At 39.1% G+C, this 56,002-nt stretch carries 72 protein-coding genes and 2 other annotated features (1 of these 74 cut by a window edge); of the genes, 70 read left to right on the top strand and 2 right to left on the bottom strand.

Translation table 11 applies throughout. From position 1 onward, the window contains the following. From mcsB to AC3WTA_RS27585, 68 genes are all read left to right on the top strand, one after another. Positions 1-151 carry the end of a protein-arginine kinase McsB gene (gene mcsB / locus AC3WTA_RS27920; protein WP_492333148.1) on the top strand. 914 nt of this gene lie to the left of the window's left edge, so the window shows 151 of its 1,065 coding nt (coding positions 915-1,065); its start codon lies beyond the left edge, outside the window; its stop codon occupies positions 149-151. 22 nt (positions 152-173) lie between these two features. After that, complete coding sequence (gene clpC, locus AC3WTA_RS27915; RefSeq protein WP_000971181.1) at positions 174-2,609, top strand: ATP-dependent protease ATP-binding subunit ClpC; 2,436 nt, start codon at positions 174-176, stop codon at positions 2,607-2,609. A gap of 96 nt (positions 2,610-2,705) precedes the next feature. After that, positions 2,706-4,082: a DNA repair protein RadA gene (radA, locus tag AC3WTA_RS27910; protein ID WP_492333147.1), complete on the top strand. Its 1,377-nt coding sequence runs from the start codon at positions 2,706-2,708 to the stop codon at positions 4,080-4,082. Between the two features lie 3 nt (positions 4,083-4,085). After that, positions 4,086-5,159, top strand: coding sequence for a DNA integrity scanning diadenylate cyclase DisA (gene disA, locus AC3WTA_RS27905; RefSeq protein WP_000392165.1), 1,074 nt, complete (start codon positions 4,086-4,088; stop codon positions 5,157-5,159). 160 nt (positions 5,160-5,319) lie between these two features. Continuing rightward, positions 5,320-6,423 (top strand): PIN/TRAM domain-containing protein, encoded by a 1,104-nt coding sequence (locus AC3WTA_RS27900; protein ID WP_000919687.1) that lies wholly within the window; start codon positions 5,320-5,322, stop codon positions 6,421-6,423. Positions 6,424-6,439: 16 nt separating this feature from the next. Further along, positions 6,440-7,120 (top strand): 2-C-methyl-D-erythritol 4-phosphate cytidylyltransferase, encoded by a 681-nt coding sequence (gene ispD / locus AC3WTA_RS27895; RefSeq protein WP_000288298.1) that lies wholly within the window; start codon positions 6,440-6,442, stop codon positions 7,118-7,120. A gap of 115 nt (positions 7,121-7,235) precedes the next feature. Further along, positions 7,236-7,712 (top strand): 2-C-methyl-D-erythritol 2,4-cyclodiphosphate synthase, encoded by a 477-nt coding sequence (ispF, locus tag AC3WTA_RS27890; RefSeq protein WP_000488386.1) that lies wholly within the window; start codon positions 7,236-7,238, stop codon positions 7,710-7,712. 89 nt (positions 7,713-7,801) lie between these two features. After that, positions 7,802-9,259: a glutamate--tRNA ligase gene (gene gltX / locus AC3WTA_RS27885; protein WP_000415158.1), complete on the top strand. Its 1,458-nt coding sequence runs from the start codon at positions 7,802-7,804 to the stop codon at positions 9,257-9,259. Between the two features lie 47 nt (positions 9,260-9,306). Further along, positions 9,307-9,553: a binding site (T-box leader), on the top strand. A 147-nt stretch (positions 9,554-9,700) separates the two neighbouring features. After that, a complete protein-coding gene (cysE, locus tag AC3WTA_RS27880) occupies positions 9,701-10,366 on the top strand; it encodes a serine O-acetyltransferase (RefSeq protein WP_000476500.1) in 666 nt (221 codons plus the stop codon). Beyond that, on the top strand, positions 10,347-11,744 hold the full coding sequence (gene cysS / locus AC3WTA_RS27875) for a cysteine--tRNA ligase (protein ID WP_000152265.1): 1,398 nt from the start codon (positions 10,347-10,349) through the stop codon (positions 11,742-11,744). The genes cysE and cysS overlap by 20 nt, the downstream gene beginning before the upstream one ends. 2 nt (positions 11,745-11,746) lie before the next feature. Continuing rightward, the gene (locus tag AC3WTA_RS27870; protein WP_000564264.1) at positions 11,747-12,154 is read left to right on the top strand and encodes a Mini-ribonuclease 3; all 408 of its coding nucleotides are present in this window, start codon (positions 11,747-11,749) and stop codon (positions 12,152-12,154) included. Beyond that, positions 12,151-12,894 carry a 23S rRNA (guanosine(2251)-2'-O)-methyltransferase RlmB gene (gene rlmB, locus AC3WTA_RS27865; protein ID WP_000093756.1) on the top strand — a complete coding sequence of 248 codons (744 nt, stop codon included), beginning with the start codon at positions 12,151-12,153 and terminating at the stop codon, positions 12,892-12,894. Before AC3WTA_RS27870 ends, rlmB begins: the two co-directional genes overlap by 4 nt. A 3-nt stretch (positions 12,895-12,897) precedes the next feature. Continuing rightward, on the top strand, positions 12,898-13,410 hold the full coding sequence (locus AC3WTA_RS27860; protein ID WP_000997888.1) for an NYN domain-containing protein: 513 nt from the start codon (positions 12,898-12,900) through the stop codon (positions 13,408-13,410). Between the two features lie 67 nt (positions 13,411-13,477). Further along, positions 13,478-14,137 carry an RNA polymerase factor sigma-70 gene (locus AC3WTA_RS27855; RefSeq protein WP_000387198.1) on the top strand — a complete coding sequence of 220 codons (660 nt, stop codon included), beginning with the start codon at positions 13,478-13,480 and terminating at the stop codon, positions 14,135-14,137. 128 nt (positions 14,138-14,265) lie between these two features. After that, complete coding sequence (gene rpmG / locus AC3WTA_RS27850; RefSeq protein WP_002070160.1) at positions 14,266-14,412, top strand: 50S ribosomal protein L33; 147 nt, start codon at positions 14,266-14,268, stop codon at positions 14,410-14,412. Between the two features lie 32 nt (positions 14,413-14,444). Further along, positions 14,445-14,624, top strand: coding sequence for a preprotein translocase subunit SecE (secE, locus tag AC3WTA_RS27845; RefSeq protein WP_001241321.1), 180 nt, complete (start codon positions 14,445-14,447; stop codon positions 14,622-14,624). A gap of 131 nt (positions 14,625-14,755) precedes the next feature. Beyond that, positions 14,756-15,289, top strand: a complete 534-nt coding sequence (nusG, locus tag AC3WTA_RS27840) for a transcription termination/antitermination protein NusG (protein ID WP_000415794.1) — start codon at positions 14,756-14,758, stop codon at positions 15,287-15,289. Between the two features lie 167 nt (positions 15,290-15,456). Then, a complete protein-coding gene (gene rplK, locus AC3WTA_RS27835) occupies positions 15,457-15,882 on the top strand; it encodes a 50S ribosomal protein L11 (RefSeq protein WP_001085872.1) in 426 nt (141 codons plus the stop codon). Between the two features lie 177 nt (positions 15,883-16,059). Further along, on the top strand, positions 16,060-16,752 hold the full coding sequence (gene rplA, locus AC3WTA_RS27830; protein WP_002096939.1) for a 50S ribosomal protein L1: 693 nt from the start codon (positions 16,060-16,062) through the stop codon (positions 16,750-16,752). 49 nt (positions 16,753-16,801) lie between these two features. Continuing rightward, positions 16,802-16,945: a sequence feature (ribosomal protein L10 leader region), on the top strand. Positions 16,946-16,984: 39 nt separating this feature from the next. Next, entirely contained in the window at positions 16,985-17,485 is a 501-nt protein-coding gene (rplJ, locus tag AC3WTA_RS27825) for a 50S ribosomal protein L10 (protein WP_000048721.1), read from the top strand. 67 nt (positions 17,486-17,552) lie between these two features. Continuing rightward, positions 17,553-17,912, top strand: coding sequence for a 50S ribosomal protein L7/L12 (gene rplL / locus AC3WTA_RS27820; RefSeq protein WP_000159737.1), 360 nt, complete (start codon positions 17,553-17,555; stop codon positions 17,910-17,912). Positions 17,913-17,987: 75 nt separating this feature from the next. Continuing rightward, positions 17,988-18,587, top strand: coding sequence for a class I SAM-dependent methyltransferase (locus tag AC3WTA_RS27815; protein WP_000763284.1), 600 nt, complete (start codon positions 17,988-17,990; stop codon positions 18,585-18,587). A 291-nt stretch (positions 18,588-18,878) separates the two neighbouring features. Further along, positions 18,879-22,412 (top strand): DNA-directed RNA polymerase subunit beta, encoded by a 3,534-nt coding sequence (rpoB, locus tag AC3WTA_RS27810; protein WP_000147550.1) that lies wholly within the window; start codon positions 18,879-18,881, stop codon positions 22,410-22,412. Positions 22,413-22,449: 37 nt separating this feature from the next. Next, a complete protein-coding gene (rpoC, locus tag AC3WTA_RS27805) occupies positions 22,450-26,061 on the top strand; it encodes a DNA-directed RNA polymerase subunit beta' (RefSeq protein WP_000567948.1) in 3,612 nt (1,203 codons plus the stop codon). 113 nt (positions 26,062-26,174) lie between these two features. Further along, positions 26,175-26,423 (top strand): 50S ribosomal protein L7ae-like protein, encoded by a 249-nt coding sequence (locus AC3WTA_RS27800; RefSeq protein WP_000121828.1) that lies wholly within the window; start codon positions 26,175-26,177, stop codon positions 26,421-26,423. A gap of 114 nt (positions 26,424-26,537) precedes the next feature. Further along, positions 26,538-26,960 carry a 30S ribosomal protein S12 gene (gene rpsL / locus AC3WTA_RS27795; RefSeq protein WP_001142341.1) on the top strand — a complete coding sequence of 141 codons (423 nt, stop codon included), beginning with the start codon at positions 26,538-26,540 and terminating at the stop codon, positions 26,958-26,960. 29 nt (positions 26,961-26,989) lie between these two features. Further along, complete coding sequence (gene rpsG / locus AC3WTA_RS27790) at positions 26,990-27,460, top strand: 30S ribosomal protein S7 (RefSeq protein WP_001137489.1); 471 nt, start codon at positions 26,990-26,992, stop codon at positions 27,458-27,460. Positions 27,461-27,668: 208 nt separating this feature from the next. Further along, entirely contained in the window at positions 27,669-29,747 is a 2,079-nt protein-coding gene (fusA, locus tag AC3WTA_RS27785; RefSeq protein WP_000196381.1) for an elongation factor G, read from the top strand. Between the two features lie 117 nt (positions 29,748-29,864). Continuing rightward, positions 29,865-31,052: an elongation factor Tu gene (gene tuf / locus AC3WTA_RS27780; protein ID WP_001029617.1), complete on the top strand. Its 1,188-nt coding sequence runs from the start codon at positions 29,865-29,867 to the stop codon at positions 31,050-31,052. Between the two features lie 399 nt (positions 31,053-31,451). Then, entirely contained in the window at positions 31,452-31,760 is a 309-nt protein-coding gene (gene rpsJ / locus AC3WTA_RS27775) for a 30S ribosomal protein S10 (protein ID WP_001040595.1), read from the top strand. 34 nt (positions 31,761-31,794) lie between these two features. Further along, positions 31,795-32,427: a 50S ribosomal protein L3 gene (rplC, locus tag AC3WTA_RS27770; RefSeq protein ID WP_000160209.1), complete on the top strand. Its 633-nt coding sequence runs from the start codon at positions 31,795-31,797 to the stop codon at positions 32,425-32,427. Positions 32,428-32,452: 25 nt separating this feature from the next. Further along, positions 32,453-33,076: a 50S ribosomal protein L4 gene (rplD, locus tag AC3WTA_RS27765; RefSeq protein WP_001127258.1), complete on the top strand. Its 624-nt coding sequence runs from the start codon at positions 32,453-32,455 to the stop codon at positions 33,074-33,076. After that, a complete protein-coding gene (gene rplW / locus AC3WTA_RS27760; RefSeq protein ID WP_001205558.1) occupies positions 33,076-33,366 on the top strand; it encodes a 50S ribosomal protein L23 in 291 nt (96 codons plus the stop codon). The genes rplD and rplW overlap by 1 nt, the downstream gene beginning before the upstream one ends. A gap of 28 nt (positions 33,367-33,394) precedes the next feature. Continuing rightward, positions 33,395-34,225: a 50S ribosomal protein L2 gene (gene rplB, locus AC3WTA_RS27755; protein ID WP_000511583.1), complete on the top strand. Its 831-nt coding sequence runs from the start codon at positions 33,395-33,397 to the stop codon at positions 34,223-34,225. Between the two features lie 60 nt (positions 34,226-34,285). Then, the gene (rpsS, locus tag AC3WTA_RS27750) at positions 34,286-34,564 is read left to right on the top strand and encodes a 30S ribosomal protein S19 (protein WP_000124454.1); all 279 of its coding nucleotides are present in this window, start codon (positions 34,286-34,288) and stop codon (positions 34,562-34,564) included. 17 nt (positions 34,565-34,581) lie between these two features. Next, a complete protein-coding gene (gene rplV / locus AC3WTA_RS27745; RefSeq protein ID WP_001148024.1) occupies positions 34,582-34,923 on the top strand; it encodes a 50S ribosomal protein L22 in 342 nt (113 codons plus the stop codon). 3 nt (positions 34,924-34,926) lie between these two features. Further along, the gene (gene rpsC, locus AC3WTA_RS27740; protein WP_000529958.1) at positions 34,927-35,586 is read left to right on the top strand and encodes a 30S ribosomal protein S3; all 660 of its coding nucleotides are present in this window, start codon (positions 34,927-34,929) and stop codon (positions 35,584-35,586) included. Between the two features lies 1 nt (position 35,587). Further along, entirely contained in the window at positions 35,588-36,022 is a 435-nt protein-coding gene (rplP, locus tag AC3WTA_RS27735; protein WP_000928969.1) for a 50S ribosomal protein L16, read from the top strand. Further along, entirely contained in the window at positions 36,012-36,212 is a 201-nt protein-coding gene (gene rpmC / locus AC3WTA_RS27730) for a 50S ribosomal protein L29 (protein WP_000855718.1), read from the top strand. Before rplP ends, rpmC begins: the two co-directional genes overlap by 11 nt. A 20-nt stretch (positions 36,213-36,232) precedes the next feature. Then, on the top strand, positions 36,233-36,496 hold the full coding sequence (rpsQ, locus tag AC3WTA_RS27725; protein ID WP_000004106.1) for a 30S ribosomal protein S17: 264 nt from the start codon (positions 36,233-36,235) through the stop codon (positions 36,494-36,496). 43 nt (positions 36,497-36,539) lie between these two features. Next, complete coding sequence (gene rplN / locus AC3WTA_RS27720; protein ID WP_000615912.1) at positions 36,540-36,908, top strand: 50S ribosomal protein L14; 369 nt, start codon at positions 36,540-36,542, stop codon at positions 36,906-36,908. A gap of 38 nt (positions 36,909-36,946) precedes the next feature. After that, complete coding sequence (rplX, locus tag AC3WTA_RS27715) at positions 36,947-37,258, top strand: 50S ribosomal protein L24 (protein ID WP_000558201.1); 312 nt, start codon at positions 36,947-36,949, stop codon at positions 37,256-37,258. 26 nt (positions 37,259-37,284) lie between these two features. Continuing rightward, on the top strand, positions 37,285-37,824 hold the full coding sequence (gene rplE, locus AC3WTA_RS27710) for a 50S ribosomal protein L5 (protein ID WP_001080829.1): 540 nt from the start codon (positions 37,285-37,287) through the stop codon (positions 37,822-37,824). 33 nt (positions 37,825-37,857) lie between these two features. Then, a complete protein-coding gene (gene rpsN, locus AC3WTA_RS27705) occupies positions 37,858-38,043 on the top strand; it encodes a 30S ribosomal protein S14 (RefSeq protein ID WP_001085700.1) in 186 nt (61 codons plus the stop codon). Positions 38,044-38,072: 29 nt separating this feature from the next. Continuing rightward, a complete protein-coding gene (rpsH, locus tag AC3WTA_RS27700) occupies positions 38,073-38,471 on the top strand; it encodes a 30S ribosomal protein S8 (RefSeq protein WP_000245511.1) in 399 nt (132 codons plus the stop codon). A gap of 32 nt (positions 38,472-38,503) precedes the next feature. Further along, positions 38,504-39,043: a 50S ribosomal protein L6 gene (rplF, locus tag AC3WTA_RS27695; protein ID WP_000086553.1), complete on the top strand. Its 540-nt coding sequence runs from the start codon at positions 38,504-38,506 to the stop codon at positions 39,041-39,043. A gap of 31 nt (positions 39,044-39,074) precedes the next feature. Next, the gene (gene rplR / locus AC3WTA_RS27690) at positions 39,075-39,437 is read left to right on the top strand and encodes a 50S ribosomal protein L18 (RefSeq protein ID WP_000628818.1); all 363 of its coding nucleotides are present in this window, start codon (positions 39,075-39,077) and stop codon (positions 39,435-39,437) included. A 21-nt stretch (positions 39,438-39,458) separates the two neighbouring features. Further along, the gene (rpsE, locus tag AC3WTA_RS27685) at positions 39,459-39,959 is read left to right on the top strand and encodes a 30S ribosomal protein S5 (RefSeq protein WP_000554646.1); all 501 of its coding nucleotides are present in this window, start codon (positions 39,459-39,461) and stop codon (positions 39,957-39,959) included. Positions 39,960-39,972: 13 nt separating this feature from the next. After that, positions 39,973-40,155: a 50S ribosomal protein L30 gene (gene rpmD / locus AC3WTA_RS27680; RefSeq protein ID WP_001085231.1), complete on the top strand. Its 183-nt coding sequence runs from the start codon at positions 39,973-39,975 to the stop codon at positions 40,153-40,155. A 33-nt stretch (positions 40,156-40,188) separates the two neighbouring features. Next, positions 40,189-40,629 (top strand): 50S ribosomal protein L15, encoded by a 441-nt coding sequence (rplO, locus tag AC3WTA_RS27675; protein ID WP_000766083.1) that lies wholly within the window; start codon positions 40,189-40,191, stop codon positions 40,627-40,629. Beyond that, positions 40,629-41,930: a preprotein translocase subunit SecY gene (gene secY / locus AC3WTA_RS27670; RefSeq protein WP_000490119.1), complete on the top strand. Its 1,302-nt coding sequence runs from the start codon at positions 40,629-40,631 to the stop codon at positions 41,928-41,930. The genes rplO and secY overlap by 1 nt, the downstream gene beginning before the upstream one ends. Positions 41,931-41,986: 56 nt before the next feature. Next, positions 41,987-42,637 (top strand): adenylate kinase, encoded by a 651-nt coding sequence (locus AC3WTA_RS27665; protein ID WP_001048998.1) that lies wholly within the window; start codon positions 41,987-41,989, stop codon positions 42,635-42,637. Next, the gene (gene map / locus AC3WTA_RS27660) at positions 42,637-43,383 is read left to right on the top strand and encodes a type I methionyl aminopeptidase (protein WP_000582542.1); all 747 of its coding nucleotides are present in this window, start codon (positions 42,637-42,639) and stop codon (positions 43,381-43,383) included. The genes AC3WTA_RS27665 and map overlap by 1 nt, the downstream gene beginning before the upstream one ends. Positions 43,384-43,451: 68 nt before the next feature. Next, the gene (infA, locus tag AC3WTA_RS27655; protein ID WP_001029884.1) at positions 43,452-43,670 is read left to right on the top strand and encodes a translation initiation factor IF-1; all 219 of its coding nucleotides are present in this window, start codon (positions 43,452-43,454) and stop codon (positions 43,668-43,670) included. 35 nt (positions 43,671-43,705) lie between these two features. Further along, positions 43,706-43,819 carry a 50S ribosomal protein L36 gene (gene rpmJ, locus AC3WTA_RS27650; RefSeq protein WP_000868344.1) on the top strand — a complete coding sequence of 38 codons (114 nt, stop codon included), beginning with the start codon at positions 43,706-43,708 and terminating at the stop codon, positions 43,817-43,819. A gap of 21 nt (positions 43,820-43,840) precedes the next feature. Further along, complete coding sequence (gene rpsM / locus AC3WTA_RS27645) at positions 43,841-44,206, top strand: 30S ribosomal protein S13 (protein ID WP_000090790.1); 366 nt, start codon at positions 43,841-43,843, stop codon at positions 44,204-44,206. 24 nt (positions 44,207-44,230) lie between these two features. Further along, positions 44,231-44,620, top strand: a complete 390-nt coding sequence (gene rpsK, locus AC3WTA_RS27640) for a 30S ribosomal protein S11 (RefSeq protein ID WP_000101797.1) — start codon at positions 44,231-44,233, stop codon at positions 44,618-44,620. Positions 44,621-44,800: 180 nt separating this feature from the next. Further along, positions 44,801-45,745 (top strand): DNA-directed RNA polymerase subunit alpha, encoded by a 945-nt coding sequence (locus AC3WTA_RS27635; protein ID WP_000569644.1) that lies wholly within the window; start codon positions 44,801-44,803, stop codon positions 45,743-45,745. 35 nt (positions 45,746-45,780) lie between these two features. Beyond that, positions 45,781-46,143, top strand: a complete 363-nt coding sequence (gene rplQ, locus AC3WTA_RS27630; protein WP_000331490.1) for a 50S ribosomal protein L17 — start codon at positions 45,781-45,783, stop codon at positions 46,141-46,143. A 103-nt stretch (positions 46,144-46,246) separates the two neighbouring features. Then, positions 46,247-47,089 (top strand): energy-coupling factor ABC transporter ATP-binding protein, encoded by an 843-nt coding sequence (locus AC3WTA_RS27625; protein ID WP_000711780.1) that lies wholly within the window; start codon positions 46,247-46,249, stop codon positions 47,087-47,089. Next, positions 47,065-47,946 carry an energy-coupling factor ABC transporter ATP-binding protein gene (locus AC3WTA_RS27620; protein WP_000406519.1) on the top strand — a complete coding sequence of 294 codons (882 nt, stop codon included), beginning with the start codon at positions 47,065-47,067 and terminating at the stop codon, positions 47,944-47,946. The genes AC3WTA_RS27625 and AC3WTA_RS27620 overlap by 25 nt, the downstream gene beginning before the upstream one ends. Continuing rightward, positions 47,934-48,728 carry an energy-coupling factor transporter transmembrane component T family protein gene (locus tag AC3WTA_RS27615; RefSeq protein WP_001186519.1) on the top strand — a complete coding sequence of 265 codons (795 nt, stop codon included), beginning with the start codon at positions 47,934-47,936 and terminating at the stop codon, positions 48,726-48,728. The genes AC3WTA_RS27620 and AC3WTA_RS27615 overlap by 13 nt, the downstream gene beginning before the upstream one ends. A 14-nt stretch (positions 48,729-48,742) precedes the next feature. Then, positions 48,743-49,486: a tRNA pseudouridine(38-40) synthase TruA gene (gene truA / locus AC3WTA_RS27610; RefSeq protein ID WP_002096935.1), complete on the top strand. Its 744-nt coding sequence runs from the start codon at positions 48,743-48,745 to the stop codon at positions 49,484-49,486. Between the two features lie 152 nt (positions 49,487-49,638). Beyond that, positions 49,639-50,076 (top strand): 50S ribosomal protein L13, encoded by a 438-nt coding sequence (gene rplM / locus AC3WTA_RS27605; protein WP_001260795.1) that lies wholly within the window; start codon positions 49,639-49,641, stop codon positions 50,074-50,076. Between the two features lie 21 nt (positions 50,077-50,097). After that, the gene (rpsI, locus tag AC3WTA_RS27600) at positions 50,098-50,490 is read left to right on the top strand and encodes a 30S ribosomal protein S9 (protein ID WP_000079986.1); all 393 of its coding nucleotides are present in this window, start codon (positions 50,098-50,100) and stop codon (positions 50,488-50,490) included. A 162-nt stretch (positions 50,491-50,652) separates the two neighbouring features. Further along, a complete protein-coding gene (locus tag AC3WTA_RS27595; protein ID WP_001101006.1) occupies positions 50,653-51,081 on the top strand; it encodes a YbaK family protein in 429 nt (142 codons plus the stop codon). Positions 51,082-51,147: 66 nt separating this feature from the next. Further along, on the top strand, positions 51,148-51,861 hold the full coding sequence (cwlD, locus tag AC3WTA_RS27590) for an N-acetylmuramoyl-L-alanine amidase CwlD (RefSeq protein WP_000822446.1): 714 nt from the start codon (positions 51,148-51,150) through the stop codon (positions 51,859-51,861). A gap of 143 nt (positions 51,862-52,004) precedes the next feature. Further along, positions 52,005-53,072, top strand: a complete 1,068-nt coding sequence (locus tag AC3WTA_RS27585; protein WP_000256605.1) for an Mrp/NBP35 family ATP-binding protein — start codon at positions 52,005-52,007, stop codon at positions 53,070-53,072. Positions 53,073-53,128: 56 nt separating this feature from the next. On the opposite strand, the gene gerD is transcribed toward AC3WTA_RS27585, so the two are convergent. Further along, entirely contained in the window at positions 53,129-53,746 is a 618-nt protein-coding gene (gene gerD, locus AC3WTA_RS27580) for a spore germination protein GerD (protein WP_000827524.1), read from the bottom strand. 139 nt (positions 53,747-53,885) lie between these two features. Here gerD and kbaA point away from each other — a divergent pair, with 139 nt between their 5' ends. Then, complete coding sequence (kbaA, locus tag AC3WTA_RS27575) at positions 53,886-54,497, top strand: KinB signaling pathway activation protein KbaA (protein WP_001088514.1); 612 nt, start codon at positions 53,886-53,888, stop codon at positions 54,495-54,497. A gap of 127 nt (positions 54,498-54,624) precedes the next feature. Here the strand turns inward: kbaA and pdaB are convergent, their stop codons facing one another. Further along, positions 54,625-55,389 carry a polysaccharide deacetylase family sporulation protein PdaB gene (gene pdaB, locus AC3WTA_RS27570; protein WP_000464700.1) on the bottom strand — a complete coding sequence of 255 codons (765 nt, stop codon included), beginning with the start codon at positions 55,387-55,389 and terminating at the stop codon, positions 54,625-54,627. Between the two features lie 170 nt (positions 55,390-55,559). Here pdaB and AC3WTA_RS27565 point away from each other — a divergent pair, with 170 nt between their 5' ends. Further along, positions 55,560-55,778, top strand: a complete 219-nt coding sequence (locus AC3WTA_RS27565) for a hypothetical protein (RefSeq protein WP_000900298.1) — start codon at positions 55,560-55,562, stop codon at positions 55,776-55,778. Positions 55,779-56,002: the final 224 nt, after the last annotated feature.

Below are 56,002 nucleotides of genomic sequence, written 5' to 3'. Positions count from 1 at the left end.
AGGTGTATCGAGAAATATTTTGACTGAGCTAATGGTTCTTACACAACCAGGCATTTTACAACAATATGCAGGCGGACCTTTAGGACCAGAAGAAAGAGATTATCGAAGAGCAACCTTAATCCGTGAGCGATTACGTATTGAAAAAAACTAAGCGCAAGTAGGAGGCGATTTCTATGATGTTTGGAAGATTTACAGAAAGAGCACAGAAAGTATTAGCTTTATCTCAAGAGGAAGCAATTCGTATTGGGCATAATAATATTGGAACAGAACACATTTTACTTGGGCTTGTACGCGAAGGTGAAGGAATTGCAGCAAAAGCGTTAATTGCTCTTGGATTAAGTCCAGAGAAGGTTCAAAAAGAGGTAGAAGCGTTGATTGGACGCGGAACAGAAGCTTCTCAAACTGTACATTATACACCGCGTGCTAAAAAGGTTATTGAGTTGTCTATGGATGAAGCTCGTAAATTAGGTCATTCTTACGTTGGAACAGAGCATATCTTACTTGGTTTAATCCGTGAAGGTGAAGGTGTAGCAGCACGTGTTTTAAATAACTTAGGTGTTAGCCTAAATAAGGCAAGACAACAAGTATTGCAACTTCTCGGAAGTAATGAAGCAAGTTCAGGTCACCAAGGTGGTTCTTCAACGAATGCAAATACACCGACACTGGATAGCTTAGCACGTGATTTAACAGTTGTTGCACGTGAAAATCGTCTAGATCCTGTTATCGGTCGTGGTAAAGAAATTCAACGTGTAATTGAAGTTTTAAGCCGTAGAACAAAAAACAATCCTGTATTAATTGGAGAACCTGGTGTAGGTAAAACGGCAATTGCAGAAGGATTAGCACAACAAATTGTAAATAATGAAGTTCCTGAAACATTAAGAGATAAGCGTGTTATGACACTAGATATGGGTACAGTTGTAGCTGGAACGAAATATCGTGGTGAATTTGAAGATCGTTTAAAGAAAGTTATGGATGAGATCCGTCAAGCTGGAAATATTATTCTATTTATTGATGAACTTCATACATTAATTGGTGCAGGTGGAGCAGAAGGTGCAATTGATGCATCGAACATTTTAAAACCATCTTTAGCACGCGGAGAGTTACAATGTATCGGGGCGACAACCTTAGATGAATATCGTAAATATATTGAAAAAGACGCGGCTTTAGAAAGACGTTTCCAACCAATTCACGTTGATGAGCCAAGTTTAGACGAATCAACTCAAATCTTGAAAGGTTTACGTGATCGTTACGAAGCACATCACCGTGTATCTATTACAGATGATGCAATTGATGCAGCTGTAAAGCTTTCAGACCGCTATATTACAGATCGTTTCTTACCAGATAAAGCAATTGATTTAATTGATGAAGCTGCTTCAAAGGTTCGCTTACGCTCTTATACAACACCACCAAATCTAAAAGAGCTTGAAGTAAAGCTTGAGGAAATTAGAAAAGAAAAAGATGCAGCTGTGCAAAGTCAAGAATTTGAAAAAGCTGCTTCCTTACGTGATATGGAACAACGCTTACGTGAAAAGTTAGAAGATACGAAGCGTCAATGGAAAGAGCAACAAGGAAAAGAAAACTCAGAAGTGACAGTAGAAGATATTGCAAATGTCGTTTCTACGTGGACTCGTATACCGGTTTCTAAACTTGCACAAACAGAGACTGATAAATTATTAAACTTAGAATCCATTCTTCACAACCGTGTTATTGGTCAAGATGAAGCGGTAGTAGCTGTAGCGAAAGCTGTTCGTCGTGCTAGAGCAGGATTGAAAGATCCGAAACGTCCGATTGGTTCATTTATTTTCTTAGGGCCAACAGGTGTAGGTAAAACAGAACTAGCAAGAGCATTAGCAGAATCTATGTTCGGTGATGAGGATGCAATGATTCGCATCGATATGTCTGAGTACATGGAGAAGCATTCGACTTCTCGTTTAGTTGGATCTCCTCCAGGATATGTTGGATATGAAGAAGGTGGACAATTAACAGAAAAGGTTCGCCGTAAGCCATATTCAGTTGTCCTATTAGATGAAGTAGAGAAAGCTCATCCTGATGTGTTTAACATTTTACTACAAGTATTAGAAGATGGTCGCTTAACGGATTCTAAAGGGCGTACAGTTGATTTCCGTAATACAATTGTTATTATGACATCTAACGTTGGTGCAGATGCGTTAAAACGTAATAAACATCTTGGATTTAACGTACAAGATGAGAGCCGCGATTATTCAGATATGAAAGGTAAAGTAATGGATGAGCTGAAAAAGGCATTTCGTCCAGAATTCTTAAACCGTATTGATGAAATTATCGTGTTCCATATGCTTGAGAAAAAACATATTCAAGAGATTGTAACACTTATGGTGAATCAGTTAGTGAAGCGCTTAAAAGAGCAAGAGATTGAATTGCATTTAACAGAAGGAGCGATTTCAGCCATTGCTGATAAAGGATTTGACCGAGAATACGGTGCTCGTCCGCTTCGTAGAGCAATTCAGAAACATGTAGAAGATAGACTATCGGAAGAACTTTTAAAAGGTGCTATTGAGAAAGGACAAAAAGTTATCTTTGATGTTGAAGGGGAATCATTTGTCATTCATAGTGCTGAAAAGGTAAAATAAGTATAGACAAACTAAGAGGGCTACGAGATAGCCCTCTTTCTTGTACGAGAAGGATAAACTGTTTATAGATGAAAGTGAAGTGAAATATAAAACGATATGGCTAAAAAGAAAACAAAATTCACATGTCAAGAGTGTGGTTATCAGTCACCAAAATATATGGGGAAATGCCCTGGTTGTGGTCAATGGAATACGCTTGTTGAAGAGATGGAACCGGTTGTATCATCAAGACGCCTTAATTATGGCAATGCAATTCAATCGGAAGTAACAAAACCAAGACGCCTAACAGAAGTAGAAACAAAATCTGAGGCACGTATTGAAACGAAATTCCAAGAGTTTAATCGTGTACTTGGTGGTGGGATTGTAGATGGATCCTTAGTGCTTATTGGTGGAGACCCTGGGATTGGGAAATCAACATTGTTATTACAAATTTCATCGCAATTAGCAGATTCTTCATATGATGTACTATACATATCAGGTGAGGAGTCAGCAAAGCAGATTAAACTTCGTGCAGATCGTTTGCATGTAAAGGGTAGTAATCTATTTGTTGTAGCAGAAACTGATCTACAGCGAATTGCAGCGCACATTGAAGAGATGAATCCGGCTTTTGTTGTTATTGACTCTATTCAAACGATACATTTACCTGAAGTGACGTCAGCCCCAGGAAGTGTAGCGCAAGTACGTGAATGTACAGCGGAACTAATGAAACTTGCAAAAACGAAAGGGATTCCTATTTTTATCGTCGGACATGTAACAAAAGAGGGGGCAATTGCAGGACCTCGTATGTTAGAACATATGGTCGATGCAGTTCTTTACTTTGAAGGAGATCGTCATCATACATATCGTATTTTGCGAGCTGTGAAGAATCGTTTTGGTTCCACGAATGAAATGGGTATTTTTGAAATGAAAGAGCTTGGTCTTGCGGAAGTCTTAAACCCTTCTGAAATTTTTCTTGAGGAAAGACCCGTTGGAGTCGCAGGATCAACAGTAGTTGCCTCAATGGAAGGAACAAGACCGGTTTTAGTAGAAATACAAGCATTAATCTCCCCTACTAGTTTTGGAAACCCTCGAAGAATGGCGACGGGAATTGATCATAACCGTGTATCGCTTATTATGGCAGTGCTAGAAAAAAGAACAGGTTTATTATTGCAAAACCAAGACGCATATTTAAAAGTAGCAGGTGGCTTGAAATTAGATGAACCAGCAATTGATTTAGCTGTGGCTTTAAGTATTGCTTCAAGTTTTAGAGATAAATCTACGACACCAACTGATGCAGTAATAGGAGAAGTAGGATTAACTGGAGAAATAAGAAGGGTATCAAGAATTGAACAACGTGTACAAGAAGCAGCTAAATTAGGATTTCAACGTGCTATTATTCCTAGAAAAAATTTGGGGGGATGGACAATTCCGGATGGGATTGAGGTAGTAGGTGTATCTAATTTAGGGGAAGCGCTTCGTTTGACATTAGGAGGCTAGGCTATGGAAGAAAACAAGCAACGTGTCAAAAGTATGATTAATATTTTACAGCTCGTGGCCCCAGGAACACCACTGCGCGAAGGGATAGATAATGTGCTTCGCGCACAAACAGGGGGACTAATTGTTCTTGGATATAATGAACAAATTAAAAGTATTGTTGATGGGGGATTTCACATTAATTGTGCATTCTCTCCTGCTAGTTTATACGAATTAGCAAAAATGGATGGGGCACTTATTTTAAATGAAACTGGAAGTAAAATTTTAATTGCAAATGCACAGTTAGTTCCAGAGGCATCTATTGATTCTATTGAAACAGGTATGCGCCACCGGACGGCAGAGCGTGTAGCAAAGCAGACAGGTAGTCTCGTTGTAGCTATTTCACAAAGACGTAACGTAATTACACTATATCAAGGGAATTTACGTTATACACTAAAGGATATAGGTGTTATTTTAACGAAGGCAAACCAAGCTATTCAAACGTTAGAAAAATATAAGGCTGTATGGAATGATGGTATTACAAATTTGGGCATTCTAGAATTTGAAGAAGTCGTTACAATGTCCGAGGTGGTTCATGTGTTACATAGTGTTGAAATGGTACTGCGTATTAAAAATGAAATATTGAGCTATATTCATGAGCTAGGAACAGAAGGTAGGTTAATTCGTTTACAACTTACAGAACTACTAGCTGATTTAGAGGCAGAGGCAGCGTTATTAATTAAAGATTATTATCAAGAAAAAACACAAGACCATCATCAAATTTTGAAAAAGTTACAAGATCTTGCGAATACACAACTTCTAGAGGATAGCGATTTAGTTAAATTGCTTGGCTACCCAGGACAAATGAGTTTAGAAGAAAGTGTGACGCCGAGAGGATACCGAATCACAAGCAAAATTTCGCGCGTTCCGCCACTTATAATTGAAAATTTAATTAATCGATTTAAGACTTTGCAAGGTGTTTGTCGAGCAACTATTAATGAATTGGATGATGTGGAAGGAATTGGAGAAGTCAGGGCGAAGAAAATACGAGAAGGCCTAAAAAGAATCCAAGAGCATCTCTATATGAGTAGACACAATTAAGAATATTACATTGATTCTATAATATAACGACACTAGAACATTTTTGGTATATGATATGGTATATTGGTAAATAAAACTATTTATAAAAAAACACGTCCGCTTTTGCATTCGGCGTTTTGATTAGCGAAACAATGGTTAATAATGAGTAGGAGGTGGTTGGATGTTAAAACGAATTGTACAGCTCTTCTTTCTAGTAATTGGCGGAGCGTTAGGGATTTACTTAATCCCAAAAGTTATTAATGTATTAGACATGGGTGCTGTTCCTTTATTGGAAGGATCGTATGTTCGAGCAATTATTGGTGCAATTATTTTATTTTTAACAACATTTTGGCTTGTAGATTATATTGTTCAACTTATTAAGCATATTGAAGAGGCTCTTGTAAAGGCGCCTGTAGCGGATGTTTTATTTGGTACATTAGGGTTAATCTCGGGTCTTATTGTTGCATATTTAATTTTAATACCAATTCGTGAATTTACAATTCCAGTTATTAGTACAGTATTGCAAGTGTTCTTTACTCTTTTGCTTGGATATTTAGGATTCCAAGTAGGGTTTAAAAAGAGGAATGAATTGCTAGGATTATTTACATTACCACAACGTGGGAAGAAGAAAAATAATAATAGTGAGAATGAAGAAACTGAGGTAGAAGAATCTACAACTCATTGGAAAATTCTCGATACGAGTGTAATTATCGATGGGCGTATTGCTGATATTTGCCAAACAAAGTTTTTAGAAGGAACAATTGTGATTCCACAATTCGTGTTAGAAGAACTTCAGCACATTGCCGATTCTTCTGATGCTTTAAAGCGTAATCGTGGTCGCAGAGGATTAGATATTTTAAATCGTATTCAAAAAGAGATGCCGATTCCGGTAGAAATTTATGAAGGCGATTTCGATGATATTCAAGAAGTGGATAGCAAACTTGTAAAGTTGGCGAAAATCACTGGTGGAACGGTAGTAACGAATGATTTCAACTTAAACAAAGTTTCTGAATTACAAGGGGTAACGGTGTTAAATATTAACGATTTAGCTAATGCAATTAAACCTGTTGTACTCCCAGGTGAAGAACTGAGTGTTTATGTTGTCAAAGATGGAAAAGAACAAAATCAAGGTGTTGCATATTTAGATGATGGCACGATGATTGTAGTAGAAGATGGTAGAGAATATGTGGGTTCACAACTCAATGTGCTCGTTACTAGTGTGTTACAAACATCGGCTGGGCGTATGATTTTCGCCAAACGTAAATTATTAGAAAAAGCATTATAAGTAGAGGATTATTAATATGTATACATTAATTATTCCAGCAGCTGGTCAAGGTAAGCGGATGGGTGCTGGTAAAAACAAGTTGTTTTTACTTATTAATGAAGTACCGATTATTGTGCATACGTTACGTGCTTTTGAAAAAGATAAAGCATGCAAAAGTATTATTATGGCAATTAACGAAGAAGAACGTCCGTATTTTGAAGAATTAATGCAAAAGTATCCAATTGAAAAGCCAGTACAATTTATTCAGGGCGGAGCCGAAAGACAAGATAGTGTATATAACGCCATTCAGTATACTAGTGATGTTGAGTATGTTCTTGTACATGACGGCGCGCGTCCATTTGTAACGAATAAAGTGATTCAAGATGTATTAACTGCAGCGGAAAAATATGGAGCGTCCATTTGTGCGGTACCAGTGAAAGATACAGTTAAGAAAGTAGAGCAGGGTATCGTTGTCGAAACGGTAGAAAGATCTCAGCTTAAAGCTGTACAAACACCACAAGGGTTCGCTGTTTCTCTTTTGTTAGAAGCTCATAGAAGTGCAAAACAGGGTTGTTTCCTTGGTACAGATGATGCAAGTCTCGTAGAACGTATCGGGAAGCAAGTAGGTGTAGTAGAGGGGAGTTACTATAATATTAAAGTGACGACTCCAGAGGATTTATTAATTGCTGAAAGTTTCCTTCATGTTCAAAAGAAATGACAGTGATGATTATAGCGAAAAAAAGCTCGGCAACAGCCGGGCTTTTCTTTATAAGGATAGCGATATAATATAGAATCATAAAGCTCTGTAGTTTAGCTTGAGGAGGATGTAAAAAATGTTTCGAATTGGACAAGGTTTTGATGTGCATGAGTTTGCGGAAGGTAGACCGTTAATTATTGGTGGAATTACAATTCCTCATGAGAAAGGATTAATTGGTCATTCAGATGCAGACGTATTGTTACATACGATTGCGGATGCATGTTTAGGTGCAATTGCAGCTGGGGATATTGGAAAGCACTTCCCTGATACAGATCCTGCTTTTAAAGATGCTGATTCAGCTGTATTGCTGCAAAAGGTTTGGGAATTTGTACGTGAACAAGGTTACGAGTTAGGGAATCTAGATTGTACAATTATTGCTCAAAAGCCAAAGATGGCACCACATATTGAAAGTATGCGTAAACGTATTAGTGAACTATTAGAAACGTCTATTGACAATATCAATGTAAAAGCAACAACAACAGAAAAATTAGGATTTACAGGTAGAGAAGAAGGAATTGCTTCTCAAGCAGTTGTTTTATTACAGAAAAAATAATGGTTTTTAATTCGTAAGATGGATAATCACATTTTTTTGGTGTACAATTATAGAATGTGTTGACATTAAGAATGGAAGGTGTACCAATTATGGAAAAGCAAGTGAGAGTGCGCTATGCGCCAAGTCCAACAGGACACTTACATATCGGAAATGCGCGTACGGCATTATTTAATTATTTATTTGCTCGTCATCAAGATGGTAAGTTTATTATTCGTATTGAAGATACTGATGTGAAACGTAATGTTGCTGGTGGAGAAGAAAGCCAATTAAAATACTTGAAATGGCTCGGTATGGACTGGGATGAAGGTGTTGATGTTGGTGGTGAATTTGGACCATATCGTCAAACAGAGCGTTTAGATATTTATAAAAAATTATATGAAGATTTATTAGAGCGCGGTTTAGCTTACAAATGTTATATGACAGAAGAAGAGCTAGAAGCAGAGCGTGAAGGTCAAATCTCTCGTGGTGAAACACCGCGTTATGCTGGAAACCACCGTGATTTAACTGAGGAGCAAATGAAGGGATTTGAGGCTGAAGGCCGCATTCCGAGTATTCGTTTCCGTGTACCGGTTGATCGCGACTACACGTTTAAAGATATCGTAAAAGATGAAGTTGCATTCCATTCAAATGATTTCGGTGATTTCGTTATCGTGAAAAAAGATGGAATTCCAACTTATAACTTTGCGGTAGCAGTAGATGATCACTTAATGGAGATTACACATGTACTTCGTGGTGATGATCATATTTCAAATACGCCAAAACAAATGATGATTTACGAAGCTTTCGGTTGGGATATTCCGCAATTTGGTCATATGACTTTAATTGTAAACGAAAGCCGTAAAAAGTTAAGTAAGCGTGATGAATCTATTATTCAATTTATTGAGCAATATAAAGAGCTTGGATATCTTCCAGAAGCAATCTTTAACTTTATTGCACTATTAGGTTGGTCGCCAGTAGGAGAAGAGGAAATCTTCTCTCAAGATGAGTTTATCAAAATGTTCGATGCAGCTCGTTTATCAAAATCGCCTGCATTATTTGATTCTCAAAAACTAAAATGGATGAACAACCAATATATGAAAAAGCAAGACTTAGATATGGTGGTAGAGTTAAGTTTACCGCATCTAGTGAAAGCTGGACGTATAGGTGAAACTTTAAGTGAACAAGAACAAGCTTGGATTCGTGATGTAATTGCGTTATATCATGAACAAATGAGTTTTGGAGCTGAAATTGTAGAGCTTTCTGAAATGTTCTTCAAAGATCATGTTGATTATGAAGAAGAAGGACAAGAAGTATTAAAAGGTGAACAAGTACCAGAAGTACTTCGTGCATTTGCGGGTCAAGTAGAAGCACTAGAAGCGATGGAACCAGCAGCAATTAAGGCGGCTATTAAAGCAGTGCAAAAGGAAACAGGTCATAAAGGTAAAAACTTATTTATGCCAATCCGTGTTGCAACTACTGGTCAAACACATGGCCCAGAGCTTCCTAATGCTATTGCACTTCTTGGAAAAGAAAAAGTTTTAAATCGTCTTCAAAAAGTAATTGGTTAACATTTTCTAGATTTAGAAATATAATAAGTATACTTAAAACCTAATAAGGAAAAGCGACGAGAAGGAGAAGTAGAAAATCAGGCTTTTTACAGAGAGAACCACCTTTAGGCTGGAAGTGGTTTATAAGCGGATTTTTGAAATGCCCCTTCGAGTCTTCTGCTGAACAGCGAATTGTTTTATGAAACGTCTTAGGGCGTAAAGTAAGCAGAAGCGGTGTACACCGTTATCAGAGATGAGTTTGAGGCTTTTTTTAGCCTAAACAGAGTGGAACCGCGCTTATAAGGCGTCTCTGTCAATATGACAGAGGCGTCTTTTTTTATACCGTAAAAGTGGATATGAGTATAAGTTTTATCCCTGTGTATAAAGATTTAGGGGGATAAGTAGGGAGTAAAGGGAGTTAGTTCACTCGAAAAAGCAGCCCATAAAGGGGAGGGAACATCGATGTTTAAGAGGCTTCGGGAAGATATTGAAGTCGTTTTTGAACAGGATCCAGCGGCAAGAAGTTATTTCGAAGTCATTTTGACTTACTCTGGATTACATGCAGTTTGGGCCCATCGAATTGCACATGCTTTTTATAAAAAGAATTTCTTCTTTATTGCACGTTGGATCTCGCAAGTTAGTCGTTTCTTTACTGGTATTGAGATTCATCCAGGAGCAACAATTGGTCGTCGTTTTTTCATAGACCATGGAATGGGGGTTGTAATTGGAGAAACGTGCGAAATTGGTGATAATGTAACGATCTATCAAGGTGTTACATTAGGTGGTACGGGTAAAGAAAAGGGGAAGAGGCATCCTACAATTCAGGATAATGTATTAATTGCAACAGGTGCTAAAGTACTAGGTTCTATTACAGTTGGAGAGAATTCTAAAATTGGAGCAGGGTCTGTCGTATTAAAAGAAGTGCCTGCACATTCTACAGTTGTAGGTATACCTGGCCGAGTCGTTATTCAAAATGGAGTAAAGATCGGTCAAGAATTAAATCATTCTGACCTTCCAGACCCAATTTTTGATAAGTTAAAGGTCATGGAAGTAGAACTTGATAAATTGAAAAAACAACTTGAAGTAAAGGTAGAAAGGAAGGATAAAAATGACTATTCACATTTATAATACGTTAACGCGTCAAAAGGAAGAGTTTACTCCATTAGAAGAAAATAAGGTAAAGATGTATGTGTGTGGACCTACAGTTTATAACTATATTCACATTGGGAATGCAAGACCACCTATGGTATTTGATACGGTACGCCGTTATTTAGAATATAAAGGGTATGATGTGCAGTATGTATCTAACTTTACTGACGTAGATGATAAATTAATTAAAGCAGCAAATGAATTAGGTGAAGATGTGCCGACAATTGCTGACCGTTTCGTTGAAGCGTATTTTGAAGATGTAACGGCACTAGGTTGCAAACATGCAACAGTTCATCCGCGTGTAACGGAAAATATGGATATCATTATTGAATTTATTCAAGAACTTGTGAATAAAGGATATGCATATGAATCAGAAGGTGATGTGTACTTTAGAACGAAGGAATTTGAAGGATACGGTAAATTATCGCATCAACCGATCGCCGACTTACGTCACGGTGCACGCATTGAAGTAGGAGAAAAGAAACAAGACCCTCTTGATTTTGCTTTATGGAAAGCTGCGAAAGAAGGAGAAATCTTCTGGGAAAGCCCTTGGGGGAAAGGTCGTCCAGGCTGGCATATTGAATGCTCGGCAATGGCGCGTAAATACTTAGGAGATACAATCGATATTCATGCTGGTGGTCAAGACTTGGCATTTCCTCATCATGAGAATGAAATTGCGCAGTCTGAGGCGTTAACAGGAAAAACATTTGCACGTTATTGGATGCACAATGGATATATTAATATTAATAATGAGAAGATGTCTAAGTCACTGGGGAACTTCATTTTAGTTCACGATATCATTAAGCAATATGATCCACAGCTAATTAGATTCTTTATGCTATCGGTACATTACCGTCACCCAATTAATTTCAGTGAGGATTTACTACAAAGTACAAATAACGGACTGGAAAGAATTAAAACGGCTTACGGTAATTTAAAACACCGTATGGAAAGTAGTACTGATTTAACAGATCATAATGAGAAATGGTTAGCAGAACTGGAAAAATTCCAGACTGCATTTGAAGAAGCAATGAATGATGACTTCAACACTGCTAATGCAATCACTGAGTTATATAATGTAGCAAATCATGCAAATCAATATTTACTGGAAGAACATACGTCTACAGTTGTAATTGAAGCATACGTAAAACAACTTGAAACATTATTTGATATTTTAGGGTTAGAATTAGCGCAAGAAGAGTTGCTTGATGAAGAAATTGAGGTACTTATTCAAAAGCGCATTGAAGCTCGTAAAAATCGTGATTTTGCATTATCAGATCAAATTCGCGATGATTTAAAAGACCGTAATATTATTTTAGAAGATACCGCTCAAGGTACAAGATGGAAAAGAGGATAAGAATGATTGATGCAAAGCAATTAAACAGCTTAGCGTTAGCATATATGGGTGATGCGGTATATGAACAATATATCCGCTATCACCTACTTCAAAAAGGGAAAGTTCGTCCTAATCAATTACATCGATTAGGGACAAGCTTTGTTTCGGCAAAAGCACAGGCGAAAGTTGTTTATCATTTATTAGAGACGGCATTTTTAACAGAGGAAGAAGAGGCGGTACTAAGAAGAGGGCGTAATGCAAATTCAGGTACTGTCCCGAAGAATACTGATGTACAAACATATCGATATAGTACAGCCTTTGAAGCGCTAATTGGCTATCATCACTTATTAAATAATCGTGAAAGATTAGACGAAATTGTATATAAGGCAATTTCTGTTTTAGAAGAAAAGGAAGGGGGCACATCATCATGAGTAGTGAATATATTATCGGACGTAACCCTGTAATTGAAGCGTTACGCTCAGGAAGAGATATTAATAAAATTTTGATCGCGGAAGGTGCTGCCAAAGGACAAATACAAATTGTACTAGCACTAGCGAAAGAAAATAAGATTATTTTACAACATGCACCAAAGAAGAAGTTAGATCAATTAGTTGAGGGGAACCATCAAGGTGTAATTGCTCAAGTGGCTGCATATCAATACGCTGAGCTAGAAGATCTATTTAAAGTAGCAGAGAAGCGTAACGAAGATCCGTTCTTCTTAATTTTAGATGAAATTGAAGACCCGCATAATCTAGGTTCTATTATGCGTACTGCGGATGCAACGGGAGCTCATGGAATTATTATTCCGAAAAGAAGAGCTGTGGGACTTACTGCATCAGTTGCGAAAGCATCGACTGGAGCGATTGAATATATTCCTGTTGCACGTGTAACGAATTTATCTCGTACAATCGATGAATTAAAAGAACGTGGACTTTGGATTGCTGGTACAGATGCAAAAGGGAAAACGGATTACCGTAATTTAGATGGTAAAATGCCAATTGGATTAGTAATTGGAAGTGAAGGAAAAGGTATGAGTCGTATTATTGGTGAAAAATGTGATTTCTTAATTACTTTACCGATGGTCGGTAAAGTTACATCCTTAAATGCTTCAGTAGCCGCAAGTTTGTTAATGTATGAGGTATATCGTAAGCGTCACGAAATTGGTAAATAAAAAATGAACGATATTTTAATCGTTGACGGTTACAACATTATCGGAGCTTGGGGAGACTTGAAGAAACTACGGGATGTAGATTTGCAATCATCAAGAGATGCACTGATTGATAAGATGGCGGATTACCAAGGATACACAGGTACAAAGGTAATGATAGTCTTTGATGCTTATACAGTCCAAGGTATTGAAAAAAAGATGAAACAATCGCGCGTGGAAGTCATATTCACGAGGAAGAATCAAACTGCAGATGAAAAGATAGAGCAGCTTGCGATTGAGCTTAGAAATATAAATACGCAAATATATGTTGCGACTTCTGATTATACGGAACAATGGGTTATATTTGCGCAAGGTGCTCTTCGGAAATCTGCACGTGAATTAGAGTTGGAAGTACAAGCGATGGAGCAACAAGTAAGAAGGCGTACACAAGACACAAAAGAAAAGCAACCCGCCATGCGAAAGATATTTAGTAAAGATATTACAGAAAAATTAGAAAAATTAAGAAGAGGAGAGCGTTGAAGCATTGACGCTCTTTATCTTTTTACTGTATAATATTGCTAAATAAATAGCGGTCGGAGGGATCAAGGTGGAAGCAGGCTTCGTAAGTGTAGGCGACGTTACATTTCGTGATTTAGAGGATGAGGCAATCGTTGAGTTAGTTCGAAAAGGTAATACTGACGCTCTAGAATATTTGATTCACAAATATAAGAACTTTGTTCGCGCGAAATCAAGATCTTATTTCTTAGTGGGTGCCGATCGAGAAGATATTGTTCAAGAAGGTATGATTGGATTGTTTAAAGCGATTCGTGATTATAAAGAGGACAAGCTGTCTTCATTCAAAGCATTTGCTGAACTGTGTATCACTCGGCAAATTATTACCGCTATTAAAACAGCAACAAGGCAAAAACATATTCCGTTAAATTCATATGTGTCTTTAGATAAGCCGATTTATGATGAGGAATCTGATCGGACATTATTAGATGTTATTTCGGAAGCGAAGGTAACGGATCCTGAAGAAATGATTATAAGTCAGGAAGAATATACAGACATAGAATCTAAAATATCTGAATTATTAAGCGATTTAGAAAGGAAAGTGCTTTCTTTATATCTAGATGGTCGTTCTTATCAAGAGATTTCAGAACAGTTAAATAGACACGTGAAATCTATTGATAACGCTTTACAGAGGGTGAAGCGGAAATTGGAACGATATATGGAAATGAGAGAGAGTACCACTTTAAATTCATAACAAATGCTACAGGTGTAAAAAATCACCTGTTTTCTTTTTGTAGAGAGTGCAAAAGGCATGTCATTGACATTGTCTTTTGTTGTATGATACATTTTTAGGGACATAATGTTACAAGGTTGGTGTAACTAATGAGGAAAAAAGTTGTACTCTCATGTGAAGAGTGTAAAAATCGAAACTACTCTACGATGAAAGATACGAGCTCAGTAGAGCGACTTGAAATAAAGAAGTTTTGTAAAACATGCAATCAGCATACAGTTCACAAGGAAACAAAATAAATAATTGAAATAATACACTGGAGGTCCCGTAGATGCGTTTAACGAACTTTTTCGGCGATGTAGGTCGCGAAATGAAAAAAGTAAGTTGGCCTAAAAAAGATGAATTACTCCGTTCAACAGCGACTGTTATCGCTACAGTTGTCTTCTTTGCGATTTTCTTCGCAGTGGTTGATATGGGCATTTCTTCTTTAATTCGGTTAATTCTTGGTTAATTCTTGAATAAGAAGCACTTATCCATGATATAATGTTATTTATAAGAACTGTGTAAAAGCCCGGTGAACGGGTTTTTTCATTTGCGCAAAAAAATGTACGTCAGGGAGGGAAGGACGCTCGTCCTAAATGAATGGAAAAAAGTTGGTATGTTGTCCATACTTATTCTGGATATGAAAATAAAGTAAAAGCAAACCTAGAGAAACGTGTAGAATCAATGGGTATGCAAGATAAAATTTTCCGTGTTGTTGTCCCGGAAGAAGTAGAAGTAGAAATGAAAAACGGTAAAGAAAAATTAATGAAAAGAAAAGTGTTCCCAGGTTATGTATTAGTAGAATTAATCATGACTGATGACTCTTGGTATGTTGTACGTAACACGCCAGGTGTAACTGGGTTCGTTGGTTCTTCTGGTTCTGGATCTAAACCGTCACCTCTATTAGAAGAGGAAGTGGTTACCATTATGAAGCATATGGGAATGGACAACGAAGTGGTTGATTTCGACTTTGAACTTCATGAGACAGTGCGTGTAAATGAGGGGCCATTCGCAGATTATACAGGTGCTATTGAAGAAATTGATGTGGAGAAGAAAAAGGTTAGCGTGCTTGTGGACATGTTTGGTCGCGAGACTCCAGTTGAGCTTGACTTCCATCAAATTGAAAAATTATAAAATGAAACTTGAAATGAATTGTAAAAAGTGATAATATCTTTTAAGTCAGTACGTCTTCGTTATCGGAGACGTTTTTTGAAAGATTTTATCCTTACAGATAAAATATGACGTGGGAGGGCAAATCACTGTCCAATTGACCACATCACGGACTTAAGGAGGTGTGTCTCGTGGCTAAAAAGGTAATTAAAATGGTAAAGCTTCAAATTCCTGCAGGTAAAGCTAACCCAGCTCCACCAGTTGGTCCAGCATTAGGACAAGCAGGTGTTAACATCATGGGCTTCTGTAAAGAGTTTAACGCTCGTACAGCTGATCAAGCTGGTCTTATCATCCCTGTTGAAATTACGGTATTTGAGGACCGTTCATTCACTTTCATTACTAAAACTCCTCCTGCTGCTGTTCTTCTTAAGAAAGTAGCTGGTATTGAGTCTGGTTCTGGTGAACCAAACCGTAATAAAGTGGCAACTGTTAAGCGTGATAAAGTACGCGAAATCGCTGAAACTAAAATGCCTGACCTAAACGCTGCTAGTGTAGAAGCTGCAATGCGTATGGTTGAAGGTACTGCACGCAGTATGGGCATCGTTATCGAAGACTAATTCGATTTGTTTTTTTAAAAAGGTTGCGGGTCTGGAATTCCAATTCGCAACCTTTATTATCGTAAATGATTATCGTTTTTAAATAAATGGATGGCGCGCATCCTCAGGTTATACCTGAAAATAAGCGTAAACGTGGGAGGTTATTCCGCTAAAACCACATTCGAGGAGGAAATAAAAATGGCTAAAAGAGGTAAAAAGTACGTAGAAGCTGCAAAGCTTGTTGATCGTGCAACTGCTTACTCTGCAACAGAAGCAGTAGAATTAGTAAAGAAAACAAACACAGCTAAATTTGATGCGACTGTAGAAGTTGCATTCCGTTTAGGTGTTGACCCTAAGAAAGCTGACCAACAAATCCGTGGTGCAGTTGTTCTTCCACACGGTACTGGTAAAGTACAACGTGTATTAGTATTCGCTAAAGGTGAAAAAGCTAAAGAAGCTGAAGCTGCTGGAGCTGACTTCGTAGGCGATGCTGATTACATCGGTAAAATCCAACAAGGTTGGTTCGATTTCGATGTAGTAGTAGCAACTCCTGACATGATGGGTGAAGTTGGTAAACTTGGTCGCGTATTAGGACCTAAAGGTTTAATGCCAAACCCTAAAACTGGAACAGTTACTTTCGATGTAACTAAAGCTGTTAACGAAATCAAAGCTGGTAAAGTTGAATACCGCGTTGATAAAGCTGGTAACATCCACGTTCCAATCGGTAAAGTATCTTTCGAAGATGCTAAATTAGTAGAAAACTTCGGAACAATTGCTGACACTTTACAAAAAGTTAAGCCAGCTGCTGCAAAAGGTACTTACATGAAGAACGTAACAGTTGCTTCTACAATGGGACCTGGCGTGCGTGTAGACGTTTCTACATTAGCGTAAAATTTGGAAGTTGACTTCATAAAGAAGTTTTTATATAATCATTTATGTTGTGAATTTAATTAGTGTACCGTAGACAGTAGGTGTCAATAGACTTAATTTCCTACCTAGGTGTTAATATACGAAACGGAATTTTTTTCTGTGACTATATGCCTCCATGTCTACAAGTTGGGCATGGAGGTTTTTAGTGCACTTTCGGTACATCTTCTATATAATCTACAGGAGGTGTAATAACATGAGCAAAGTAATCGAAACTAAACAACAAGTTGTAACTGAAATCGCGGACAAACTTCGCGAAAGTAAATCTACAATCGTTGTTGACTACCGTGGTTTAACAGTTTCTGAAGTAACAGAATTACGTAAAAACTTACGTGAAGCTGGCGTTGAGTTCAAAGTTTACAAAAACTCTTTAACTCGTCGTGCTGCAGAGTCTGCTGAAATGGCTGAGTTAAACGAATTCTTAACAGGACCAAACGCAATCGCGTTCAGTAACGAGGATGTAGTTGCTCCTGCGAAAGTATTAAACGACTTCGCTACAAAACATGAAGCTTTAGAAATTAAAGCTGGTGTAATCGAAGGTAAACTTGTAACACTTGATGAGGTTAAAGCTATCGCTACTCTTCCATCACGTGAAGGCTTACTTTCTATGCTTCTTAGCGTTCTTCAAGCTCCAATCCGTAACCTTGCACTTGCTACTAAAGCAGTTGCAGAACAAAAGGAAGAGCAAGGCGCTTAATTTTTTAAAAGATAATTACTTGTTATCTATAAAACAATACAAACCTATTTAAGGGAGGATATTTACAATGACTAAAGAACAAATCATTGAAGCAGTTAAATCTATGACTGTATTAGAACTTAACGACTTAGTAAAAGCTATCGAGGAAGAATTCGGCGTAACTGCTGCTGCTCCTGTAGCTGTAGCTGGTGGCGCTGGTGAAGCTGCTGCTGAGAAAACTGAATTTGACGTAGTACTTGCAAGTGCTGGCGCTCAAAAAATCAAAGTTATCAAAGCTGTACGTGAAATCACTGGTCTTGGCTTAAAAGAAGCTAAAGAATTAGTTGACAACACTCCAAAAGCAATCAAAGAAGGCGTTTCTAAAGAGGAAGCTGAAGAAATGAAAGCTAAACTTGAAGAAGTTGGCGCTGCTGTAGAAGTTAAGTAATTAACTTTTGATGCTTTAAAAAAGCTCGCTCTCATGCGAGCTTTTTTTTTAACTGTAAAGAAAAGAGGTGGCCATATGGCAGACCATTATTTTTCTAACGACCCTTCTAGTAAAAGTGATCGAAAGCGATGGGAATTTACACTTCGTGGATCTCAGTTTACTTTCTTATCTGACCGTGGGGTGTTCTCGAAAAACGAAGTGGACTTTGGTTCTCGTCTTTTAATTGAAGCGTTTCAAGTGCCAGATATTAAAGGTGATATATTAGACGTAGGTTGTGGATATGGACCAATTGGTTTATCGTTGGCGAAAGAGTTTCAAGACCGTAAAGTTCACATGGTGGATGTGAATGAAAGGGCGCTTGAGCTTGCGAAAGAAAATGCCGCTAATAATAGAGTTGGAAATGTACACATTTTTCAAAGTAGCGTCTATGAAAATGTAGATGGTATGTATGCTGCTATTCTATCTAATCCTCCAATTCGTGCAGGTAAAGATATCGTGCATGAGATTTTAGAAAAGGCTGTAGATTATTTAGTTCCAGGTGGAGAGTTGTGGATTGTTATTCAAAAGAAGCAAGGTGCACCATCTGCACTGAAGAAACTAGAAGAAGTATTTTCTGAAGTCGAAGTTGTAGAAAAGAAAAAAGGATATTATATCATAAAATCAAAAAAACGTTGACGGTTATTTTTGGCTATGTTAACATTATACAATGCCAATATATGATTTTCTGCGTTGAGAAAGATGTATATTTTTGTTTCTCTTGGAAAAGATAGTAAAATCAGCAGATTATGAAACAGAATGATGGTTTTCTTATAGAAGCCATTTTTCTTTTTTGAGCAGGTAGAAAGACTCAACGTATTTATCTTTAAGAGAAAAAAACTACGCTAATAGCAGTAGTTGTATTTATTTGTGATTTTGCACAAATTTTTTTGTGCATTTATAATACTCATGATTTGAGGGGTGAAGCAGTTGACAGGTCAACTAGTTCAATACGGACGCCACCGCCAACGAAGAAGTTATGCCCGTATTAGTGAAGTATTAGAGTTACCAAATCTTATCGAAATTCAAACCTCTTCTTATCAGTGGTTTCTTGATGAGGGTTTGCGAGAAATGTTCCAGGACATTTCTCCGATCGAAGACTTTACGGGAAATCTATCGCTTGAATTTATCGACTACAGCTTAGGTGAACCTAAATACTCTGTAGACGAATGCAAAGAGCGTGATGTGACGTATGCAGCACCACTTCGTGTAAAAGTGCGTCTAATCAACAAGGAAACTGGTGAAGTAAAAGAACAAGATGTGTTCATGGGAGATTTCCCACTCATGACAGAGACTGGAACATTCGTAATTAACGGTGCAGAACGTGTTATCGTTTCCCAGTTAGTTCGCTCTCCAAGCGTATACTATAGTGGCAAAGTGGATAAAAACGGAAAACGTGGTTTTACTGCTACTGTAATTCCAAACCGCGGAGCTTGGTTAGAGTATGAAACAGATGCTAAGGATGTTGTATATGTGCGTATTGACCGTACGCGTAAACTTCCTGTAACTGTTTTGTTACGCGCATTAGGGTTTGGCTCTGATCAAGAAATCACCGAGCTTTTAGGTGATAACGAATACTTAAGCAACACATTAGAAAAAGACAACACAGATAGCACAGAGAAAGCATTGCTTGAAATTTATGAGCGTCTACGTCCTGGTGAACCACCAACAGTAGAAAATGCCAAGAGCTTACTTGTGTCTCGTTTCTTCGATCCAAAGCGCTACGATTTAGCAAATGTAGGTCGCTATAAGATCAACAAGAAGTTACACATTAAAAACAGATTGTTTAATCAACGTTTAGCTGAAACATTAGTGGATCCAGAAACTGGTGAAATTTTAGCGGCGGAAGGAACAATCTTAGATCGTCGTACACTTGATCGCATTTTACCTTACTTAGAGAAAAACATTGGATTCAAAACAGCGAAACCAATGGGTGGAGTGGTAGAAGGCGATGTTGAGCTGCAATCTATTAAGATTTATGCTCCTGAGTCAGAAGGCGAACGCGTAATTAATGTAATTGGTAATGCAAATATTACTCGTGATGTAAAACACATCACACCAGGTGATATCCTTGCTTCTATCAGTTACTTCTTCAACCTACTATACAAAGTGGGGGATACAGATGATATCGACCATTTAGGAAACCGTCGTCTGCGTTCTGTTGGAGAACTATTACAAAATCAATTCCGTATCGGTCTTTCTCGTATGGAACGTGTTGTTCGTGAGAGAATGTCGATTCAAGATACAAATGCAATTACACCACAAGCGTTAATTAACATTCGCCCGGTTATTGCATCTATTAAAGAATTCTTCGGAAGTTCTCAGTTATCTCAGTTCATGGATCAAACAAACCCATTAGCAGAGTTAACTCACAAACGAAGACTATCTGCATTAGGACCCGGTGGTTTAACGCGTGAGCGCGCAGGCTTTGAAGTACGTGACGTTCACTACTCTCACTATGGTCGTATGTGTCCGATTGAAACACCAGAGGGACCAAACATCGGTTTGATTAACTCATTATCATCGTTCGCGAAAGTAAATGAGTTTGGTTTCATTGAAACACCATACCGTCGTGTTGATCCAGAATCTGGTCTTGTAACAGGGCAGGTTGATTACTTAACAGCAGATGAAGAAGATAATTATGTTGTAGCCCAAGCGAATATGAAATTATCTGAAGAAGGAGAATTCCTTAGCGAAGATATCGTAGCTCGTTTCCGTGGTGAAAACATTGTCACAAATAAAGAACGCATCGACTACATGGATGTATCTCCAAAACAAGTAGTGTCGGCAGCGACAGCTTGTATTCCGTTCTTAGAAAACGATGACTCTAACCGCGCACTTATGGGAGCGAACATGCAACGTCAGGCGGTTCCGTTAATGAATCCGGAATCTCCGATTGTAGGTACAGGTATGGAGTACGTATCAGCAAAAGACTCAGGTGCTGCAGTAATCTGTAAACATCCTGGTGTTGTTGAACGCGTAGAAGCACGTGAAGTTTGGGTACGTCGCTATGTAGAAGTTGACGGTCAAACAGTAAAAGGCGACTTAGATCGCTACAAAATGCAAAAATTCATTCGTTCTAACCAAGGAACTTGCTACAATCAACGTCCAATCGTAAGTGTTGGAAATGAAGTTGTAAAAGGTGAGATTCTTGCGGATGGTCCTTCTATGGAATTAGGTGAACTAGCACTTGGACGTAACGTGCTTGTTGGCTTCATGACTTGGGACGGTTATAACTACGAGGATGCGATCATTATGAGTGAGCGCCTTGTAAAAGACGATGTGTACACTTCTATTCATATTGAAGAATATGAGTCAGAAGCTCGTGATACGAAGCTTGGACCAGAAGAAATTACACGTGATATTCCAAACGTTGGGGAAGATGCATTACGCAACCTTGACGAGCGCGGTATCATTCGCGTTGGTGCGGAAGTAAAAGATGGAGATTTACTTGTTGGTAAAGTAACACCTAAAGGTGTAACAGAATTAACAGCTGAAGAACGTCTATTACATGCTATCTTTGGAGAAAAAGCACGTGAAGTACGTGATACATCACTACGTGTACCACACGGTGGTGGCGGTATTATCTTAGACGTAAAAGTATTCAACCGTGAAGATGGCGATGAATTGCCACCAGGCGTGAATCAACTTGTACGTGCATATATCGTTCAAAAACGTAAAATCTCTGAAGGTGACAAGATGGCCGGACGTCACGGTAACAAAGGTGTTATCTCTCGTATTTTACCAGAAGAAGATATGCCTTACTTACCAGACGGTACGCCAATCGATATCATGTTAAACCCATTAGGGGTACCATCTCGTATGAATATCGGTCAGGTATTAGAGCTTCATCTTGGTATGGCAGCAAGATACCTTGGTATTCACATTGCAACACCAGTATTCGATGGTGCTCGTGAGGAAGATGTTTGGGGCACGATTGAAGAAGCTGGTATGGCAAATGACGCGAAAACAATCCTGTATGACGGACGTACTGGTGAACCATTCGATAACCGCGTATCTGTTGGTGTCATGTATATGATCAAACTTGCGCACATGGTTGACGATAAACTTCATGCTCGTTCTACTGGACCATACTCACTTGTAACGCAGCAGCCTCTTGGAGGTAAAGCTCAGTTCGGTGGACAGCGTTTCGGTGAGATGGAGGTTTGGGCACTTGAAGCTTACGGTGCTGCTTATACTCTTCAAGAAATCTTAACAGTGAAGTCTGATGATGTTGTTGGGCGTGTTAAGACGTATGAAGCAATTGTTAAAGGCGAAAATGTTCCAGAACCAGGCGTTCCTGAATCATTCAAAGTATTGATTAAAGAGCTGCAAAGTTTAGGTATGGACGTTAAAATGATGTCTAGCGACGATAAAGAAATCGAAATGCGTGATACAGAAGATGACGATGATCATCAATCAGCAGATAAATTGAATGTCGAAGTTGAGACAACTAAAGAATAATTGGGATAACCTGTAGACTAAAAGGGAGGTAGGCCCCTTGATAGATGTAAATAACTTTGAATATATGAAGATTGGACTTGCTTCACCTGACAAGATTCGTTCTTGGTCATACGGTGAAGTTAAGAAACCAGAAACAATTAACTATCGTACGTTAAAGCCTGAAAAAGATGGCTTGTTCTGTGAGCGTATTTTCGGACCACAAAAGGACTGGGAATGTCATTGCGGAAAATACAAACGTGTACGTTATAAAGGTGTAGTTTGTGATCGATGTGGCGTTGAAGTAACGCGTGCAAAAGTTCGTCGTGAACGTATGGGTCATATCGAATTAGCTGCTCCTGTATCTCATATTTGGTATTTCAAAGGTATCCCGAGCCGCATGGGACTTGTCTTAGACATGTCCCCTCGCGCGCTTGAAGAAGTAATTTATTTCGCTTCTTATGTTGTAACAGAAAGTGGAGATACACCACTTGATAAGAAGCAATTACTTTCTGAAAAAGAATACCGTGCATATCGTGATCGATATGGTAGCACATTCCAAGCTGCTATGGGTGCGGAAGCGATTAAAAAGCTACTACAAGACATCGATTTAGATAAAGAAGTAGACTTCTTAAAAGAAGAATTAAAAACAGCGCAAGGACAACGCCGTACTCGTGCTATTAAACGTCTAGAAGTATTAGAAGCATTCCGTAACTCTGGAAATCACCCATCTTGGATGATCCTAGATGTTCTTCCAGTTATCCCGCCAGAACTACGCCCAATGGTACAGTTGGATGGTGGACGTTTTGCTACTTCTGACTTAAACGACTTATACCGTCGTGTAATTAACCGTAATAATCGTTTAAAACGTCTATTGGACTTAGGTGCACCAAGCATCATCGTTCAAAACGAAAAACGTATGTTACAAGAAGCTGTAGACGCATTAATCGATAATGGTCGCCGTGGCCGTCCAGTTACTGGACCAGGTAACCGTCCATTAAAATCACTATCTCACATGCTTAAAGGTAAACAAGGACGTTTCCGTCAAAACTTATTAGGTAAACGTGTTGACTACTCTGGCCGTTCTGTAATCGTTGTAGGACCGAACTTAAAGATGTACCAATGTGGATTACCGAAAGAAATGGCGCTTGAATTGTTTAAGCCTTTCGTTATGAAAGAGTTAGTTGGAAAAGGTTTAGCACACAACATTAAGAGTGCTAAACGTAAAATCGAGCGTGTACAACCTGAAGTTTGGGACGTTTTAGAATCTGTGATCAAAGAGCATCCAGTACTTCTAAACCGCGCACCAACACTTCACCGTCTTGGTATCCAGGCGTTTGAACCTACATTAGTAGAAGGTCGCGCAATTCGTCTTCACCCACTTGTATGTACTGCATACAACGCGGACTTTGACGGTGACCAAATGGCAGTTCACGTACCGTTATCATCAGAGGCACAAGCAGAAGCTCGTATTCTTATGTTAGCGGCACAAAACATCTTGAATCCAAAAGACGGAAAACCAGTTGTTACTCCATCTCAGGATATGGTATTAGGTAACTACTACTTAACACTTGAGCGTGAAGGCGCAATCGGTGAAGGTATGGTCTTCAAAGATGCAAACGAAGCAATACTTGCATACCAAAATGGATATGTACATCTGCACACACGTGTTGCAGTTGCTGCAAGTTCAGTAAATAATGTAACATTTACTGAAGAGCAAAAAGGTAAGCTTCTATTAACAACAGTTGGTAAATTAATATTTAACGAAATCTTACCAGAGTCGTTCCCTTATATTAATGAACCGACAAACTCAAACCTTGAAAAAGAAACACCAGCGGAGTATTTCGTTGAAAAAGGTGCGAACATTAAAGAAATTATTGCTAGTCGCGAAGAAGTGGCGCCATTTAGCAAGAAGATCCTTGGTAACATCATTGCGGAAGTATTCAAGCGTTTCCAAATTACGGAAACATCTCGCATGCTTGACCGCATGAAAAACTTAGGATTTAAGTACTCTACAAAAGCTGGTATTACAGTTGGGGTATCTGACATTCTTGTATTAGGCGAAAAAGATGAAATTCTCCATGAAGCACAAGCAAAAGTAGATAATGTAATTAAACAATTCCGTCGCGGTTTAATCACGGAAGAAGAACGTTACGATCGCGTTATCTCTATTTGGAGTAATGCAAAAGATGTTATCCAAGGAAAACTGATGAAATCCTTGAATAAACGCAACCCAATCTTCATGATGAGTGATTCCGGTGCCCGTGGTAACGCATCGAACTTTACTCAGCTTGCTGGTATGCGTGGTCTGATGGCCAATCCATCTGGTCGTATTATCGAACTTCCAATTAAATCAAGTTTCCGTGAAGGTTTAACAGTACTTGAGTACTTCATCTCTACGCATGGTGCGCGTAAAGGTCTTGCCGATACAGCACTTAAAACTGCCGATTCTGGTTACTTAACACGTCGTCTTGTAGATGTTGCACAAGATGTAATTGTCCGTGAAGATGATTGTGGAACAGATCGTGGTCTATTAATTGGTGCGATTAAAGAGGGTAATGAAGTAATTGAGTCATTATATGATCGTCTTGTTGGACGTTTTGCAAGAAAAACTGTAAAACATCCTGAAACAGGTGAAGTATTAGTTAGTGAAAACCAACTAATTACTGAAGATATCGCTCATATCGTTGAAAATTCGGGTGTTGAAACTGTAAACATTCGTTCAGCGTTCACGTGTAACACTCGCCACGGTGTATGTAAGAAGTGTTACGGTCGTAACTTAGCAACTGGTACAGACGTAGAAGTAGGAGAAGCGGTAGGTATTATCGCAGCTCAATCTATCGGTGAGCCAGGTACACAGTTAACGATGCGTACGTTCCATACAGGTGGGGTTGCCGGAGATGATATCACTCAAGGTTTACCTCGTATCCAAGAGATCTTCGAAGCTCGTAACCCGAAAGGTCAGGCAGTTATCAGTGAAATCGATGGTGTTATCGCAGCGATCAACGATGTTAAAGATCGCCAAGAAGTAGTTGTACAGGGTGAAGTTGAAGCTCGTACGTATGCTATTCCTTACGGTGCGCGTCTGAAAGTAACTTTAGGACAGCCAATTAGCCACGGTAAAGAGTTAACAGAAGGTTCTATTGATCCGAAAGAATTACTAAAAGTAACGGACATTACGGCGGTTCAAGAATACTTACTACGTGAAGTTCAAAAAGTATACCGTATGCAAGGGGTAGAAATTGGTGACAAACACGTAGAAGTAATGGTACGTCAAATGTTACGTAAAGTTCGTGTAAGTGACGCGGGTGAAACAGATGTATTACCAGGAACACTACTAGATATCCATCAGTTTACTGATGCGAATGCGAAGGTGTTACTGAAAGGTAAACAACCAGCAACGGCTAGACCTGTTCTACTTGGTATTACAAAAGCTTCACTTGAAACTGATTCGTTCTTATCTGCAGCATCGTTCCAAGAAACGACACGTGTCTTAACTGATGCAGCGATTAAGGGTAAACGCGATGAGCTTCTAGGATTGAAAGAAAATGTTATTATCGGTAAACTTGTTCCTGCTGGAACGGGTATGAATCGTTATCGCAAAGTGGATCTTGTAAAAACAACACAAGGTGACATGAATGTTGAAAACGATGAAGTTTATGTGGAACAGTAAAATTTTCCGTCGTAAATTTTGTATAAAAACAGTTAATCCTAGTTGACATTGTATGAGTCAAAATGTTACTATAATCAAGGTTGCTCCTGAACGATGCTTTGGAGGATATTTATATGTCTTATCAAAAAGTGTCAAATGCTGAAAATGTAGTCGTTGGTCATAAACGCACATTGGAGGCAATCAAAAATGGTATAGTTAAAGAAGTTGTTATTGCGGAAGATGCTGATATGCGGTTAACCCATATGATCATTCGTACTGCCTTGCAACATAACATACCCATAACCAAAGTTGAATCAGTTCGTAAGCTTGGAAAAGTTTCGGGGATTCAAGTGGGAGCTTCAGCAATAGGAATAATAAGTTAAAACTGTTTTTGTGAGGAGAGAGCATTTGCTCTCCCTTGCAAAAACTTTGTTTTCAACTAATAATGAACCACCTGGATATGTGGTCATACAAACATGCGAAGGGAGGATAATCAAATGCCTACTATTAACCAATTAGTGAGAAATGGTCGTACTGATAAAGTATGGAAATCTAAATCACCTGCGTTAAACAAAGGGTTCAACTCTTTAAAGAAAAAATCAACTGATATCTCTGCACCTCAAAAACGTGGTGTATGTACTCGTGTTGGTACAATGACTCCAAAGAAACCTAACTCAGCGTTACGTAAATACGCTCGTGTACGTTTAACAAACGGTATCGAGGTTACAGCTTACATCCCAGGTATCGGTCATAACCTACAAGAGCATAGCGTAGTATTAATTCGCGGTGGTCGAGTAAAGGATTTACCAGGGGTACGTTACCACATCGTTCGTGGTGCGCTTGATACAGCTGGTGTTGACAAACGTATGCAAGGACGTTCTAAATATGGTACTAAGCGACCAAAACCTGCTAAAAAATAATAAACTTATAATGAAAGGAGGAACTCAATATGCCTCGTAAAGGACCTGTTGCGAAACGTGACGTGTTACCAGATCCAATGTACAAGTCTAAGCTAGTAACACGCCTTATCAACAAAATGATGGTTGACGGTAAAAAAGGTAAATCTCAAACAATTCTTTATAACGCTTTCGATATCGTTCGTGAACGTTCAGATAAAGACCCTATGGAAGTATTCGAGCAAGCTCTTAAGAACATCATGCCTGTTCTTGAAGTACGTGCTCGTCGTGTTGGTGGTGCTAACTACCAAGTTCCAGTTGAGGTTCGTCCAGAACGCCGTACAACTTTAGGTCTTCGCTGGTTAGTAAACTACGCTCGTCTTCGTGGTGAAAAAACTATGGAAGAGCGTCTAGCTTACGAAATCTTAGATGCAGCTAACAACGCTGGTGCATCTGTTAAGAAACGTGAAGACACTCATAAAATGGCAGAAGCTAACAAAGCATTTGCTCATTACCGTTGGTAGGATTCAACGTAAAATAAATGTAAGCATAAACCGCTTTATTTGTCGCTTATGGAAGTGTGGAGAGGGAGAATGCCTCTCCCTTTCGTTGGGCGCTCGTTTTACATAATGAGGGTACTGGACATACTGACATGTGTAACAATATAAAGTGGCTTTTTTGCTACTTAAAATAAAAAAATCCAATCCATATATGGAAGGAGCAAGACACCAAATGACAAGAGAGTTCTCTTTAGAAAACACTCGTAATATTGGTATCATGGCTCACATCGATGCTGGTAAAACAACAGCAACTGAGCGTATTCTGTATTATACAGGACGTATTCATAAAATCGGTGAAACTCATGAAGGTGCATCTCAGATGGACTGGATGGAGCAAGAGCAAGAGCGTGGTATCACAATTACTTCTGCTGCAACTACAGCTCAATGGAAAGGTCACCGTGTAAACATCATTGACACTCCAGGACACGTAGACTTCACAGTAGAAGTAGAACGTTCTTTACGCGTACTTGATGGTGCGGTAGCAGTACTTGATGCACAATCTGGTGTAGAACCACAAACAGAAACTGTTTGGCGTCAGGCTACTACTTACGGTGTACCTCGTATCGTATTCGTTAACAAAATGGATAAGATTGGTGCAGATTTCTTATACTCTGTAGGAACAATCCACGATCGTTTACAAGCAAACGCACACCCAATTCAGTTACCAATCGGTGCTGAAGATGAGTTCAATGGTATCATTGACCTTGTTGAAGAATGTGCTTACATGTACGGTAACGATTTAGGAACAGACATCGAGCGTGTTGAAATTCCTGAAGAGCACAAAGAATTAGCTGCAGAATACCGTGGAAAACTTATTGAAGCGGTAGCTGAGCTTGATGAAGAAATGATGATGAAGTACCTAGAAGGTGAAGAAATCACTGTAGAAGAGCTTAAAGCTGGTATCCGTAAGGCTACAACTTCTGTAGAATTCTTCCCAGTAATCTGTGGTTCTGCATTCAAAAATAAAGGTGTTCAAATTCTGTTAGACGCAGTTATCGACTACCTACCATCTCCATTAGACGTACCAGCTATTAAAGGTACTCTTCCGGATACAGATGAAGAAATCGAACGTAAGTCTAGCGATGAAGAACCATTCGCAGCTTTAGCATTCAAAATCATGACTGACCCTTATGTTGGTAAGTTAACGTTCTTCCGTGTGTATTCTGGTGTGTTAAACTCTGGATCATACGTGAAAAACTCAACTAAAGGTAAGCGTGAGCGTGTAGGTCGTATCCTACAAATGCACGCTAACAGCCGTGAAGAGATTTCAACAGTTTACGCTGGTGATATCGCTGCTGCTGTAGGTTTAAAAGATACTACTACTGGTGATACTCTTTGTGATGAGAAGAGTCTTGTTATCCTTGAGTCTATGGAATTCCCAGAGCCAGTTATCTCTGTAGCTATCGAACCAAAATCTAAAGCTGACCAAGATAAAATGGGTACAGCATTATCTAAGCTTTCTGAAGAAGATCCAACATTCCGTGCTCACACTGACCAAGAAACTGGCCAAACAATCATCGCTGGTATGGGTGAACTTCACCTTGATATCATCGTTGACCGTATGCGTCGTGAATTCAAAGTGGAAGCAAACGTTGGTGCTCCTCAGGTAGCATACCGTGAGACTTTCCGCGCTGCTGCGAAAGTTGAAGGTAAGTTCGCTCGTCAATCTGGTGGTCGTGGACAATTCGGTCACGTTTGGATTGAGTTTGAACCTAATGAAGAAGGTAAAGGTTTTGAATTCCAAAACAAAATCGTCGGTGGTGTAGTTCCACGTGAATACATCCCAGCTGTTGGAGCGGGTCTTGAAGACTCACTTAAAAATGGTGTACTAGCTGGTTATCCACTAGTTGACATCAAAGCTGCGTTAGTTGACGGATCTTACCATGATGTCGATTCATCTGAGATGGCGTTCAAAATCGCTGCATCTATGGCACTTAAAGCTGCGGTTTCTAAATGTAGCCCAGTAATTCTTGAGCCAATGATGAAAGTTGAAGTTGTAATTCCTGAAGAGTACATGGGTGACATTATGGGCGACGTAACATCTCGTCGTGGACGTGTAGAAGGTATGGAAGCTCGCGGTAACGCACAAGTTGTTCGCGCTATGGTTCCACTTTCTGAAATGTTCGGTTATGCAACTGCATTACGTTCTAACACTCAAGGACGCGGAACATTCTCAATGACATTTGATCATTATGAAGAAGTACCGAAGTCTGTTTCTGAAGAAATTATTAAAAAAAATAAAGGTGAATAATTGATTTTTATCGATTGTTCAAGTATAACTACTTATGTAAGCTTAGAAAGTGGGACGTAAGTTTCACTTTCTAGTCTAAATATAAAATAACCTATATAAACTAAGGAGGAATTTAGAATGGCTAAAGCTAAATTCGAACGTTCTAAACCCCATGTTAACATCGGTACAATCGGCCACGTTGACCATGGTAAAACTACATTAACTGCTGCGATCACTACAGTTCTTGCAAAAGCTGGTGGTGCTGAAGCACGCGGATACGATCAAATCGACGCTGCTCCAGAAGAAAGAGAGCGCGGAATCACAATCTCAACTGCACACGTTGAGTACGAAACTGAAACTCGTCACTATGCACACGTTGACTGCCCAGGTCACGCTGACTATGTTAAAAACATGATCACTGGTGCTGCTCAAATGGACGGCGGTATCTTAGTAGTATCTGCTGCTGATGGCCCAATGCCTCAAACACGTGAGCACATCCTTCTTTCTCGTCAAGTAGGTGTTCCTTACATCGTTGTATTCTTAAACAAATGCGACATGGTAGACGACGAAGAATTATTAGAATTAGTAGAAATGGAAGTTCGCGACCTATTATCTGAATACGGATTCCCAGGCGACGACATTCCTGTAATCAAAGGTTCTGCTCTTAAAGCTCTTCAAGGAGAAGCTGATTGGGAAGCAAAAATCATTGAATTAATGACTGAAGTTGATGCTTACATCCCAACTCCAGAACGTGAAACTGACAAACCATTCTTAATGCCTATCGAGGATGTATTCTCTATCACAGGTCGTGGTACAGTTGCAACTGGTCGTGTAGAGCGCGGAATCGTTAAAGTTGGTGACGTAGTAGAAATCATCGGTCTTGCTGAAGAAAATGCTTCTACAACTGTAACTGGTGTAGAGATGTTCCGTAAACTTCTTGACCAAGCTCAAGCTGGAGACAACATCGGTGCTTTACTTCGTGGGGTTGCTCGTGAAGACATCCAACGTGGACAAGTTCTTGCTAAAACTGGCTCTGTAAAAGCTCACGCTAAATTCAAAGCTGAAGTTTTCGTATTATCTAAAGAAGAAGGTGGACGTCACACTCCATTCTTCGCTAACTACCGTCCTCAGTTCTACTTCCGTACAACTGACGTAACTGGTATCATCCAATTACCAGAAGGTACTGAAATGGTAATGCCTGGTGACAACATCGAAATGACTATCGAACTTATCGCTCCAATCGCTATCGAAGAGGGAACTAAATTCTCTATTCGTGAAGGTGGACGTACAGTAGGTTACGGTGTAGTTGCTACTATCGTTGAGTAATCTTAACTGATATAAAAAAACCCAAGGGATTTTCCCTTGGGTTTTTTTATTGTTTATTAATATAGAAGAAAGAGGTGTGTTTTCTATCTTTGAATGAGTTTCTTCTATAGTATATAAAACAAGAAGTAACATCCATAAACTGTAAGTTGAATAAGAGCAGATGAAAACTTGAAATTCTTTAAAGTGCCATGTATAATAGCAAAAGTAGAGAAAAGCAGATGCAAACAAAAAGATGCTTGCATCTAGACGAATAACATTGTATAATAGACAATGTTGGTCTTTGACTGCGATGAAGTGGAAGGTTGCTGACACACCCGGCCGCTTTGCCATGGCATGGTGTGGGGAAATTTCCATGGAGAAGGTCTATTTTAGAAATAGGCGAACGAAGGAGGGAAAATAATGGCAAAAGAAAAAATTCGTATCCGTTTAAAAGCTTATGATCACCGTATTCTTGATCAATCAGCTGAGAAAATTGTAGAAACAGCTAAGCGTTCTGGGGCAACAGTTTCTGGTCCGATCCCATTACCAACTGAGAAGACTATTTACACAATTCTTCGTGCTGTTCATAAGTACAAAGATTCTCGTGAGCAATTCGAAATGCGCACACACAAACGTTTAATCGATATCGTGAGTCCTACTCCACAAACAGTAGATTCATTAATGCGTTTAGACTTACCGTCTGGTGTAGATATCGAAATCAAACTATAATTCATATAACTTAAAAATGTAGGAGGTGTAACTCATGACCAAAGGAATCTTAGGAAGAAAGATCGGTATGACTCAAGTATTTGCTGAGAACGGTGAGTTAATCCCAGTAACAGTTATCGCTGCTAATCCAAACGTTGTTCTTCAAAAGAAAACAACTGAAACTGATGGCTACAATGCAATCCAGTTAGGATTTGAAGATAAACGTGAAAAGTTAACTAACAAACCTGAACAAGGCCACACTGCTAAAGCATCTACAACTCCTAAGCGCTTCATTCGCGAAATCCGCGATGCAGACGTGGACGGATTAGAGGTTGGTCAAGAGGTAAAAGTTGAAGTTTTCGCTGCAGGTGAAATCGTTGACGTAACAGGAATTTCTAAAGGTAAAGGTTTCCAAGGTGTTATCAAACGCCACGGACAATCTCGCGGACCTATGTCTCATGGTTCTCGCTATCACCGTCGTCCAGGTTCAATGGGCCCAGTTGCTCCGAACCGTGTATTCAAAGGCAAAAAACTTGCTGGACGTATGGGTGGAGACCAAGTTACTATCCAAAACTTAGAAATCGTTCAAGTTGACACTGAGCGCAACTTATTACTAGTAAAAGGTAACGTTCCAGGTGCTAAGAAATCTCTTGTAGTTGTTCAAGGCGCTGTGAAGGTTAGCAAATAATTCACAATAGGAAGGAGGAATTCCAATGCCAAAAGTTACTGTATATAACCAAACTGGTTCACAGGTTGGTGAAATCGAATTAGCTGAAGCTATTTTCGGTATCGAACCAAATGAAGCTGTACTTTTCGAAGCTGTAATGATGCAACGTGCATCTTTACGTCAAGGTACACACAAAGTAAAAACTCGTTCTGAAGTTCGTGGTGGTGGTCGTAAACCATGGCGTCAAAAAGGAACTGGACGTGCTCGTCAAGGGTCTATCCGCTCTCCTCAATGGCGTGGTGGTGGTACGGTATTCGGACCTACACCAAGAAGCTATGCGTACAAACTTCCTAAGAAGGTTCGTCGTTTAGCAATCAAATCTGCATTAGCTACTAAAGTAGTTGAGAACAACATTGTAGTTCTTGAAGACCTAGTGTTAAATGCACCAAAAACAAAAGACATGCTAGCAGTACTTAAAGGATTAACTGTTGAGAAGAAAGCTCTTATCGTAACTGCTGATGCAAACGAATCTGTAGAGTTATCTGCTCGCAATATCCCTGGAGTAACAGTAATCACTGCTGATGGCGTAAACGTTTTAGACGTGCTTCATCATGATAAGCTAATCATGACAAAAGCGGCAGTGGAAAAAGTAGAGGAGGTGCTTGCATAATGAGAGATCCTCGTGATATCATTAAGCGCCCAGTTATCACTGAACGTTCTATGGAAATGATGGCTGAAAAAAAATACACGTTCGATGTGGACGTTAAATCTAATAAAACAGAAGTTAAAGATGCTCTTGAAGCGATCTTTGGTGTTAAAGTAGAAAAAGTGAACATCATGAACTACAAGCCGAAAGCAAAACGCGTTGGTCGTCACGCTGGTTTTACTAGCCGTCGTCGTAAAGCAATCGTTAAGCTAACTGCTGACAGCAAAGAAATCGAAATCTTCCAAGGTGTTTAATTCTTACTAAAGAAGGAGGGAAATTGAGATGGGAATTAAAAAGTATAATCCAACTACTAACGGTCGTCGTAATATGACTACGAATGATTTCGCTGAAATCACGACTGACAGACCAGAAAAGTCATTACTTGCTCCTTTAAGCAAGAAGGCTGGTCGTAATAACCAAGGTAAAATTACTGTACGTCATCAAGGTGGCGGACATAAGCGTCAATACCGTATCATCGACTTTAAGCGTAACAAAGATGGAATTCCAGGACGCGTTGCTACGATCGAATACGATCCAAACCGCTCTGCGAATATCGCATTAATTAACTACGTTGACGGTGAAAAACGTTACATTCTTGCTCCTAAATCTTTAGAAGTAGGTATGGAAGTTATGTCTGGCCCAGAAGCTGACATCAAAATCGGTAACGCATTACCATTAATCAACATTCCAGTAGGTACTGTTGTTCATAATATCGAGCTTAAGCCTGGTCGTGGCGGACAATTAGTTCGTTCTGCTGGTACTTCTGCTCAAGTACTTGGTAAAGAAGGTAAATACGTACTTGTACGTTTAACTTCTGGTGAAGTACGTCTTGTATTATCTGCTTGTCGCGCTTCAATCGGTCAAGTAGGTAACGAACAACACGAACTTATCAAAATCGGTAAAGCAGGTCGCTCTCGCTGGTTAGGTAAACGCCCAACAGTTCGTGGTTCTGTAATGAACCCGGTTGATCACCCACACGGTGGTGGTGAAGGACGTTCTCCAATCGGACGTAAGTCTCCAATGTCTCCATGGGGTAAACCAACTCTTGGATTCAAGACTCGTAAGAAAAACAAAGCGTCTGACAAATTCATCGTTCGTCGTCGTAAAAAATAATGGGATTGTAGTACGGTTCATTTCTAGAACCGTACGCCAATCACGAAGGGAGGCACCAAAATGGCTCGTAGCTTAAAAAAAGGACCATTTGTCGATGATCACTTAATGAGCAAAATGGAAAAATTAGTTGCATCTGAGCAAAAACAAGTTGTTAAAACTTGGTCTCGCCGTTCAACAATCTTCCCTCAGTTCATCGGACACACAATCGCTGTATATGATGGTCGTAAACACGTACCTGTGTACATCACTGAGGATATGGTTGGCCATAAGTTAGGTGAATTCGCACCAACTCGTACGTATAAAGGTCACCTTGCTGACGATAAGAAAACTAGAAGATAATGAGAGGAGGCACTTCAATGCAAGCTAAAGCAGTAGCGAGAACAGTTCGTATTGCTCCTCGTAAAGTTCGTTTAGTAGTAGACTTAATCCGAGGTAAGCAAGTGGGTGAAGCGATTGCTATCCTTAACCACACACCAAAAACTGCTTCTCCAGTTGTAGAGAAAGTTTTAAAATCTGCAATCGCAAATGCAGAGCACAATTATGAGATGGATATTAACAACCTAGTTGTTGAAAAAGTTTTCGTTGACGAAGGTCCAACGTTGAAACGTTTCCGTCCACGTGCAATGGGTCGTGCAAGCCAAATTAACAAACGCACAAGCCACATTACAGTTGTGGTATCAGAAAAGAAGGAGGGATAATCGATGGGTCAAAAGGTTAATCCAATTGGTCTTCGTGTCGGCGTTATCCGTGACTGGGAATCTCGTTGGTTCGCAGAGAAAGATTATGCTACATTACTACATGAAGACATCAAAATCCGTGAGTACATTACTGTACGCTTAAAAGATTCTGCTGTTGCTAAAGTAGAAATCGAACGTGCAGCAAATCGTGTAAATGTTACAATTCACACTGCAAAACCTGGTATGGTAATTGGTAAAGGTGGTACTGAAGTTGAAGCACTTCGTAAAGCTCTTAACCAATTAACAGGCAAGCGTGTACACATCAACATTTTAGAAGTTAAGAGAGCTGATCTTAACGCTAAATTAGTAGGCGAAAACATCGCTCGTCAATTAGAAAACCGTGTATCATTCCGTCGTGCACAAAAGCAAGTTATTCAACGTGCTATGCGTGCAGGTGCTAAAGGTATTAAAACACAGGTTTCTGGTCGTCTTGGCGGAGCTGATATCGCTCGTGCAGAATCTTACAGTGAAGGAACTGTTCCACTTCATACACTTCGCGCTGATATTGACTATGCAGCAGTTGAAGCTGATACAACATACGGTAAATTAGGCGTAAAAGTATGGATCTACCGTGGAGAAGTCCTTCCTACAAAAAAGAAAGCTTCTGAGGAAGGAGGAAAATAATATGTTAATGCCAAAACGCGTAAAATATCGTAGAGAGCATCGTGGTAAAATGCGTGGTCGTGCAAAAGGTGGAACTGAAATTGCTTTCGGTGAATTCGGTTTACAAGCACAAGCTGCTTCATGGATTACAAACCGTCAAATCGAAGCTGCTCGTCGTGCAATGACTCGTTACATGAAACGTGGCGGTAAAGTATGGATTAAAATTTTCCCTTCTAAACCTTACACTGCAAAACCTCTAGAAGTACGTATGGGTTCCGGTAAAGGGGCACCAGAAGGCTGGGTAGCAGTAGTAAAACCTGGGAAAATTATGTTCGAAATCGCGGGTGTATCTGAAGAGGTAGCACGCGAAGCATTACGTCTTGCAGCTCACAAGTTACCTGTGAAATGTAAATTCGTAAAACGTGAAGAAAATGGTGGTGAATCTAATGAAAACTAATGATATTCGTGAATTAACCACTGCCGAAATCGAAACAAAAGTTAAAGCTTTAAAGGAAGAATTGTTCAATCTTCGCTTCCAACTTGCTACAGGACAATTAGAGAATCCAACTCGCATTCGTGAAGTGCGTAAAGCAATTGCTCGTATGAAAACTGTAGTTCGTGAAAGAGAGATCGGAATTAATCGATAAATTGAGGGGAGGTTTGCATAGTGAGCGAACGTAACCAACGCAAAGTTTATACTGGTCGTGTTGTGTCTGACAAAATGGACAAAACGATTACAGTTTTAGTTGAAACTTACAAAACTCATTCCTTGTACGGAAAACGTGTTAAGTATTCTAAGAAGTACAAAGCCCATGATGAGCAAAACCAAGCGAAACTTGGCGATATCGTTAAAATCATGGAAACTCGCCCGCTTTCTGCTACTAAGCGTTTCCGTTTAGTTGAAATCGTTGAAGAAGCGGTTATTATCTAAATAGACGAATCGGAATTTTTAGTCCGAAGGGAGGTTTCATAACATGATCCAACAAGAATCTCGTTTGAAAGTTGCTGACAACTCTGGTGCACGTGAACTTTTAACAATTAAAGTATTAGGCGGCTCTGGTCGTAAATATGCTAACATTGGTGACATTATCGTTGCTACGGTAAAACAAGCAACACCAGGTGGCGTTGTTAAAAAAGGTGACGTTGTTAAAGCAGTAGTGGTACGTACGAAGAGCGGAGCTCGTCGTCCGGACGGTTCTTATATCAAATTTGATGAAAACGCAGCGGTTATCATCAAAGACGATAAGAGCCCACGTGGTACTCGTATCTTCGGACCAGTAGCTCGTGAATTACGTGATAGCAACTTCATGAAGATCGTTTCTTTAGCTCCAGAAGTTCTATAATTTAAGGTATTGCCTTGCTAAGGAGGTGCAGAATTAAGATGCATGTAAAAAAAGGTGATAAAGTACAGGTAATCACTGGAAAAGACAAAGGAAAACAAGGCGTTATCCTTGTGGCTTTCCCAAAGCAAAACCGTGTTATCGTTGAGGGTGTTAACATCGTTAAAAAACACTCTAAGCCATCTCAATTAAATCCACAAGGTGGAATTATTACTAAAGAAGCACCTATTCACGTTTCTAACGTTATGGTTTTAGATCCGAAAACAGGTGAACCTACTCGCGTAGGCTTCAAAGTAGAAGATGGTAAAAAAGTTCGTATTGCAAAAAAATCTGGTGAATTATTAGATAAATAATTTTCTTAAGAAAGGAGGTCACTTCATTGAATCGCCTTAAAGAGAAGTTCCAAAAGGAAATTACTCCTGCTCTAGTGAGCAAGTTTAACTATAAATCTGTGATGGAAGTACCGAAAATCGAAAAGATCGTAATCAACACTGGTGTTGGTGACGCGGTATCTAACTCAAAAGCTTTAGACAATGCAGTAGAAGAATTAACACAAATCGCAGGTCAAAAACCTGTTGTAACTCGTGCTAAAAAATCAATCGCTGGTTTCCGTCTTCGTGAAGGTATGCCAATCGGTGCGAAAGTAACTTTACGCGGCGAGCAAATGTATGAGTTCTTCGACAAATTAGTATCAGTTTCTTTACCACGTGTACGTGATTTCCGTGGTGTTTCTAAGAAATCATTCGATGGTCGTGGGAACTACACATTAGGTGTTAAAGAGCAACTTATCTTCCCTGAGATCGATTATGATAAAGTAAGCAAAGTCCGCGGTATGGACATCGTAATCGTTACTACAGCGAAAACTGATGAAGAAGCTCGTGAACTTTTAACACAATTCGGTATGCCATTCCAAAAATAATGGAAACCAACGCTAAGTAGAGGAGGCGAAAACGTGGCTAAAAAATCTATGATAGCGAAACAAAAGCGTACTCCTAAGTTTAAAGTACAAGAGTATACACGTTGCGAACGCTGCGGTCGTCCGCATTCTGTATACCGCAAATTTAAGCTTTGCCGTATTTGTTTCCGTGAACTTGCATATAAAGGTCAAATTCCTGGTGTTAAAAAAGCTAGTTGGTAAAACCCACAAATGGGAAGGAGGTAAAACACATGGTGATGACAGATCCAATTGCAGACATGCTTACTCGCATCCGTAATGCGAACATGGTACGTCATGAGAAATTAGAGGTTCCTGCTTCTAAAATCAAAAAAGAGATCGCTGAACTTTTAAAACGTGAAGGTTTCATTCGTGATGTAGAATACATCGAGGATAACAAACAAGGTATCCTTCGTATTTTCCTGAAATATGGTGCAAACAATGAACGTGTAATCACTGGATTAAAACGTATCAGTAAACCTGGCTTACGCGTTTACGCTAAAGCTGATGAAGTACCACGTGTACTTAACGGATTAGGTATCGCTCTTGTTTCTACATCTAAGGGAGTAATGACAGACAAAGACGCTCGTCAATTACAAACTGGTGGAGAAGTAGTAGCATACGTTTGGTAATATATATTTAAAACGAACGGAGGTGTGACCACATGTCTCGTATTGGTAAAAAGATTCTTGAAATCCCTGCAGGTGTTACTATTACAATTGCAGAAGACAATACTGTAACAGTAAAAGGCCCTAAAGGTGAATTAACTCGTAAATTCAATGCTGATATGTCTATCAAAATTGAAGAAAATACACTAACAGTTGAGCGTCCTTCTGAACAGAAGGAACACCGTGCATTACACGGTACAACTCGTGCTTTAATCGGAAACATGGTTGAAGGTGTAACTACAGGTTTCGCACGCGGACTTGAATTAGTCGGTGTTGGTTACCGTGCTCAAAAACAAGGAGATAAACTTGTATTAAGCGTAGGTTATTCTCATCCAGTAGAAATGACTCCGGAAGCAGGTCTTGAAGTTGAAGTACCTGTACCAACTAAAATCGTAATCAAAGGTATCGACAAGCAACGTGTTGGCGAATTTGCTGCTAACATCCGTGCTGTACGTGCTCCTGAGCCTTATAAAGGTAAAGGTATTCGTTACGAAGGCGAAGTTGTTCGTCGTAAAGAAGGTAAAACTGCTAAGTAAACCCGTTAGGTGAGAGAAAGGAGTGACAAGAATGATCACTAAAGCTGATAAAAATGCGACTCGTAAGAAAAGACATGCACGTGTACGTGCTAAACTTACTGGTACTGCAGAACGTCCACGTTTAAACGTGTTCCGTTCTAACCAACATATTTACGCTCAAGTTATTGATGATGTAAATGGTGTAACGTTAGTAAGTGCATCTACTCTTGATAAAGACCTTGCTCTTAACGGTACTAGCAATACTGAAGCTGCTACGAAAGTAGGAGAATCAGTTGCTAAGCGTGCTGTAGAGAAAGGCGTTAAAGAAGTAGTATTCGATCGCGGTGGTTACTTATACCATGGCCGTGTTAAAGCTCTAGCTGAGGCTGCTCGTGAGGCTGGATTACAATTTTAATGGTCAAAGGAGGGAAAATTGATGCATCGCATTGACCCAAGTAAATTAGAACTTGAAGAACGTGTAGTTACGATAAATCGTGTCGCGAAAGTTGTTAAGGGTGGTCGTCGTTTCCGCTTTGCTGCACTAGTTGTAGTTGGCGATAAAAACGGTCATGTTGGATTCGGTACTGGTAAAGCACAAGAGGTACCAGACGCAATCCGCAAAGCTATCGAAGACGCTAAGAAAAACTTAATCGCTGTACCATTAGTTGGTACAACAATTCCACACACAATCAACGGTCATTTTGGAGCTGGTGAAGTATTCTTAAAACCTGCTGCTGAAGGTACTGGTGTTATTGCTGGTGGACCTGTTCGTGCGGTACTTGAATTAGCTGGTGTACAAGATATTCTTTCGAAATCTCTTGGTTCTAACACACCAATCAACATGATTCGCGCTACTGTGAACGGATTAAGCGAACTTAAGCGCGCTGAAGATGTTGCAAAATTACGCGGTAAATCTGTAGAAGAGCTACTAGGTTAAGGAGGGAAAACAAATGGCGAAAAAGTTAGAAATTACCCTCACTCGTAGTGTAATTGGTCGTCCACAAGATCAACGTGCGACGGTAGAAGCTTTAGGTCTTAAAAAGTTGAATTCAACTGTAGTTAAGGAAGAAACTCCTGCTATTCTTGGTATGATCAACAAAGTTTCTCACCTTATAACTGTAAAAGAAGCTTAAGGATAACTCATTAATATAAGGAGGTGCCTGGGAATGAAACTTCATGAATTAAAACCTGCAGAAGGTTCTCGTAAAGTACGTAACCGTGTCGGTCGTGGTATCGGTTCTGGTAACGGTAAAACTGCTGGTAAAGGTCATAAAGGACAAAACGCACGTTCTGGTGGCGGTGTTCGTCTTGGCTTCGAAGGTGGTCAAACTCCATTATTCCGTCGTTTACCAAAACGCGGCTTCACAAACATTAACCGTAAAGAGTTTACTATTGTAAACTTATCAACGTTAAATCGTTTTGAAGATGGTACAGAAGTAACACCTGAATTATTGCTGGAAACTGGCGTTATCAGCAAGTTAAACGACGGTGTTAAAATTCTTGCAAGCGGCGCAGTAGAGAAAAAATTAACTGTTAAAGCGCACAAGTTCTCTTCAAGTGCTAAAGAAGCAATTGAAGCAGCTGGCGGATCAGTTGAGGTGATCTAATGTTTCGTACAATCTCCAACTTTATGCGCGTTGCTGAGATAAGACGTAAAATATTATTCACTTTAGCGATGTTAATCGTATTCAGAATTGGCACGTTTATCCCAGTGCCATTTACAAATGGAGACGTACTGAAAGCACAAGATCAATTAAATGCCTTAGGTATCCTAAATACATTTGGCGGTGGCGCCTTGAAAAACTTCTCCATCTTCGCGATGGGAATCATGCCGTATATTACAGCATCCATCATCGTGCAATTATTGCAGATGGATGTTGTTCCTAAATTTTCGGAATGGTCGAAGCAAGGTGAAATGGGCCGTCGTAAACTAACGCAATTCACGCGTTACTTTACAATTGTTCTTGCGTTTATTCAGGGGTTTGGTATGTCAATCGGTTTTAACGGTATGGTAGGTGGGCAATTAATTTTGAATCCTGGTTGGAGCACTTATTTATACATTGCTACGGTACTGACTGCTGGTACTGCATTTTTAATGTGGTTAGGTGAACAGATTACAGCTAAAGGTGTAGGTAATGGTATTTCCATCCTGATCTTTGGCGGTATTGCCGCAGCGATCCCAAGTGTTATATCTCAAGTGTATCAACAACAGTTTCAAAATATCGGAGATCAATTGTTCATGAGTATCGTTAAAGTTGCATTGATCTTACTAGCTGTGCTAGCGGTTATTGTTGGTGTTATTTTCATTCAACAGGCTGTTAGAAAGATCCCAATTCAATATGCGAAGCGTGTAACAGGAGGGAATGGGAATCATGCTGGAGCACAAAACACACATTTACCGCTTAAGGTAAATAGTGCGGGTGTTATTCCAGTCATTTTTGCTGTTTCATTCTTAATTACGCCTCCAACTATTGCACAGTTCTTCCCGAATCATGATGTATCGCAGTGGATCATTGCAAACTTTAACTATTCTCACCCAGTGGGAATGATCATATATGTTGCGCTCATTGTAGCCTTCACATATTTCTATGCGTTTGTTCAGGTTAATCCAGAGCAAATGTCAGAGAATCTAAACAAACAAGGTGGATATGTTCCAGGTATTCGTCCGGGTAAGAATACGGAACAATATCTAACAAAAATCTTGTATCGTTTGACCTTTGTAGGATCAATTTTCCTAGCAGCGATTGCAATCTTACCAGTTATCTTTACGAAATTGGGAAATCTTCCTCCATCTGCACAGATTGGTGGAACGAGTATGTTAATCGTTGTCGGCGTTGCTTTAGAAACAATGAAGCAGCTAGAAAGCCAACTGGTAAAACGCCATTACAAAGGGTTTATCAAGCAATGAGTAAGTGGGAAGAATTATCTTCCCTACATGCTCATGTACTCTGAGGGGGAACAAGGATGAACTTAATTTTAATGGGGCTTCCTGGTGCTGGTAAAGGTACACAAGCCGAACAGATTGTTGCCAAGTATAACATCCCTCACATTTCAACAGGAGATATGTTCCGTGCAGCTATGAAGGCTGAAACTGAAATGGGTCTACAAGCAAAATCTTTTATTGATAAAGGTGCACTTGTTCCAGATGAAGTTACAATCGGAATCGTTCGTGAACGTTTAAGTCAAGAAGACTGCGTAAGAGGTTTCTTACTAGACGGTTTCCCACGAACTGTTGCACAAGCATCAGCTCTTGAAGAGATTATGAAAGATCTTGGTAAAAAAATCGACTATGTTTTAAACATTAATGTGGATTCAGGGTTGTTATTAACACGCCTTACAGGCCGTCGCATTTGTAAAGAGTGCGGTGCGACTTACCACTTAGAATTCAATCCACCAGCAAAAGCTGATGTGTGCGATAAATGTGGTGGCGAATTATATCAACGCTCTGATGACAATGAAGAAACTGTGGCAAATCGTTTAGATGTAAATATTAAGCAAACAAAACCTTTGCTTGATTTCTACGAGGAGCTTGGTTACTTACAAAGCATTAATGGTGAGCAAGATATCAATAAAGTATTTGCTGATATCGATGTTCTCATCGGAGGCTTAGCGTAATGATCATCTGCAAAACTCCTCGCGAGATAGAAATCATGCGAGAAGCTGGCAGGATCGTTGCTTTAACTCATCAAGAGTTGAAACAGCATATTACTCCAGGAATTACAACGAAAGAGCTCGATCAAATAGCGGAAAAGACGATTCGAAAATATGGTGCTACGCCATCTTTTAAAGGATACAACGGATTTCCGGGGAGCATATGTGCTTCTGTAAATGAAGAGCTTGTACACGGAATTCCAGGGAAGCGCAAGCTCGAAGAGGGCGATATCATCAGTATCGATATTGGTGCGAAATACAATGGGTACCATGGAGATTCTGCATGGACGTATCCAGTTGGAAACATTTCTGAATCTGTTCAAAAGCTACTTGATGTCACAGAAAAATCGTTGTATCTTGGTCTAGAACAAGTAAAACCAGGCGAAAGATTATCAAATATCTCACATGCGGTCCAAACCCATGCTGAAGAGAATGGGTTCTCGATCGTTAGGGAGTATGTTGGTCACGGAATCGGGCAAGACTTACATGAGGACCCTCAAATCCCGCACTATGGTCCACCAAATAGAGGCCCTAGATTAAAGCCGGGAATGGTCATCTGTGTTGAGCCGATGGTGAATCAAGGAAGACGATATGTAAAAACACTATCTGATGACTGGACAGTGGTAACGGTAGATGGTAAATGGTGTGCACACTTTGAGCACACGATTGCTCTTACAGAAGCAGGATACGAAATCCTTACCACTTTATAAGTAGCTGGCTCTCCGGGATTTCAGAGCAGTGTAAAATGTTACTGATTTGAAGAAGGGAGAACTATTGAATGGCTAAAGATGATGTAATTGAAGTCGAAGGTACCGTTCTTGAAACGTTGCCAAATGCTATGTTCAAAGTAGAATTAGAGAATGGGCATGTCGTATTGGCTCACGTTTCTGGTAAAATCCGTATGAACTTCATTCGTATTTTACCAGGAGACAAAGTTACGGTAGAATTATCTCCGTACGATTTAAATCGTGGTCGTATTACGTACCGTTTTAAATAATATAGCACTCCGTAATCTTTAAGGAGGTTCGAGACATGAAAGTAAGACCGTCAGTTAAACCAATCTGCGAAAAATGTAAAGTTATTCGTAGACGTGGAAAAGTAATGGTTATTTGTGAAAACCCTAAACATAAACAAAAACAAGGTTAATCAGAAGGAGGTGCATTCAGAATGGCACGTATCGCAGGTGTAGATATTCCTCGAGACAAACGCGTTGTTATTTCTTTAACTTACGTATTCGGCATTGGTCGCACAACTGCTGAAAAAATTCTAACTGAAGCTGGTATTTCTTCAGAAACACGAGTTCGTGATTTAACGGAAGACGAACTAGGACGTATCCGTGATATCATCGATCGTATTAAAGTTGAGGGAGACCTTCGTCGTGAAGTATCTCTTAACATTAAACGTCTAATGGAGATCGGTTCTTACCGTGGTCTTCGTCACCGTCGTGGTTTACCAGTTCGTGGTCAAAACTCTAAAAACAATGCTCGTACACGTAAAGGTCCACGTCGTACAGTAGCAAATAAAAAGAAATAATAAGTAAAGGAGGTTGAACTAACAATGGCACGTAAAACAAACACTCGTAAAAAACGTGTGAAAAAGAATATTGAAGCTGGTATAGCTCATATTCGTTCTACTTTCAACAACACAATCGTAACACTTACAGATACTCATGGTAACGCACTTTCTTGGTCTAGTGCTGGTGCACTTGGTTTCCGTGGATCTCGTAAGTCTACTCCATTCGCTGCGCAAATGGCTGCTGAAGCTGCTGCTAAAGTTGCAATGGAGCACGGTTTAAAAACTTTAGAGGTTACTGTTAAAGGTCCTGGTGCTGGTCGTGAAGCTGCAATTCGTGCTCTTCAAGCTGCAGGTCTAGAAGTAACAGCAATTAGAGATGTTACTCCAGTTCCTCATAATGGATGTCGTCCACCAAAACGTCGTCGTGTGTAATTTTTCTGTATAGAATTTTCCCTTTTGTCTATAATGGATATGATGCATTATCGAGAAATTTCGTACAGAAACATCGCTTGTTGTGCACAATCGGGAACTGCCTAAGGGGGACTTTCGGTTAGACAGGGGGTATCCCTTTGTTTAACCGGGGTTTCGACGTTTTGAAGGAGGGTTTAGTTAATGATTGAAATCGAAAAGCCGAAAATCGAAACGGTTGAACTTAACGAAGATGCTAAATATGGTAAATTCGTAATTGAACCGCTTGAGCGTGGATATGGTACTACTTTGGGTAACTCCTTACGTCGTATTCTTTTATCCTCACTCCCTGGTGCCGCTGTTACTGCTATCCAAATCGATGGCGTATTACATGAATTTTCAACAGTTGAGGGCGTAGTAGAAGACGTTACGACGATCATCTTAAACTTGAAAAAGTTAGCTCTTAAAATCTACTCTGAAGAAGAGAAGACGTTGGAAATTGATGTGCAGGGCGAAGGTATTGTCACAGCTGCTGATATTACTCACGATAGTGATGTAGAAATCTTAAATCCAGATTTACACATTGCAACGTTAGCAAAAAATGCGCATTTCCGCATGCGTTTAACTGCAAAGCGTGGCCGTGGGTATACGCCAGCTGATGCAAATAAAAGCGAAGATCAACCAATAGGAGTAATTCCTATTGATTCTATTTATACTCCAGTATCACGTGTGACTTACCAAGTGGAAAAGACACGTGTCGGACAAGTGGCTAATTATGATAAGCTTACGCTTGATGTATGGACGGATGGAAGCATCGGGCCAAAAGAAGCTATCTCTTTAGGTGCCAAAATCTTAACTGAGCATTTAAATATCTTTGTTGGTTTAACTGATGAAGCACAAAATGCTGAGATTATGGTCGAGAAGGAAGAAGATCAAAAAGAGAAAGTTCTTGAGATGACTATCGAAGAACTAGATCTTTCTGTTCGTTCTTATAATTGCCTAAAACGTGCAGGAATTAATACTGTACAAGAGCTTGCGAACAAAACAGAAGAAGATATGATGAAAGTTCGTAACTTAGGACGTAAATCCTTAGAAGAAGTTAAACATAAACTTGAGGAATTAGGTTTAGGTTTACGTAAAGACGACTGAGGATTTAAACCCATCAACAAAGGAGGGAACTACGAATGGCATACAGAAAATTAGGCCGTACAAGTGCGCAACGTAAAGCTATGTTACGTGATTTAGCTACTGATTTAATTATCAACGAGCGCATCCAAACGACAGAAACTCGTGCAAAAGAACTTCGTTCTGTAGTGGAAAAAATGATCACTTTAGGTAAACGCGGAGATCTTCACGCTCGTCGTCAAGCAGCAGCTTTCATTCGCAATGAAGTAGCTAACGCTGAGACTGGTCAAGATGCACTTCAAAAATTATTCGCTGATGTAGCTCCACGCTATGCTGAGCGCCAAGGCGGATACACTCGTATTGCAAAAATTGGTCCACGTCGCGGAGACGCAGCACCAATGGTAATTATCGAGTTAGTATAATGATAATTAAAAGGGCAGGACAGTTCTTTTCAAGAAACTGGTCATGGCCCTTTTTTTTAAATATAAAAATAGGCTAACTTGGCGAAGGAAAGGGTGCCTTGTATTGAAAAAAGAGAAACTTCGGACAGAGAATATATCATTTCAATATCCTGGGGCAGCCACTTATGCATTAAAAGATGTTTCATTTTCCTTGTATGAGGGAGAATGGGTATCTGTTATTGGACAAAACGGTTCAGGGAAGTCTACACTTGCAAAATTATTGAATGGTTTGTTTTTGCCGGAAGCAGGGACTATTACAGTAAATGATACAATGGTTTTATCAGAGGAAACGGTATGGGATGTTCGAAAACAAATTGGGATGGTATTTCAAAATCCAGACAATCAATTTGTTGGAACGACAGTGCAAGACGACGTTGTTTTTGGCTTAGAGAATATCGGAATGCCAAGAGAGAAAATGGTAGAAAGATTAGATCAGGCCCTCAAACTTGTCCGTATGGAAGATTTTCTTAATGATGAACCTCATTCGTTATCTGGTGGGCAAAAGCAGCGAGTGGCAATAGCAGGCGTTTTAGCACTTCAGCCATCTATTTTGATATTAGATGAAGCAACGTCAATGCTAGATCCTCAAGGGAGACGTGAAGTAGTAGAAACGGTTAGACAACTTGTTAATCAAAAAGGTATTACCGTGTTATCAATTACGCACGATTTAGAAGAAGCGGCGCAATCAGACCGTGTCATTATTTTAAATAAGGGAGAAATATTAGAGGAAGGGACTCCAAAGCAAATATTCAAGTCCTCTCATATGCTCCAAGAAATTGGATTAGATGTACCATTTTCAGTGAAAATAGCAGAATTATTAAAAAGAAATGAAATTCTCTTGCAAAATACGCATCTTACAATGGAAAGCTTGGTGAACGAACTTTGGAGATTACATTCCAAAAAGTAGAACATCGTTATCAATATAAAACTCCATTTGAAAGACGCGCACTTTATGATGTAGACGTGTCGTTTCCAAGTGGGGGCTATTATGCCATTATCGGTCATACTGGTTCAGGTAAGTCGACGATGATTCAACATTTAAATGGTTTATTGCAGCCGACGAATGGCACAGTTCAAATTGGTGAACATTTCATTTCGGCAGGAAAGAAAGAAAAAAAGCTAAAGCCACTACGTAAAAAGGTAGGGGTTGTCTTTCAATTCCCAGAACATCAGTTGTTTGAAGAGACTGTGGAGAAGGATATTTGTTTCGGCCCTACTAATTTTGGGGTATCTGTAGAAGAAGCGAAGCAAAAGGCAAGAGAGGCAATTGAACTTGTAGGGTTAGAGCCAGAACTGTTAACACGTTCACCGTTTGAGTTAAGTGGTGGGCAAATGAGGCGTGTTGCGATAGCGGGTGTATTGGCGATGGAACCCGAAGTGCTTGTATTAGATGAACCTACAGCAGGATTAGATCCAAAAGGGCAGAATGAACTTATGGAGATGTTTTATAAGCTGCATAAGGAAAAAGGTCTTACGGTTATCCTAGTAACACATAATATGGAGGATGCTGCTAAGTATGCGGAGCAGATTGTAGTCATGCATAAAGGAACGGTCTTTTTGCAAGGAAGTGCAGAGGAAGTATTTTCACATGCTGATGAACTAGAGAAAATTGGCGTGGATCTTCCTATGTCTTTAAAGTATAAACGTGCAATTGAAGAGAAGTTTGGCATTTCAATCCCAAAGGCTACCTTATCTTTAGAGGATCTTACTCATGAAGTTGTGCAGGTGTTACGAAAAGGTGGTCATGAATCATGCAGCAGTTGATTATTGGAAGATATATTCCAGGGAAGTCTCTTATTCATCAACTTGATCCACGTACGAAGCTGCTGATTGTCTTTTTATATGTATTTGTTGTTTTCTTAGCAAATAATGCGATTTCATATGGATTTTTATTTTTATATGCACTCATTGCTTTATTTTTTGCAAAAGTGCCGATTCGTTATGTACTTTCGGGCTTAAAACCAATTCTATGGATTTTTCTTTTTACATTTTTCCTGCATATTTTTACAAATAAAGAAGGGGAAGTACTATTCCAGCTTGGTTGGTTTTCGATACATGAAAAAGGATTAGAGCAAGGGATATACATTTCTATACGATTCTTCGTTATTATTTTAATGACGACATTATTAACGTTAACGACGACACCTATTGAGATTACAGATGGCTTGGAGACGTTATTAAAGCCGTTGAAACGTATAAAAGTTCCTGTTCATGAAATCGCATTAATGATGTCAATTTCTCTTCGTTTTATTCCGACATTAATGGATGAAACAAGTAAAATAATGAAGGCACAAGCTTCACGTGGTATTGATTTCGCAGGAGGACCGATAAAAGATAGGATAAAAGCTATTATCTCACTACTCGTTCCTCTATTTATCAGTGCTTTTAAGCGTGCTGAGGACTTAGCAATTGCTATGGAAGCACGTGGGTATCAAAATGGCGAAGGACGTACTAAATTTAGGCAACTACGCTGGAAAACAAGCGATACAGTAACGATTATAAGCTTACTTTGTTTAGCTTGTATTTTGGCATGGGTGCGATCGTAATGGAGAATAGAGAAATGGATAGAATAAAATGTACGGTTGCATATGATGGCATGCATTTTTGTGGTTATCAAATTCAGCCGCAGCATCGTACTGTTCAACAAGAGATTGAGAAAGCTTTGCAGAAATTGCATAAAGGAGAACTTGTTCGTGTTCAGGCATCGGGCAGAACGGATTCTACCGTTCACGCTAAAGGACAAGTCATACACTTTGATACACCGTTGTCTCTTGAAGAGTGGCAATGGAGTAATGCATTAAACACAATGTTGCCAGATGATATTGTTATCAGACAGGTAGAGAAAAAAACAGAAGAATTTCATGCGCGTTACGGTGTCGAGAGAAAAGAATATCGTTATCGTGTATTATTATCAAAGACTGCGGATGTATTCCGTAGAAATTACGTATATCAATATCCATATCCGCTCGAAATAAGCTCTATAAGAAAAGCGATTCCTTATTTTATTGGAACGCATGATTTCACTTCTTTTTGTTCGGCAAAAACTGACAAAAAAGATAAAGTGCGAACGATTTATGAAATTGAGTTAATTGAGCAAGGCGATGAATTAATTTTTCGTTTTGTAGGTAATGGATTTTTATATAATATGGTCAGAATTATTGTTGGTACGTTACTTAGCGTAGGGCAAGGAAAGCTTGATCCTGATAGCATTCCAGAGATTTTAGCGAAACAAAATCGTCAGTTTGCTGGAAAGATGGCTCCAGGTCATGGACTTTACTTATGGCAGGTAAACTATAACAACTAATCCTGGTGTAACATTTGCTTGACATTAGAAACTCAAAAGTATATCATAACATATGGTATTGTTTCTAAAACCACGATTAGCCCCGGAAGGAAATCGTGTTTAAGATAAACAATAGATTTTTTCTATGGAAAAGATAACGAGGAGGGAAACACATGCGTACGACTTTTATGGCAAAAGCTAACGAAGTTGAGCGTAAATGGTATGTGGTTGATGCTGAAGGTCAAACTTTAGGTCGCCTATCTACTGAAGTAGCATCTATTTTACGCGGTAAAAACAAACCTACATTTACACCACACGTTGACACGGGTGATCATGTAATTATTATTAACGCTGAAAAAATTCATTTAACAGGTAATAAATTAAACGATAAAATTTACTACCGTCACACTAACCACCCAGGTGGACTTAAACAAAGAACAGCTCTAGAAATGCGTACAAACTACCCTGTACAAATGTTAGAGCTTGCAATTAAAGGGATGCTTCCAAAAGGACGTTTAGGACGTCAAGTATCTAAGAAATTAAACGTGTATGCTGGAGCAGAGCATCCACACCAAGCACAAAAACCAGAAGTTTACGAACTTCGCGGATAATCAATTAAAGGAGGGCTTACTTTGGCACAGGTTCAATACTATGGCACTGGACGTCGTAAGAGTTCAGTAGCGCGCGTACGCCTAGTTCCAGGCGAAGGACGCGTTATCATTAACGGTCGTGATTTTGAAAACTATATCCCATTTGCTGCATTACGTGAAGTAGTGAAACAACCTCTAGTTGCAACAGAAACTTTAGGTAACTACGATGTACTTGTAAACGTAAATGGTGGTGGATACACTGGTCAAGCTGGTGCTATTCGTCACGGTATTTCTCGCGCTTTATTAAAAGCTGATCCAGAATACCGTCTAACACTAAAACGTGCAGGTCTATTAACTCGTGACGCACGTATGAAAGAGCGTAAAAAATACGGTCTTAAAGGCGCACGTCGTGCACCTCAGTTCTCAAAACGTTAATTTTTGCGAACTACAAACCCCAACCATTTTGGTTGGGGTTTTTTTATGTTTCATTCCTCTTTTTTAATTTTTGTAGTTTGGAATATTTTAGTGCTATTCTCTCGCGTATGCTTCTTCTTTAGAAGTTTAGACTAATACGTATTAGGGAGGTTTATAAGTGCTATGAATGTCATTGTCAGCTTACAAGAAAAACAAAAAGAAAAGCAGTTGAAATATGAACGGAAGATGCTGCGAGAATTATCATTAAAAACATTACGTTCAAATATTAGGGATGCCTTTCAGATGCAGGAACTTCATCGTCAGTATGAAGATTACTGTATTGAATTAGGGATAGAATCGTATTTATTAGGAGCGAGATACAGTAAGTTTGGTTATTATGGTGAATCATTCTTTGATGTGAAATATAGAGCCTTAGAAGAAGAGCAACAATTAACGGAAACACTATTTCAATTTTTAACGAGCATGACTATGCGGGAAATTAAGTTACAAGATGAGGAATTACTTTTTGAATCTTGCCAGCAGTTTATCGGCTTATGGTGGCAGGAAGGGTATGAAAAAGGTGAAAGAAGATATCGATTAAAGCTTCATTAAGACAAGCATAAACTTTCCTCTTGTCCCATATAAGTAATTAGAGGGACTAGCTGGAGGAGGAAAGGTATGAAGAGAATTCGAATTATCTCTTTTGCACTCGCTGCGGTTGTTTTGTTTTTTTTAGTTAAACAAGAATTTCAAATTACAAAATCGTGGCGAGCTTGGAATTTACCCTTATCGGGGAAAGTGATTGTATTGGATGCTGGGCATGGTGGGCCAGACGGAGGGGCTGTTGGTGGAAAAGATATTATAGAAAAAGATATTACGCTTGAGATTACAAAGAAGGTACAAGATTATTTACAAGAACAAGGTGCACTAGTTATTTTAACACGTGAGGGAGATTATGATTTAGCTCAGAAAGATACAAAATCATATAGTAGACGTAAAGCAGAGGATTTAAAAAAGCGTGTAGAGATTATTAATAAGCCTGATGTAGACTTTTTTGCGAGTATTCATTTAAATGCTTTAACTAGCAGTGGATCGAAAGGCGCACAAACGTTCTACTACCGTTCTTCGGTTGAAAATGAACGTGCTGCGAAATTTATACAAGCTGAATTGAGAACGAGTTTAGAGAATACGAATCGTTCTGCTAAAACAATTTCTCATGTGTATTTATTAAAGTATGCGAAAACACCAGGTGCTTTAATTGAAGCTGGCTTTTTATCGAATGTAAACGAAAGGTATATGTTAAATTCGGAGAAATATCAGCAAAAGGTAGCGGCTGCAGTATATCGTGGTATATTACGTTATTTCACGGAAAAAGGGAATCCTCCAGAATAAGGAGGATTTTTTGAATTTCTCTCGTTAACGAAGTTTTCCGAAAATATGTTATACTGGAAATGTAAACGCATTTATTTCAAAAATAAAGAGAGATACATTTAATTAACATTACGTTATTTTTCATACAGGGGGCTGGGCTAACTATGGTAACGAAAGAGCAAGTAGTGGAAGCGTTAGAAGGGATTGTAGATCCGTTTTTACATAAAACGTTAAAAGAAACAGGTGCAATTAAAGAGGTAACAGTTAAGCCTGAGAAGGAACATGTAAGTGTTAAAATTGCAATCGTAAAAACTGGTACAGCGGAACAAATGCAATTGCAATCTGGAATTGTAAAGTTAGTAAAAGAACTAGGAGCAGCAACAGTAGGGCTTCGCTTTGCAGAATTTACAGAAGAGGAATTAGCTCAGTTTGCACCGGAACAGGAAGAAGAGCAAAATGAATCTTTATTGTCACCAAATTCAAAAACAACATTTTTAGCAGTGGCGAGTGGAAAAGGTGGAGTCGGAAAATCAACAGTTTCTGTTAACCTTGCTATTGCTTTAGCTCGTCTAGGTAAAAAGGTTGGTATCATTGATGCTGATATTTATGGTTTTAGCGTACCGGATATGATGGGGATAGAAAAACGTCCTGTTGTAAGAGGAGATAGAATCATTCCAGTGGAGCGTCTAGGTGTAAAGGTAATTTCAATGGGATTCTTTGTAGAAGATAATGCACCGGTTATTTGGAGAGGCCCTATGCTTGGGAAAATGTTAAATCACTTCTTTACAGAAGTAGAGTGGGGCGATTTAGACTATTTAGTTTTAGATTTACCACCGGGTACAGGTGATGTTGCGCTAGACTTACATTCAATGTTGCCAGCTTGTAAAGAGATTATTGTAACAACGCCACATCCAACAGCGGCATTTGTGGCAGCGCGTGCTGGAGCCATGGCTTTACGTACAGAACATAGTATTCTTGGTGTTGTTGAAAATATGGCGTATTTTGAAAGTAAAACAACTGGTGAAAAAGAATATGTGTTTGGAAGAGGTGGAGGAGATAAATTAGCTACAGAACTTCAAACAGAAGTACTTGGCCGAATCCCGCTTCAACAACCTGATTGGAATAAAGATGACTTTGCGCCTTCAGTATATGAAGATACACATACGACGGGTCTTATTTATCGTACGATAGCTGAGACAGTAATTGATAAAATAGCTGTCGCGCAAAAATAAAATAATAATGAGTGGACGATACATATATTGTCCACTCATTATTATAATTATTATTTTTACTGTTGCTCCTTTTTATCGTCTTGGGAACCACTTTCACCGCCTGCTTCTTTTTTATCAGATCCACTTTTTTCGGCCTTTTGTACACCTTTACTAATAATATCAATCATCTTAGCTTGGAAGAGTGGGCTTTCAGCAGTTTCTGTTAGTACTTGTTGTAAATATTGGCGGTATTCTTTGCTCTTCATTGTTTGTAACATCATTTTTTCTACTTCAGGGTTTTTCATAATTTCTATAACGCCTGCTTGGTATTCAGGGTCTTTTAGTAATGTTTTCATTAAGGTTGTTTGTTCTTTTCCCATACTTTTAGCGAATTTCGATGAGAACTCAGGGTCTTTAAAGAGCTTTTCCCAGAATTGTTGCCCTTTGTCGGATACCATTGCATCTTCAATCGTTTTCTTTACTACTGTTTCATCTAGTATGAGTGCTTGTTTCATTTTTTCATCAGTTAACACATCTTGAATAGCTTTCTTACCTTGATCGGTTTTTAAAATATCAACAATCATTTTCTTCGTTTGGTCATAATCAAGTTCGGACTTTGCTTCTTTTCCTTGTGCACATGCTACAAGTACAAGAAATAGAAAAGAAGAAGTCAAAACGAGCAGCATCCGTTTCATAAGTTGGAACTCCTTTCAACACAGTTCTCTCTTTTTAATATAAATATCTTTAAGGAATTTATACATGAACATGGCTAGCTTTTTGAAATTGTCATTGATACAATTTAATTAGAAATATAAGGATAATGGGGGATGTGTTGTGAATAGCCGCAAGTGGGTACGACTGTTTTTTACGACGTTGTTTCTTGGTGGGATTAGCACGGTCATTATTGGATTTGTTTTGGAGTGGGACAAGTACGTTAAATTTTTTCAAAATTTCGACGGAAAGGAAATTTTAGCAGTTTCCTTCTGGTTGATGGGTGTAGGATTTATTTTTAGTGTTATAAGTCAAATGGGGTTCTTTGCCTATTTAACAATCCATCGTTTTGGACTGGGGATGTTCAGGTCACCTTCTTTATGGAATGCAGTTCAGCTCTTCTTTATTGCATTCGTTTTATTTGATTTCGTGTATTTAAGATCCGTATTGATTGCAAATGGGGAAGTTTCGTTAGGGAATAACATACTTGTTGCAGGTGTATTATTTGTGTTTGGGGCGATTGTTGCTTACATAAAAAGTAAAGAAACGAATAGAAAGGCATTTGTGCCCGCTTTGTTCTTTATGGTTGTTGTAACAATTCTTGAGTGGGTACCAGCGCTTCGTATTAATGATACAGATTGGTTGTATTTAATGGTGATACCACTTTTATTATGTAATGCATATCAGTTACTTATATTACATCGTTTAATTGGAAAGGCGAGTAAGTCGGCTTAAGTAAGAGAGATTTTTGAGTTTTTATGCAGGGTGGTTGTACGAATATAAATATCGGGATGAAAAAAGCTCTACTACCTTAATGATAGGTAGTAGAGCTTTTTATGTGTGAAGGCACGAGGGGAAAGAATTACCTTACATCTTTACTTTTTGTACTTGTGTTAGAAATAAGTTGTGATACCGATATTTGCTCATATCCGTCACTCTTTAATTTTTGCAGAAGCAGTGGTAAAGCTTTATTTGTTTGAAGGGCAGAATCGGATGCATGTAATAAGACGATATCTCCACCTTTTAAATTAGTAGAGACATTGGAAACGATATTGTTTACACCTGGGTTTTTCCAGTCGTTTGAGTTATTACTCCAATGGACGATGGTGTATCCGAGTGATTCTGCTATTTTAAGTGTTGCTTTGTTAAAGTCTCCACTAGGTGGACGTAATAGTTTGACTTGTTTCACACCAAGTTTTGTAAAAACATCTTGTGCTCGTAAAAGATCTCTTCGTATTTCATTTGTCTCTAGAGAAGTGTAGGACGTGTAATTATAGCCCATACTACCGATTTCATGTCCATCTTTTATGATGCGTTCAACAACATCAGGGTGTCTTTCTGCCCATGCAGCAGAAACGAAGAAGGTTGCATTCTTAATGTCTCTTTCTTTAAGTGTATCAAGGATTGGAATTGCTTTTTTGTCTCCCCAACTAATATCAAATGTGAATGCAACTTGTTTTTTAGAGGTGTCTCCTTTGTAAATAACTTTAGGTCCTGTCGCTGTTGAAAAAGCAGATTCATGTGAATATGTTTTCAAAAAGAGAAGCCATGCTGTAAATAAGGAAAGTATCACTATTAAGCTAATGTGTTTAAAAGCTCGTTTACTCGTAATAAAAAAGAAAAACATAATATTACGCCCCTTTGTCCAATCCTTTTCAGTTACATATATGCTTTATATATTAAAAAGAGAACAAAGGATTAATATCGTAAGCAGTGGATATAATGAATGATAGGATTTTGATAAGTGAAAATGAGCGGAAAGTTTATTGCTTTGTAAGAAATGATTGAGGTGATGATTTGCTTGGGTTTATGTTAACGAAAGAAGAGAAAAAAGAAATGGAATACATATTGAAGAGAGAGTTAGAAGAACTTTTATTTGATTTTGAAGATGAACGTATTCATGACGTTGTAAAAAAGGCGATGGAAGAAAGATATAAAATCATTTTTTGTTTGTTTCGAAGAGTCGCTAATGCAGAAGAATGTATGCGTTATGTAAGGAAAAGAACTTTTTATTAAAAAGTGTTGACGTTAATGGTTGTTATATGATAAATTAATAACCGTCGCTGATGCGGAAACGCAGAAGACGATAAAAAAGAAATTAAAAAACTTAGTTGACATTGAAAAATGAAGATGTTAACATAAGGAAGTCGCAAATGAGCGACCAAGTAGTTCTTTGAAAACTGAACGAAACAAACAACGTGAAACGTCAATTTTTATTTTTAGATGCTAGACAAACTAAC

The sequence above is a fragment of the Bacillus sp. EB106-07-01-XG149 genome (genome assembly GCF_058791555.1).
The sequence above is the reverse complement of the archived record's forward strand: the minus strand, read 5'-3'. Positions and strand labels throughout refer to the sequence as shown.

Bases quoted from the DNA above. Each gene is read 5' to 3' on its own strand.
- map (WP_000582542.1), top strand. From the start codon at position 42,637: ATGATCATCTGCAAAACTCCTCGCGAGATAGAAATCATGCGAGAAGCT.
- AC3WTA_RS27665 (WP_001048998.1), top strand. From the start codon at position 41,987: ATGAACTTAATTTTAATGGGGCTTCCTGGTGCTGGTAAAGGTACACAA.
- truA (WP_002096935.1), top strand. From the start codon at position 48,743: ATGGATAGAATAAAATGTACGGTTGCATATGATGGCATGCATTTTTGT.
- AC3WTA_RS27635 (WP_000569644.1), top strand. From the start codon at position 44,801: ATGATTGAAATCGAAAAGCCGAAAATCGAAACGGTTGAACTTAACGAA.
- cysS (WP_000152265.1), top strand. From the start codon at position 10,347: ATGACTATTCACATTTATAATACGTTAACGCGTCAAAAGGAAGAGTTT.
- rplP (WP_000928969.1), top strand. From the start codon at position 35,588: ATGTTAATGCCAAAACGCGTAAAATATCGTAGAGAGCATCGTGGTAAA.
- cysE (WP_000476500.1), top strand. From the start codon at position 9,701: ATGTTTAAGAGGCTTCGGGAAGATATTGAAGTCGTTTTTGAACAGGAT.
- rplF (WP_000086553.1), top strand. From the start codon at position 38,504: ATGTCTCGTATTGGTAAAAAGATTCTTGAAATCCCTGCAGGTGTTACT.
- rplW (WP_001205558.1), top strand. From the start codon at position 33,076: ATGAGAGATCCTCGTGATATCATTAAGCGCCCAGTTATCACTGAACGT.
- rplQ (WP_000331490.1), top strand. From the start codon at position 45,781: ATGGCATACAGAAAATTAGGCCGTACAAGTGCGCAACGTAAAGCTATG.
- gerD (WP_000827524.1), bottom strand. From the start codon at position 53,746: ATGAAACGGATGCTGCTCGTTTTGACTTCTTCTTTTCTATTTCTTGTA.
- rpsE (WP_000554646.1), top strand. From the start codon at position 39,459: ATGCATCGCATTGACCCAAGTAAATTAGAACTTGAAGAACGTGTAGTT.
- rplA (WP_002096939.1), top strand. From the start codon at position 16,060: ATGGCTAAAAGAGGTAAAAAGTACGTAGAAGCTGCAAAGCTTGTTGAT.
- rpsH (WP_000245511.1), top strand. From the start codon at position 38,073: ATGGTGATGACAGATCCAATTGCAGACATGCTTACTCGCATCCGTAAT.
- rplV (WP_001148024.1), top strand. From the start codon at position 34,582: ATGCAAGCTAAAGCAGTAGCGAGAACAGTTCGTATTGCTCCTCGTAAA.
- rpmG (WP_002070160.1), top strand. From the start codon at position 14,266: ATGAGGAAAAAAGTTGTACTCTCATGTGAAGAGTGTAAAAATCGAAAC.
- rpsC (WP_000529958.1), top strand. From the start codon at position 34,927: ATGGGTCAAAAGGTTAATCCAATTGGTCTTCGTGTCGGCGTTATCCGT.
- rpsJ (WP_001040595.1), top strand. From the start codon at position 31,452: ATGGCAAAAGAAAAAATTCGTATCCGTTTAAAAGCTTATGATCACCGT.
- rplR (WP_000628818.1), top strand. From the start codon at position 39,075: ATGATCACTAAAGCTGATAAAAATGCGACTCGTAAGAAAAGACATGCA.
- rplJ (WP_000048721.1), top strand. From the start codon at position 16,985: ATGAGCAAAGTAATCGAAACTAAACAACAAGTTGTAACTGAAATCGCG.
- rplO (WP_000766083.1), top strand. From the start codon at position 40,189: ATGAAACTTCATGAATTAAAACCTGCAGAAGGTTCTCGTAAAGTACGT.
- rpsS (WP_000124454.1), top strand. From the start codon at position 34,286: ATGGCTCGTAGCTTAAAAAAAGGACCATTTGTCGATGATCACTTAATG.
- cwlD (WP_000822446.1), top strand. From the start codon at position 51,148: ATGAAGAGAATTCGAATTATCTCTTTTGCACTCGCTGCGGTTGTTTTG.
- AC3WTA_RS27800 (WP_000121828.1), top strand. From the start codon at position 26,175: ATGTCTTATCAAAAAGTGTCAAATGCTGAAAATGTAGTCGTTGGTCAT.
- rplN (WP_000615912.1), top strand. From the start codon at position 36,540: ATGATCCAACAAGAATCTCGTTTGAAAGTTGCTGACAACTCTGGTGCA.
- nusG (WP_000415794.1), top strand. From the start codon at position 14,756: ATGGAAAAAAGTTGGTATGTTGTCCATACTTATTCTGGATATGAAAAT.
- radA (WP_492333147.1), top strand. From the start codon at position 2,706: ATGGCTAAAAAGAAAACAAAATTCACATGTCAAGAGTGTGGTTATCAG.
- AC3WTA_RS27870 (WP_000564264.1), top strand. From the start codon at position 11,747: ATGATTGATGCAAAGCAATTAAACAGCTTAGCGTTAGCATATATGGGT.
- fusA (WP_000196381.1), top strand. From the start codon at position 27,669: ATGACAAGAGAGTTCTCTTTAGAAAACACTCGTAATATTGGTATCATG.
- rpsK (WP_000101797.1), top strand. From the start codon at position 44,231: ATGGCACGTAAAACAAACACTCGTAAAAAACGTGTGAAAAAGAATATT.
- rplL (WP_000159737.1), top strand. From the start codon at position 17,553: ATGACTAAAGAACAAATCATTGAAGCAGTTAAATCTATGACTGTATTA.
- rplB (WP_000511583.1), top strand. From the start codon at position 33,395: ATGGGAATTAAAAAGTATAATCCAACTACTAACGGTCGTCGTAATATG.
- AC3WTA_RS27860 (WP_000997888.1), top strand. From the start codon at position 12,898: ATGAACGATATTTTAATCGTTGACGGTTACAACATTATCGGAGCTTGG.
- rplC (WP_000160209.1), top strand. From the start codon at position 31,795: ATGACCAAAGGAATCTTAGGAAGAAAGATCGGTATGACTCAAGTATTT.
- rpsG (WP_001137489.1), top strand. From the start codon at position 26,990: ATGCCTCGTAAAGGACCTGTTGCGAAACGTGACGTGTTACCAGATCCA.
- rlmB (WP_000093756.1), top strand. From the start codon at position 12,151: ATGAGTAGTGAATATATTATCGGACGTAACCCTGTAATTGAAGCGTTA.
- AC3WTA_RS27585 (WP_000256605.1), top strand. From the start codon at position 52,005: ATGGTAACGAAAGAGCAAGTAGTGGAAGCGTTAGAAGGGATTGTAGAT.
- secE (WP_001241321.1), top strand. From the start codon at position 14,445: ATGCGTTTAACGAACTTTTTCGGCGATGTAGGTCGCGAAATGAAAAAA.
- tuf (WP_001029617.1), top strand. From the start codon at position 29,865: ATGGCTAAAGCTAAATTCGAACGTTCTAAACCCCATGTTAACATCGGT.
- rpsM (WP_000090790.1), top strand. From the start codon at position 43,841: ATGGCACGTATCGCAGGTGTAGATATTCCTCGAGACAAACGCGTTGTT.
- rplD (WP_001127258.1), top strand. From the start codon at position 32,453: ATGCCAAAAGTTACTGTATATAACCAAACTGGTTCACAGGTTGGTGAA.
- AC3WTA_RS27815 (WP_000763284.1), top strand. From the start codon at position 17,988: ATGGCAGACCATTATTTTTCTAACGACCCTTCTAGTAAAAGTGATCGA.
- disA (WP_000392165.1), top strand. From the start codon at position 4,086: ATGGAAGAAAACAAGCAACGTGTCAAAAGTATGATTAATATTTTACAG.
- rplM (WP_001260795.1), top strand. From the start codon at position 49,639: ATGCGTACGACTTTTATGGCAAAAGCTAACGAAGTTGAGCGTAAATGG.
- rpmC (WP_000855718.1), top strand. From the start codon at position 36,012: ATGAAAACTAATGATATTCGTGAATTAACCACTGCCGAAATCGAAACA.
- pdaB (WP_000464700.1), bottom strand. From the start codon at position 55,389: ATGTTTTTCTTTTTTATTACGAGTAAACGAGCTTTTAAACACATTAGC.
- secY (WP_000490119.1), top strand. From the start codon at position 40,629: ATGTTTCGTACAATCTCCAACTTTATGCGCGTTGCTGAGATAAGACGT.
- rpsL (WP_001142341.1), top strand. From the start codon at position 26,538: ATGCCTACTATTAACCAATTAGTGAGAAATGGTCGTACTGATAAAGTA.
- AC3WTA_RS27900 (WP_000919687.1), top strand. From the start codon at position 5,320: ATGTTAAAACGAATTGTACAGCTCTTCTTTCTAGTAATTGGCGGAGCG.
- ispF (WP_000488386.1), top strand. From the start codon at position 7,236: ATGTTTCGAATTGGACAAGGTTTTGATGTGCATGAGTTTGCGGAAGGT.
- gltX (WP_000415158.1), top strand. From the start codon at position 7,802: ATGGAAAAGCAAGTGAGAGTGCGCTATGCGCCAAGTCCAACAGGACAC.
- infA (WP_001029884.1), top strand. From the start codon at position 43,452: ATGGCTAAAGATGATGTAATTGAAGTCGAAGGTACCGTTCTTGAAACG.
- AC3WTA_RS27615 (WP_001186519.1), top strand. From the start codon at position 47,934: ATGCAGCAGTTGATTATTGGAAGATATATTCCAGGGAAGTCTCTTATT.
- rpmJ (WP_000868344.1), top strand. From the start codon at position 43,706: ATGAAAGTAAGACCGTCAGTTAAACCAATCTGCGAAAAATGTAAAGTT.
- ispD (WP_000288298.1), top strand. From the start codon at position 6,440: ATGTATACATTAATTATTCCAGCAGCTGGTCAAGGTAAGCGGATGGGT.
- rpmD (WP_001085231.1), top strand. From the start codon at position 39,973: ATGGCGAAAAAGTTAGAAATTACCCTCACTCGTAGTGTAATTGGTCGT.
- AC3WTA_RS27595 (WP_001101006.1), top strand. From the start codon at position 50,653: ATGAATGTCATTGTCAGCTTACAAGAAAAACAAAAAGAAAAGCAGTTG.
- rplX (WP_000558201.1), top strand. From the start codon at position 36,947: ATGCATGTAAAAAAAGGTGATAAAGTACAGGTAATCACTGGAAAAGAC.
- clpC (WP_000971181.1), top strand. From the start codon at position 174: ATGATGTTTGGAAGATTTACAGAAAGAGCACAGAAAGTATTAGCTTTA.